The organism is Aphanothece sacrum FPU1, from assembly GCF_003864295.1.
In the GTDB taxonomy this organism is placed as follows: domain Bacteria; phylum Cyanobacteriota; class Cyanobacteriia; order Cyanobacteriales; family Microcystaceae; genus Aphanothece_B; species Aphanothece_B sacrum.
Genome location: NZ_BDQK01000017.1, coordinates 57,672 through 115,342, shown reverse-complemented (window position 1 = coordinate 115,342; position 57,671 = coordinate 57,672). Strand labels below are relative to the sequence as shown.

The 57,671-nt window shown below is 37.3% G+C and carries 51 protein-coding genes and 1 other RNA gene (2 of these 52 cut by a window edge); 23 read left to right on the top strand and 29 right to left on the bottom strand.

What is annotated here, in order from left to right; all coding sequences use genetic code 11:
• A protein-coding gene (gene thrS, locus AsFPU1_RS20390) for a threonine--tRNA ligase (protein WP_124973739.1) crosses the window boundary here: on the bottom strand, window positions 1-1,525 show its 5' portion. 302 nt of this gene lie to the left of the window's left edge; only the first 1,525 of its 1,827 coding nucleotides appear in the window; the start codon lies at window positions 1,523-1,525; the stop codon falls past the left edge of the window.
• Between the two features lie 223 nt (window positions 1,526-1,748).
• Between thrS and AsFPU1_RS20385 the strand changes: the two genes are divergently transcribed.
• The 8 genes from AsFPU1_RS20385 to AsFPU1_RS20350 all read left to right on the top strand — a co-directional run bounded on the left by AsFPU1_RS20385 (window position 1,749) and on the right by AsFPU1_RS20350 (window position 10,718).
• The gene (locus AsFPU1_RS20385; protein WP_124973737.1) at window positions 1,749-2,672 is read left to right on the top strand and encodes a class I SAM-dependent methyltransferase; all 924 of its coding nucleotides are present in this window, start codon (window positions 1,749-1,751) and stop codon (window positions 2,670-2,672) included.
• A 77-nt stretch (window positions 2,673-2,749) separates the two neighbouring features.
• Window positions 2,750-2,908 carry a DUF2256 domain-containing protein gene (locus tag AsFPU1_RS20380; protein ID WP_124973735.1) on the top strand — a complete coding sequence of 53 codons (159 nt, stop codon included), beginning with the start codon at window positions 2,750-2,752 and terminating at the stop codon, window positions 2,906-2,908.
• Between the two features lie 14 nt (window positions 2,909-2,922).
• Window positions 2,923-3,864 carry an isoaspartyl peptidase/L-asparaginase gene (locus AsFPU1_RS20375; protein WP_124973733.1) on the top strand — a complete coding sequence of 314 codons (942 nt, stop codon included), beginning with the start codon at window positions 2,923-2,925 and terminating at the stop codon, window positions 3,862-3,864.
• A gap of 104 nt (window positions 3,865-3,968) precedes the next feature.
• A complete protein-coding gene (locus AsFPU1_RS20370) occupies window positions 3,969-4,322 on the top strand; it encodes a carbon dioxide-concentrating mechanism protein CcmK (protein WP_124973731.1) in 354 nt (117 codons plus the stop codon).
• A 72-nt stretch (window positions 4,323-4,394) separates the two neighbouring features.
• The gene (locus tag AsFPU1_RS20365) at window positions 4,395-5,585 is read left to right on the top strand and encodes an AAA family ATPase (protein WP_124973729.1); all 1,191 of its coding nucleotides are present in this window, start codon (window positions 4,395-4,397) and stop codon (window positions 5,583-5,585) included.
• Window positions 5,560-5,940, top strand: a complete 381-nt coding sequence (locus AsFPU1_RS20360; RefSeq protein WP_227873464.1) for a DUF4276 family protein — start codon at window positions 5,560-5,562, stop codon at window positions 5,938-5,940. Before AsFPU1_RS20365 ends, AsFPU1_RS20360 begins: the two co-directional genes overlap by 26 nt.
• Before the next feature lie 149 nt (window positions 5,941-6,089).
• The gene (locus tag AsFPU1_RS20355; protein ID WP_124973727.1) at window positions 6,090-6,611 is read left to right on the top strand and encodes a hypothetical protein; all 522 of its coding nucleotides are present in this window, start codon (window positions 6,090-6,092) and stop codon (window positions 6,609-6,611) included.
• 105 nt (window positions 6,612-6,716) lie between these two features.
• Window positions 6,717-10,718 carry a beta strand repeat-containing protein gene (locus AsFPU1_RS20350; protein ID WP_124973725.1) on the top strand — a complete coding sequence of 1,334 codons (4,002 nt, stop codon included), beginning with the start codon at window positions 6,717-6,719 and terminating at the stop codon, window positions 10,716-10,718.
• Between the two features lie 153 nt (window positions 10,719-10,871).
• Here the strand turns inward: AsFPU1_RS20350 and AsFPU1_RS20345 are convergent, their stop codons facing one another.
• From AsFPU1_RS20345 to AsFPU1_RS20330, 4 genes are all read right to left on the bottom strand, one after another.
• A complete protein-coding gene (locus AsFPU1_RS20345) occupies window positions 10,872-11,366 on the bottom strand; it encodes a hypothetical protein (RefSeq protein ID WP_124973722.1) in 495 nt (164 codons plus the stop codon).
• A 19-nt stretch (window positions 11,367-11,385) separates the two neighbouring features.
• Complete coding sequence (locus AsFPU1_RS20340) at window positions 11,386-11,874, bottom strand: hypothetical protein (protein ID WP_124973720.1); 489 nt, start codon at window positions 11,872-11,874, stop codon at window positions 11,386-11,388.
• Window positions 11,875-11,909: 35 nt separating this feature from the next.
• Window positions 11,910-13,184: a ribonuclease HI family protein gene (locus tag AsFPU1_RS20335; RefSeq protein ID WP_124973718.1), complete on the bottom strand. Its 1,275-nt coding sequence runs from the start codon at window positions 13,182-13,184 to the stop codon at window positions 11,910-11,912.
• A gap of 84 nt (window positions 13,185-13,268) precedes the next feature.
• On the bottom strand, window positions 13,269-13,640 hold the full coding sequence (locus AsFPU1_RS20330; protein ID WP_438357510.1) for an ArsR/SmtB family transcription factor: 372 nt from the start codon (window positions 13,638-13,640) through the stop codon (window positions 13,269-13,271).
• 251 nt (window positions 13,641-13,891) lie between these two features.
• Between AsFPU1_RS20330 and hetL the strand changes: the two genes are divergently transcribed.
• From hetL to AsFPU1_RS20310, 4 genes are all read left to right on the top strand, one after another.
• A complete protein-coding gene (gene hetL, locus AsFPU1_RS20325; protein WP_124973714.1) occupies window positions 13,892-14,587 on the top strand; it encodes a heterocyst differentiation pentapeptide repeat protein HetL in 696 nt (231 codons plus the stop codon).
• A gap of 378 nt (window positions 14,588-14,965) precedes the next feature.
• Window positions 14,966-17,002: an amylo-alpha-1,6-glucosidase gene (locus AsFPU1_RS20320; protein WP_227873463.1), complete on the top strand. Its 2,037-nt coding sequence runs from the start codon at window positions 14,966-14,968 to the stop codon at window positions 17,000-17,002.
• Between the two features lie 45 nt (window positions 17,003-17,047).
• Window positions 17,048-17,470, top strand: coding sequence for a DUF29 domain-containing protein (locus tag AsFPU1_RS20315; protein WP_124973712.1), 423 nt, complete (start codon window positions 17,048-17,050; stop codon window positions 17,468-17,470).
• 384 nt (window positions 17,471-17,854) lie between these two features.
• Window positions 17,855-19,462 carry a S8 family serine peptidase gene (locus AsFPU1_RS20310; protein ID WP_124973710.1) on the top strand — a complete coding sequence of 536 codons (1,608 nt, stop codon included), beginning with the start codon at window positions 17,855-17,857 and terminating at the stop codon, window positions 19,460-19,462.
• Here AsFPU1_RS20310 and AsFPU1_RS20305 read toward each other — a convergent pair.
• Window positions 19,440-21,131: a hypothetical protein gene (locus AsFPU1_RS20305; protein WP_124973708.1), complete on the bottom strand. Its 1,692-nt coding sequence runs from the start codon at window positions 21,129-21,131 to the stop codon at window positions 19,440-19,442. The genes AsFPU1_RS20310 and AsFPU1_RS20305 overlap by 23 nt on opposite strands.
• A 407-nt stretch (window positions 21,132-21,538) precedes the next feature.
• Window positions 21,539-22,633: a metallophosphoesterase family protein gene (locus AsFPU1_RS20300; protein WP_124973706.1), complete on the bottom strand. Its 1,095-nt coding sequence runs from the start codon at window positions 22,631-22,633 to the stop codon at window positions 21,539-21,541.
• Window positions 22,634-22,689: 56 nt separating this feature from the next.
• On the opposite strand from AsFPU1_RS20300, the gene trmB reads away from it, so the two are divergent.
• Window positions 22,690-23,355, top strand: a complete 666-nt coding sequence (gene trmB, locus AsFPU1_RS20295) for a tRNA (guanosine(46)-N7)-methyltransferase TrmB (protein ID WP_124973704.1) — start codon at window positions 22,690-22,692, stop codon at window positions 23,353-23,355.
• A 184-nt stretch (window positions 23,356-23,539) separates the two neighbouring features.
• Here the strand turns inward: trmB and AsFPU1_RS20290 are convergent, their stop codons facing one another.
• Window positions 23,540-24,403 carry an amino acid ABC transporter substrate-binding protein gene (locus tag AsFPU1_RS20290; RefSeq protein ID WP_124973702.1) on the bottom strand — a complete coding sequence of 288 codons (864 nt, stop codon included), beginning with the start codon at window positions 24,401-24,403 and terminating at the stop codon, window positions 23,540-23,542.
• Between the two features lie 127 nt (window positions 24,404-24,530).
• A complete protein-coding gene (locus tag AsFPU1_RS20285) occupies window positions 24,531-26,021 on the bottom strand; it encodes a site-2 protease family protein (RefSeq protein WP_124973700.1) in 1,491 nt (496 codons plus the stop codon).
• A 121-nt stretch (window positions 26,022-26,142) separates the two neighbouring features.
• Between AsFPU1_RS20285 and AsFPU1_RS20280 the strand changes: the two genes are divergently transcribed.
• Both AsFPU1_RS20280 and AsFPU1_RS20275 read left to right on the top strand, forming a co-directional pair.
• The gene (locus AsFPU1_RS20280; RefSeq protein WP_124973698.1) at window positions 26,143-26,823 is read left to right on the top strand and encodes an MBL fold metallo-hydrolase; all 681 of its coding nucleotides are present in this window, start codon (window positions 26,143-26,145) and stop codon (window positions 26,821-26,823) included.
• Window positions 26,824-26,930: 107 nt separating this feature from the next.
• Window positions 26,931-27,314, top strand: coding sequence for a hypothetical protein (locus tag AsFPU1_RS20275; RefSeq protein ID WP_124973696.1), 384 nt, complete (start codon window positions 26,931-26,933; stop codon window positions 27,312-27,314).
• A gap of 406 nt (window positions 27,315-27,720) precedes the next feature.
• On the opposite strand, the gene menC is transcribed toward AsFPU1_RS20275, so the two are convergent.
• From menC to AsFPU1_RS20260, 3 genes are all read right to left on the bottom strand, one after another.
• Window positions 27,721-28,842: an o-succinylbenzoate synthase gene (gene menC, locus AsFPU1_RS20270; RefSeq protein ID WP_124973694.1), complete on the bottom strand. Its 1,122-nt coding sequence runs from the start codon at window positions 28,840-28,842 to the stop codon at window positions 27,721-27,723.
• A 125-nt stretch (window positions 28,843-28,967) separates the two neighbouring features.
• The gene (locus AsFPU1_RS20265; protein ID WP_124973692.1) at window positions 28,968-30,197 is read right to left on the bottom strand and encodes an acetate kinase; all 1,230 of its coding nucleotides are present in this window, start codon (window positions 30,195-30,197) and stop codon (window positions 28,968-28,970) included.
• Between the two features lie 656 nt (window positions 30,198-30,853).
• Complete coding sequence (locus tag AsFPU1_RS20260; RefSeq protein ID WP_124973690.1) at window positions 30,854-32,455, bottom strand: helix-turn-helix domain-containing protein; 1,602 nt, start codon at window positions 32,453-32,455, stop codon at window positions 30,854-30,856.
• Between the two features lie 1,024 nt (window positions 32,456-33,479).
• On the opposite strand from AsFPU1_RS20260, the gene panD reads away from it, so the two are divergent.
• From panD to AsFPU1_RS20235, 4 genes are all read left to right on the top strand, one after another.
• Entirely contained in the window at window positions 33,480-33,911 is a 432-nt protein-coding gene (panD, locus tag AsFPU1_RS20250) for an aspartate 1-decarboxylase (RefSeq protein ID WP_438357509.1), read from the top strand.
• Between the two features lie 28 nt (window positions 33,912-33,939).
• Window positions 33,940-34,632 carry an HAD family hydrolase gene (locus AsFPU1_RS20245; protein WP_124973686.1) on the top strand — a complete coding sequence of 231 codons (693 nt, stop codon included), beginning with the start codon at window positions 33,940-33,942 and terminating at the stop codon, window positions 34,630-34,632.
• Window positions 34,633-34,756: 124 nt separating this feature from the next.
• Window positions 34,757-35,089 (top strand): hypothetical protein, encoded by a 333-nt coding sequence (locus AsFPU1_RS20240; protein ID WP_124973684.1) that lies wholly within the window; start codon window positions 34,757-34,759, stop codon window positions 35,087-35,089.
• A gap of 58 nt (window positions 35,090-35,147) precedes the next feature.
• Entirely contained in the window at window positions 35,148-36,101 is a 954-nt protein-coding gene (locus AsFPU1_RS20235) for a J domain-containing protein (protein ID WP_124973681.1), read from the top strand.
• 508 nt (window positions 36,102-36,609) lie between these two features.
• On the opposite strand, the gene AsFPU1_RS20230 is transcribed toward AsFPU1_RS20235, so the two are convergent.
• The 3 genes from AsFPU1_RS20230 to trpS form a co-directional block, all read right to left on the bottom strand.
• Window positions 36,610-36,945 (bottom strand): hypothetical protein, encoded by a 336-nt coding sequence (locus tag AsFPU1_RS20230; RefSeq protein WP_227873468.1) that lies wholly within the window; start codon window positions 36,943-36,945, stop codon window positions 36,610-36,612.
• Between the two features lie 622 nt (window positions 36,946-37,567).
• Window positions 37,568-38,455 carry a methylenetetrahydrofolate reductase gene (locus tag AsFPU1_RS20225; RefSeq protein WP_124973677.1) on the bottom strand — a complete coding sequence of 296 codons (888 nt, stop codon included), beginning with the start codon at window positions 38,453-38,455 and terminating at the stop codon, window positions 37,568-37,570.
• A 60-nt stretch (window positions 38,456-38,515) separates the two neighbouring features.
• The gene (gene trpS, locus AsFPU1_RS20220; RefSeq protein WP_124973675.1) at window positions 38,516-39,526 is read right to left on the bottom strand and encodes a tryptophan--tRNA ligase; all 1,011 of its coding nucleotides are present in this window, start codon (window positions 39,524-39,526) and stop codon (window positions 38,516-38,518) included.
• Between the two features lie 435 nt (window positions 39,527-39,961).
• Between trpS and AsFPU1_RS20215 the strand changes: the two genes are divergently transcribed.
• Window positions 39,962-40,342 carry a hypothetical protein gene (locus AsFPU1_RS20215; RefSeq protein WP_124973673.1) on the top strand — a complete coding sequence of 127 codons (381 nt, stop codon included), beginning with the start codon at window positions 39,962-39,964 and terminating at the stop codon, window positions 40,340-40,342.
• Between the two features lie 89 nt (window positions 40,343-40,431).
• On the opposite strand, the gene ssrA is transcribed toward AsFPU1_RS20215, so the two are convergent.
• Window positions 40,432-40,816, bottom strand: a transfer-messenger RNA (tmRNA) gene (gene ssrA / locus AsFPU1_RS20210).
• 146 nt (window positions 40,817-40,962) lie between these two features.
• Between ssrA and hemB the strand changes: the two genes are divergently transcribed.
• Complete coding sequence (gene hemB, locus AsFPU1_RS20205; RefSeq protein WP_124973671.1) at window positions 40,963-41,949, top strand: porphobilinogen synthase; 987 nt, start codon at window positions 40,963-40,965, stop codon at window positions 41,947-41,949.
• A gap of 195 nt (window positions 41,950-42,144) precedes the next feature.
• Here the strand turns inward: hemB and AsFPU1_RS20200 are convergent, their stop codons facing one another.
• Window positions 42,145-42,771: a 2OG-Fe(II) oxygenase family protein gene (locus AsFPU1_RS20200; protein WP_124973669.1), complete on the bottom strand. Its 627-nt coding sequence runs from the start codon at window positions 42,769-42,771 to the stop codon at window positions 42,145-42,147.
• A 139-nt stretch (window positions 42,772-42,910) separates the two neighbouring features.
• On the opposite strand from AsFPU1_RS20200, the gene AsFPU1_RS20195 reads away from it, so the two are divergent.
• Window positions 42,911-43,603, top strand: a complete 693-nt coding sequence (locus AsFPU1_RS20195; RefSeq protein WP_124973667.1) for an MBL fold metallo-hydrolase — start codon at window positions 42,911-42,913, stop codon at window positions 43,601-43,603.
• Between the two features lie 300 nt (window positions 43,604-43,903).
• On the opposite strand, the gene AsFPU1_RS20190 is transcribed toward AsFPU1_RS20195, so the two are convergent.
• From AsFPU1_RS20190 to AsFPU1_RS20180, 3 genes are all read right to left on the bottom strand, one after another.
• On the bottom strand, window positions 43,904-45,637 hold the full coding sequence (locus AsFPU1_RS20190) for an ABC transporter ATP-binding protein (RefSeq protein ID WP_124973665.1): 1,734 nt from the start codon (window positions 45,635-45,637) through the stop codon (window positions 43,904-43,906).
• A gap of 223 nt (window positions 45,638-45,860) precedes the next feature.
• Window positions 45,861-46,535 carry a hypothetical protein gene (locus AsFPU1_RS20185; protein ID WP_124973663.1) on the bottom strand — a complete coding sequence of 225 codons (675 nt, stop codon included), beginning with the start codon at window positions 46,533-46,535 and terminating at the stop codon, window positions 45,861-45,863.
• Between the two features lie 208 nt (window positions 46,536-46,743).
• On the bottom strand, window positions 46,744-47,988 hold the full coding sequence (locus tag AsFPU1_RS20180) for an FAD-dependent hydroxylase (RefSeq protein WP_124973661.1): 1,245 nt from the start codon (window positions 47,986-47,988) through the stop codon (window positions 46,744-46,746).
• A 221-nt stretch (window positions 47,989-48,209) separates the two neighbouring features.
• Between AsFPU1_RS20180 and AsFPU1_RS20175 the strand changes: the two genes are divergently transcribed.
• Window positions 48,210-49,418 (top strand): HhoA/HhoB/HtrA family serine endopeptidase, encoded by a 1,209-nt coding sequence (locus AsFPU1_RS20175; RefSeq protein WP_124973659.1) that lies wholly within the window; start codon window positions 48,210-48,212, stop codon window positions 49,416-49,418.
• A 216-nt stretch (window positions 49,419-49,634) separates the two neighbouring features.
• Here AsFPU1_RS20175 and gshB read toward each other — a convergent pair whose 3' ends face one another.
• From gshB to AsFPU1_RS20130, 9 genes are all read right to left on the bottom strand, one after another.
• Entirely contained in the window at window positions 49,635-50,603 is a 969-nt protein-coding gene (gene gshB / locus AsFPU1_RS20170; protein ID WP_124973657.1) for a glutathione synthase, read from the bottom strand.
• Window positions 50,600-50,872: a glutaredoxin 3 gene (gene grxC / locus AsFPU1_RS20165; RefSeq protein WP_124973655.1), complete on the bottom strand. Its 273-nt coding sequence runs from the start codon at window positions 50,870-50,872 to the stop codon at window positions 50,600-50,602. The genes gshB and grxC overlap by 4 nt, the downstream gene beginning before the upstream one ends.
• Before the next feature lie 60 nt (window positions 50,873-50,932).
• Window positions 50,933-51,136: a hypothetical protein gene (locus tag AsFPU1_RS20160; protein WP_124973653.1), complete on the bottom strand. Its 204-nt coding sequence runs from the start codon at window positions 51,134-51,136 to the stop codon at window positions 50,933-50,935.
• 54 nt (window positions 51,137-51,190) lie between these two features.
• Window positions 51,191-51,667: a helix-turn-helix domain-containing protein gene (locus AsFPU1_RS20155; RefSeq protein ID WP_124973651.1), complete on the bottom strand. Its 477-nt coding sequence runs from the start codon at window positions 51,665-51,667 to the stop codon at window positions 51,191-51,193.
• Window positions 51,668-52,280: 613 nt separating this feature from the next.
• Window positions 52,281-52,541, bottom strand: a complete 261-nt coding sequence (locus tag AsFPU1_RS20150; RefSeq protein WP_124973649.1) for a cupin domain-containing protein — start codon at window positions 52,539-52,541, stop codon at window positions 52,281-52,283.
• A gap of 253 nt (window positions 52,542-52,794) precedes the next feature.
• The gene (locus AsFPU1_RS20145; RefSeq protein ID WP_124973647.1) at window positions 52,795-53,937 is read right to left on the bottom strand and encodes a cupin domain-containing protein; all 1,143 of its coding nucleotides are present in this window, start codon (window positions 53,935-53,937) and stop codon (window positions 52,795-52,797) included.
• Window positions 53,938-53,963: 26 nt separating this feature from the next.
• The gene (locus AsFPU1_RS20140; RefSeq protein ID WP_227873462.1) at window positions 53,964-55,184 is read right to left on the bottom strand and encodes a GMC oxidoreductase; all 1,221 of its coding nucleotides are present in this window, start codon (window positions 55,182-55,184) and stop codon (window positions 53,964-53,966) included.
• Between the two features lie 205 nt (window positions 55,185-55,389).
• Window positions 55,390-55,956 (bottom strand): glycogen-binding domain-containing protein, encoded by a 567-nt coding sequence (locus AsFPU1_RS20135; protein ID WP_124973645.1) that lies wholly within the window; start codon window positions 55,954-55,956, stop codon window positions 55,390-55,392.
• Window positions 55,957-56,031: 75 nt separating this feature from the next.
• Window positions 56,032-57,671, bottom strand: partial view of a M14 family metallopeptidase gene (locus tag AsFPU1_RS20130; RefSeq protein ID WP_124973643.1) — the 3' portion only. It continues 40 nt past the right edge of the window; the window shows 1,640 of its 1,680 coding nt (coding positions 41-1,680); its start codon lies off the right edge, out of view; the stop codon is at window positions 56,032-56,034.

Below are 57,671 nucleotides of genomic sequence, written 5' to 3'. Positions count from 1 at the left end.
GAGACAACCACAAGGGAAAATCTCCCGCATATTCCTCAATTAGAATACCAATTAATCGTTCTAAAGAACCAAAAGGCGCACGATGAATCATAACTGGCCGTTGACGAGTGCCATCTTCTGCCACATATTCTAATTCAAAGCGTTGAGGCAAATTATAATCAACTTGAACCGTTCCTAACTGCCATTCCCTTTCTAACGCATCTTGGAAAATAAAGTCTAATTTTGGTCCATAAAATGCCGCTTCTCCTTCTGCTTCAAAATAGTTCATATCTAAAGTTTGAACTGCCCGACGAATTGCATTTTGTGACTTTTCCCAAGCTTCATCAGACCCAATATATTTATCAGAAGTGGGATCACGAAAACTCAATCTTGCCTTAAAATTAGTCAGTTGTAAACTCTTAAAGACTGAGAGAATTAAATCCACAACACTGAGAAATTCATCATCTAATTGATCAGGAGTGACAAATAAATGGGAGTCATCAACAGTAAATCCCCGAACACGAGTTAAACCCCCTAATTCTCCTGATTGTTCATAACGATAAACCGTGCCGAACTCTGCTAATCTCATTGGTAATTCCCGATAAGATCGTAACTCACTCTTATAAATTTGGATGTGAAAAGGACAGTTCATCGGTTTCAAAGCAAAGCCAATTTCTTGAACTTTTGCTTCCTCATTTTCGGCCATCATCGGGAACATATCTTCCTTATAATTTTGCCAGTGGCCAGAAATTTTAAACAAATCAACTCTACCAATATGGGGAGTCACCACCTGAAGATAACCCCGTTTGAATTGTTCTTTTTTGAGAAAATCTTCTAAAGTAGAGCGAATAATGGTTCCCTTGGGAGTCCATAGAGGTAAACCAGGGCCAACAGGGTCAGCAAAGATAAATAAGCCTAATTCCTTGCCTAATTTGCGGTGGTCGCGCTTTAACGCTTCTTCCTTGCGTCGTTTATGTTCGGCCAACTGTTCGGGGGTTTCCCAAGCAGTACCATAAATACGTTGTAGTTGGGCTTTGGTTTCATCACCTCGCCAATATGCCCCCGCAACACTTTCTAAGTCAAAGGCTTTGGGGTTTAAGTCGCCAGTAGTTTCAACGTGGGGCCCCGCGCATAAATCCCACCATTGTTCCCCTAAATGATAGAGGGTGATAGGGGGGGTTAAACCTTCCAGGATTTCCAGTTTATAGGGTTCTTGAAGCTCTGTAATGCGTTTTTTTGCTTCTTCAGGGGTAACTTCTTCTCGGATAACGGGAAGTTTACGATTAATAATTTTAATCATTTCTTTTTTGATGGCTTTTAAGTCTTGTTCAGTGAAGGGTTCAGGCACATCAAAATCATAATAAAAGCCAGTTTCTGTCCAAGGGCCAATGGTAACTTGCGCTTTAGGAAAGAGTTTTTGTACCGCCATGGCCATGACATGGGAGGTGGTGTGACGAATACGCTTTAATTGCTCAGATTCGCTGGTACGGGGTAATTTGATGGGTTGTTGTTGGGATACTTCCGGGGAGGCAGACTGTTTATCCATTCACCTTAACTCTGTTGAACTATTTATCTAGTTTATTGTGGATTGCTATTTTATGGGAGTTTAGACTATGTTGAAAGCCATTGTCATCTATTGAATTAATTTTTAATATGTATATAAGAAGCCGATGAAGATACTTGTTATCTTGCTGTAAATGCAAGGTGAAAAGTTGTGTCTAAAGGAAGTATAATAAGACACAAAAGCACTCTTGATGTGTACGTAATCTATGACAGTTAATCCATTATCACCTCAAACCGATTTAACAACCCGTTTAATTAACGGTATCTTAGGCATTAAACCCCTAGCCAATTTTGCTAAATATCAAGCGCGAGAAATGATTATCAACCGTGCTGAAAAAATAGGGGTTCCTTGGCGAGAAAATGTGCGTCAACTACGTCAACATGACTGGGAAAAAGAATTACAAATAGTAGAAAATTCTAATTTAGTCTATCCTGATTATTATTTATGTTCCTTTCATGCTTACGAAAAAGGTAATTTAAACTGGACTTCTGCTTTAGAAGTAGAATCTGCAGCTTATGCGGTTCATGCTAATATTTGGCCAGGGGAAGGAGTCAAGGGAGATCCCCATTTACGTCATAATTATCATGAGGTACTAAAAGAGCAATTATTGATCACACCTCAAGCTATTTTAGACATCGGATGTAGTGTGGGAATAAGTACCTTTTCTCTACAAGAAATCTATCCCCAAGCAACTGTAACTGGACTTGATTTATCCCCTTATCATTTAGCAGTTGCTCACTATCGTAGTCAACTACGAAATACTTCAATTAAGTGGTTACATGGGGCGGCAGAATCAACTAATTTACCTGATAATTCCTTGGACTTAGTGTCTTCTTTTTTATTATTTCATGAATTACCCCAGAAACCGGCCAAAGAGATTTTTAAAGAAGCCCGTCGCTTGCTAAAAACTGGAGGTTATTTTACCATGATGGATATGAATCCTCGTGCTGAAGCTTTCCAAAAAATGCCTCCTTACGTCATGACATTGTTAAAAAGTACGGAACCTTATTTAGACGAATACTTTAGTTTAGACGTTGAAAATGAGTTAGTAGAGGCAGGATTTGAGTCACCTAAAATTACACCAATTAGTCCCCGTCATCGTACGATTGTAGCACAAGTAAAAGGGTAACAATAAGACCATAATGTAGGATGTGTTCCCAACGCATCCCACTATCCATAGCGTATTTAACTATTTTTTATGATTATATGGCTCGTCAATGTGCAAAATCTGACTTTCCTAGCAAAATTTGTTCAGTTTGTGGCCTTTCTTTTACTTGGCGCAAAAAGTGGGCCAAATGTTGGCATGATGTAAAGTATTGCTCTGAACGCTGTCGCCGACGACGTTCTTCTAGTAACAACCCATAAAGGATATCCCCATAATGACCACACAACAACCCAGATTAATCATACATGGTGGTGCTAGTTCTCTTGACGATAAAGGCGGTTTATCTAAAGTTCGTAAGTCTCTCCATCATATCGTCAACGAGGTTTATAACTGTCTCAAAAATGGCGGAACTGCCATAGATGCAGTGGTTCTAGGTTGCCAACATCTTGAAGATGAACCCAGTTTTAATGCAGGTACAGGTTCAGTGTTACAGTCTGATGGACAAATTCGCATGAGTGCGTCTTTAATGGAAGGTGTCAGCCAAACTTTTAGCGGGGTGATTAATGTTTCTCGCGTGCAACATCCCATTGAATTAGCTAAATATTTGCAAACCCAAAGCGATCGCATTCTTTCTGATCTGGGTGCGGCTGAATTAGCAAGAGAACTGCAAATCCCCATTTATGACCCTTTAACCGAGTTTCGGGCCCAAGAATGGATTGCAGAGTGGAAAGACAATTTTCAGCGTAAAATGGGGCGATTATTCGCTAATACAGAGTCTTCTGAAGGGGGACGGGGAACCATTGGGGTTGTGGCTTTAGATAGTTATGGGGCGATCGCGGCTGGAACTTCCACAGGAGGCAAAGGATTAGAAAGAATAGGCCGAGTGAGTGATTCAGCCATGCCGGCCGGAAATTATGCTACAGCTAATGGGGGTGTAAGTTGTACTGGTGTGGGAGAAGATATTGTTAATGAGTGTTTGGCCGCTAAAATTGTCATCAGAGTAGGAGACGGTTTTTCCTTACCTGAAGCGATGGAAAAATCCATGCAAGAATCTCAAAAAAATCAACGAGATTTAGCCGCGATCGCCCTGGATGCTAATGGGGTTATAAGTTGGGGTAAAACCTGTGAAATTCTTCTAGCAGCCTATCATAATGGTTCTATTATTGGGGATACATTAGAGTGGCCATCAGAAGAATTAATGGGTTATATTTCCTAACAAATAAAAGCGCATCCCTATAAATCATTGGTGAGTTGGCCTTTTCAGACTAAAATTAAACCTATCATCACTTGAGCAACCGTCGGGAATTAGGAGAAACAAATATGCCAGCACAACCTGCTGTGGGATCGATAGAAACAAAGGGCTTTCCTGGTATTTTAGCTGCCGCCGATGCTATGGTTAAAGCGGGGCGGATCACAATTGTGGGTTATCTTAGGGCCGGAAGTGCGCGTTTTACTCTCAATATTCGCGGAGATGTCCAAGAGGTAAAAACCGCCATGGAAGCAGGAATAGAAGCGATTAACCGCACTGAAGGCGCAACCTTAGAAACTTGGGTAATTATTCCCCGTCCTCATGATAATGTGGTCGGAGTATTGCCTATTGATTATAGTGACGCGGTTGAACCTTTCAGATTATCGGCTGAAGGAATTCCCCTTCCTAACAGTGGTCGCCGATAACCTGGTACATTTCAGCAAAAAAACCACTGCGAACGGGATAAATTGACGTTCGCAGCCTTTTATTAGCAAAATATGCCTAACCCCTCTATACCTAGAATTGAATATTTGCGTGTACAAAATTATCGCGCATTACATGACCTTGAGCTTAAAAAGATAACGCCACTGACAGTATTTCTGGGACCTAATGGAAGTGGTAAATCAACTATTTTTGATGTGTTTGCGTTCTTATCTGAATGTTTCACCGTTGGCTTAAAAAAAGCATGGGAGAAACGAGGAAGATTTAGAGAATTAAGAACCAGAGGACAAGAAGGATCTATTATTGTTGAATTAAAATATAGAGAAAAAGTTAATTCTCCAATTATTACTTATCATTTAGCCATTAATGAAACTAATAATCGCCCCTATGTTGCCGAAGAATGGTTACATTGGAGACGAACAAGTAAAGGTAAACCTTTTCGCTTTTTAGATTTTAAAGAAGGAGAAGGAAAAGTGATTAGTGGAGAAACACCAGGTGAACAAGATGAACGAATTTATGAACAATTAGAATCTGCTGAATTTTTAGCAGTTAGTACCTTGGGACAATTCGCTAAACATCCTCGTGTTAGTGCTTTACGTCGGTTTATTACGGGTTGGTATTTATCCTATTTAACTGCAGATAATACCCGAACTCAACCCGAAGCAGGAGGACAAGAAAGACTGTCCCCTACAGGAGATAATTTGCCTAATGTGATTCAATATCTTAAAGAAGAACATTCAGAAAGATTAGACCATATTCTAGCAATTCTTTCTCGTCGAATTCCCAGATTAGAAAAAGTTGAAGCCTCAATTATGCCTGATGGCAGGTTGTTATTACAAATAAAAGATGCTCCTTTTCAGAATCCTATCTTAGCAAAATTTGCCTCCGATGGCACATTAAAAATGTTAGCTTATTTAACTGTATTATATGATCCAGACCCACCTCAATTAGTGGGAATAGAAGAACCGGAAAATCATCTTCATCCTCGGTTACTACCTGAATTAGCCGAAGAATGTCGCGCTGCTTCTGCCAATACACAATTAATGGTAACAACTCATTCTCCCTTCTTTGTTGATGGGTTAAAACCAGAGGAAGTTTGGGTACTTTATCGAGATGAAAATGGTTTTACTCAAGCTAAACGAACATCAGAAATGGAAGGAGTTAAAGAATTTATCCAAAATGGCGCATTATTAGGTCAATTATGGATGGAAAATTACTTTGATGTCGGTAATATTAATAATCAATAAAAAAAGCGAGGAAGACGTGCATCTTGAGTTTTTAGTTGAAGAATTTTCTGCTAAAGAGTGTTTAGAAACAATTTTACCTAAAATATTATCTCCAAATATTACCTATAAAATTCATGATTTTCGAGGTAAATCTGATTTAATCAAGAAATTACCTGATAGATTAAAAGGTTATAAAGCCTGGATTCCACAAGATTATAAAATTATTGTTCTTGTTGATAGAGATAATGAAGATTGTACAAAGCTAAAAGATAAATTAGAAAAAATAGCAAGAGAAACAGGATTTATGACTCAATCAAACCGTAAAAATCAAAAGGCTTTCCAACTTTTAAATAGAATAGCAATAATTGTAGGATGAACAGCTTTCCCCTTTTTTCCCTAAATTACTACTGACTTGATATTGTGTTAGGGTTATTGGACAGCTTTTTTAGTGGTATTCTGGGACTGACATCCTAAGCCAAGTTTAATAGGCTAAAGATAGATCATCCAGTTTAAGGAGTCAAGTCAATGTGGAGCCATTTTTTTAGTTGCGGGAGACAAGGGCAACCATTGCATACTCATCAAACCCGCCAGAAAGTCGAGAAAGACGGTATTGCCATTATTATAGAAAACGAAAGCTTAAGACAACTTCATCTCAAGCAAAGTCAGTCTTGGAGTGGAACCAAAGGTCATTATCAGATTCCTGAACAGATTAAACCAGGGGAATTAGTGGTTTTTGATGTCAAAAGAGAAGCCATTATGAGAACTCAAGGGGTTGTGGTTTACCAAATTACTGATCCTAACCCTGATCATCCAGAATATGTGTTAATTATCGGCTGGTCAAATCCTCATACCCAGGAACCCCTCAAACAAGCTTTTGTTAAAATTATGCCCCTAGAAGACTATCAAAACACCAGTTGGGATAAGATTCATTCTTGGCTAGATCAAAGCAGTGGCCAGTCTCATTCAACCGCTAATGGCTATCTAGCTTATGCTAAAGCGATCGAACGGGGGAGTTTACCCCTTTGGGTTAATTGTCTCAAAAGCTGATTATTTGCTAACACAGGCAAGATTTCTGTGCCACACTTGACGCTGTACTGAAAATGGGTAACAATAGCATTCATGATATTTACAAAATTTTAACAAAGTTTACTTATGGCTATAATCAGGGGAACAAACCTATCCGAAATCCTCAATGGGGTTTTGGGAGAAAACGACATTATCTATGGTTTGGCAGGTAATGATATTATTAATGGTAATGCAGGTAACGACGCACTTTATGGGGAAGCAGCCCTGTATCAAGGCAAATATTACCTGTTTACTGATAGCCTATCTTGGACAGCCGCTCAAGCTCAAGCAGTAGCTTTGGGGGGAAATTTAGTTACTGTCAATGATCTAGCAGAAAATCAATGGTTAACGGCGAATTTTGGCGGACAAGGTAATCTTTGGCTTGGTTTAACGGATCAAAGCATTGAAGGAAGTTTTTCTTGGATTAACGGCGAAACTATTACTGCTACCTATCGTAATTGGTTGACCGGACAGCCGACGAATGTTACAGGGTTAGAAGATTATGCCAGTCTGAACATTGCTTCTGGTCTTTGGAGTTCGTTGCCTAATACTACAATACAACGTGGGATCATCGAAATTGAGACGATTTCAACAGGTAATGATACTCTCAATGGTGGTGCTGGTAATGATACCCTCTTTGGTGGTTTAGGTGATGATAGCCTTGATGGGGGTTTAGATACAGATACTGCCGACTATAGCGGTTTAAGTCAAGCTATTACCCTTAGCGGTTTAAGTCAATCTATTACCCTTTTACCTATACTGGTTGTTAATAAAGGTTCTGCCGGAACTGACAACCTGACGAGTATTGAACGAGTTATCGGGGCCATCGGTCAAGCAAATACGATCGATGCCTCAACAGTGACTAATTTTGCGCCGGATGCTACCCTTAACGCCAATTTACTGACTCAATCTGTTGTTACTAATACGGGGATTGCCACTGTTCCCAACGTATCATTCACTGCCATTAACTTCCTCAATGTGATCGGTACCAACAATAATGACACGATTACAGGGGATAATAACAACAATGTTCTATCAGGCGGTTTAGGTAATGATAGCTTAAGCGGCAATGGTGGTAATGACACCCTCAATGGTGGTGCTGGCAATGATAGTTTAATCGGTGGCACTGGTAATGATAGCCTTGATGGGGGTTTAGATACAGATACGGCAGACTATAGTGGTTTAGGTCAAGCTATTACCCTTAGCGGTTCAATTCAAGCTATTACCCTTTTACCTATACTGGTTGTTAATAAAGGTTCTGCCGGAACTGACAACCTGACGAGTATTGAACGAGTTATCGGGGCCATCGGTCAAGCAAATACGATCGATGCTTCAACAGTGACTAATTTTGCGCCGGATGCCACCCTTAACGCCAATTTAACTTCTCAATTTGTTGTTGCTAATACGGGGATTGCCACTGTTCCAAACGTATCATTCACTGCTATTAACTTTCTCAATGTGATCGGTACCAACAATAACGATACCATTGTTGGAGATAACGCCAATAATAGGCTCACTGGGGGAGAGGGTAACGATACCCTCAATGGTGGTGCTGGCGGCAATGACAGCCTATTTGGAGGGGCTGGCAATGATAATTTAATCGGTGGCACTGGTAATGATAGTCTTGATGGGGGTTTAGATACAGATACCGTTGACTATAGCGCATTAGGTCAAGCCGTTACCATCAGACCCCAAGGTTCAGTCAGCAAAGGAACTGCTGGAACTGATCAATTAGTCAGCATTGAACGCATTATCGGCGCAACAGGTCAAGTTAACCTCATTGATGCCTCTACGGCCACTAATTTTGGCTCTGGTGCTACCATTAACGTCAATTTAGCTTCTCAATCCGTGCTTATTAATACGGGGATTGCTACCCCTCCAAGCGTATCATTCACTGCCATTAACTTTGTCAATGCGATCGGTACAAATAATAACGATACCCTGACTGGAGACACGGGCAATAATAACCTTTCTGGACTAAGCGGAAATGACATCCTTGACGGGGGAACCGGAGGCAATGACAGCTTATTTGGAGGTGCTGGCAATGATAGTTTAATCGGTGGTACTGGTAATGATAGCCTCGATGGAGGAGGCGATACGGACACCGCTAACTATAGCGCAATCGGTCAAGCCATCACCTACCAAACCACAGGATTTGTTAGTAAAGGAACGGCCGGAACCGATCAATTAGTCAGTGTTGAACGCATTATAGGCGCAACGGCTCAAAGTAACACCATTGACGCTTCTACAAGTTTTACCATTAACGCTAATTTAGCCACTCAATCTTTGACGGTTAATGGTTCATTTATTCTTGGGTTGGAAAATTTCGTCAACGTCAACGGTACAGCTAATAACGATACCATTGTTGGAGATAACGCTAATAATACGCTGACTGGGGGAGGCGGTAACGATACCCTCAATGGTGGTGCTGGCGGCAATGACAGCCTATTTGGAGGTGCTGGCAATGATAGTTTAATCGGTGGCACAGGTAATGATAGTCTCGATGGGGGAGCAGATACAGACACCGTTGACTATAGCGCATTAGGTCAAGCCGTTACCGTAAGACCGTTTGGGGTTGTCAGCAAGGGAATCGCTGGAACCGACAATCTGACAAGTATTGAACGCATTATCGGTGCAGTCGGTCTAACTAATACTATCGATTCCTCAACCACACCCGGAACCGGAACCATTAACGTTAATTTAGCCAATCAATCCCTGATTGTAAATACGGGTGTTGCCACTCCCCCTAGTATAGCATTGACCGTAACTAACTTTACTAATGTTATCGGTACAGTCAATGATGATACGATCGCGGGTGATACTAACAATAACAACCTTATCGGTGAAAGCGGTAACGACATTTTAAGTGGAAATACTGGTAATGATACCCTTAATGGGGGCGACGGCAATGACCAGATTTTCGGCGATTTTACTACCATTTCCACCCTTGGTGGCAATGATACAATTATTGGTAGTAGTGGGGATGACACTATTAACGGCGGTGTGGGCAGCGATACCGTCAATTACAGCAGTCTAACGGATGCTATTACCTTATTAGCAGGTGGTATCGTCAATAAAGGCATTTTCGGCACCGACAAGATTGTAGATATAGAAACCGTAATTGGTGCGATCGGTCAAAATAATACCATTGATGCCTCTACTGGAGTTGCCCTCACTACCTCTCTAACGGCTAATTTAGCCACCAATAGCTTGACAATTAATGGTTTACCTGCGCCCATTAATTCCCTCACCTTGAATGTGCAGAATTTTGTTAATATTGTTGGTACAACCCAAGGGGATAACCTCAAAGGTAACAATCTCGCCAACGAATTAATCGGTAATGAGGGGAATGACACCATTCAAGGGTTAGGTGGTGATGATCTTCTCGATGGAGGTGACGGCAACGACCAGCTTTTAGGTGGAGATGGAACTGATCAACTTTTAGGGGGATTAGGTAACGATAGTCTCCAAGGAGACAACGGTAACGACTTTCTCAGTGGTGACTTAGGCAATGATACCTTGCGAGGAGGCAATGGAGATGACATACTTGATGGTGGTATTGGCAATGACAGTATACTAGGAGGCGCAAATAACGATCTTATCTTCGGCAATGTGGGTGATGACATCCTCTTTGGTGAAGCGGGTGATGATTTAGTATTTGGAGATGATGGGAATGATCGCCTCTATGGAGGTGATGGTATCGACGATTTGAACGGAGGTACTGGCAAGGATCTTCTCTATGGTGGTAACAGCAATGATATCCTCTTTGGTAACGATGATGATGACACCCTCTTTGGTGAAGCAGGAGACGATTTACTTGATGGTGGTAAAGGTAACGATGTTTTACACGGAGGACTAGGTAATGATATCTTTGCGATCGCGGTAGGCAATGGCAATGATATCGTTCAAGACTTCCAAATTGGATTTGATAAAATTGGCTTAAGTGGAGGATTGCTATTTACCCAATTAACCATTTTTGGATTCGGTACTAATACCTTCATCCGCAATACCAGCACTTCTGAGCTTCTAGCGACGTTGCAAAATGTCAATGTCGGTTTAATTAACTCTGCTGATTTTACCACAGTCTAGTAAATTGACACAGCTAATTTGGAGCATTAAAATTCGGGTTTGTTGGGTTTTGTTCCTCAACCCAACCTACAATCTATTACACTAGGGTCTGTAAGGGCTTAATACTATTAAGCCCCTATATTTACAGCTTACCTAATAAGTCTAAAACCTTTTTTATGTAACATTTAAACGAGAAAATAAATTTTGTCTAATGGCTTCAAAATACAAAGAAATAGGCAGCTGATAGTATTCTATAATTAGCCAAACTATACAACTTAAATGAGACAGAAAAGTTAACCCTATCCAAAATACGGGAAACCAAGATAAGGGACTATCAGTCAATGGTGGAAAAACATATACCCCTAAACTAACTAAACTTGTAGGTAAGACAACAAATGCTATCCCTCCTACTTGATAAAACCATTTTAATTGACTTGATGAGCGCATACCTTGCCAACTTTTTCCTGTCCAATACCAAGTTAAAGGCAGTTGACTATCAACTAGGGTAAGAGATTGTTTTTCCAAATTTGCCGTAAAAATATGATGACAGAAATTACAAGCAAAAGCCTCCATCAAAGGCAATGTACTAATTTCACCATGACGACAGACAGGACAAGTATAGGAACTATGATAATTTAAGGGGTTAACTAAAACAAAAGAATAAGACATTAGACAAAATATAGATAACTTAAGCAAAATTAGGGGGAATATTAGTCAATGGAGAAGAATGTTTCAACTTTAAGCGTCGCAGTTGTTGTTCAATAATAGTTTGTAACTTAGCCCGCTCAATTTCAGTTCCATGCTCTTTCTTTCCTGCTACTTCCATAAATATAATACTATCAAGACGATCTACAGTAAAAAGTTGAAACAAAATATGAGCAACAGGTAAAGAAACAATGCGAATATCAGGAGTAGTAATACCCTGGAAACTAGCCGCATCTTTACGAGTTGAAAACGCATAAATTACCCGTTTATCAGATTGTTGCTTTTCTCGATGTCTAAGGGTTGTTACCAACCATGAGCGATCTTCACTATGCAATACATGATAATGAGTATGTTGCAATTGACTGGCAAAAAACTTCAAGGCAGGAATTACGGCCTTTTCCATCACAATCTTAGAAACGCCATGTTGGGGGGCCTCATTAATTAGAATTTGCAGTTGTTCGTCTAAATTCATAAGATTGATTAGAAATAAGATAGTTCGTCTCAAGTTTACAAAGAGGACCGTCCTCTTGATACATTATCTGCAATACTCTTAAGAATAAGTTTGACCATATCAGGAAATTTCACTAATTCCTTAGCTAAGACCATTTTACCTTCAAAAGATAGAAGACTAATCATCTTCACAATTTCGGTCACTCCTAATTCTGATGGTAGCGTATCTTGCTGTTTGTCGCTAAGGTTGTCTTGAGTTAATTCACTAAATGGTTCTTCTAAAAGTTTTGTCTGGTTTATCTGGGGATTAGGGGGTAAAATAAACGTCTGTGACTCATTATCTTGTTGTGACTCCTCAGAATTGTCTAATAAAGACTTCTCATTGACATCAAGATCAAACAAAATGTTCCCCTCAAACAGATGAGCCATTTCTGGGTCATTTTTAGCTACCATTAATGACTTGACTAGATTTTCTCCCACTTCATTAAATTCTGATAAAAGAGAGATAAACGGATCAGAAAGTTCCTCTGACGGTGATGATAGATCAGGTGGTAGACTTAAGGCTTCTTCCCAAGGTAATTTTTCTGATTCCCCTCCATTACTCATCTGTTCGAGATTAACCTTATAACAAGCCATTTTCGCTGGCAATCCCCGTAAATACCAACGATACATCTCGGCTAAATGGTTCTCGTCTCCTTGCCATTGTAAAGCAATAGTATCTCGTATTTCTAGGGAAATTAGCGATCGCAGTTCTGAAAGGGGTTTATCTGTCCATTCATCGGGTTCGACTGTCAGTTGATGATAATCTTCATCTGTAACTTGTTCTCCCTTTTGTATCAAAGTCGCGATCGCAGAAGAAACACTTTTTGAGACAGTTTGAGTTTTGGGTTTATCCCGTCTTAATGCTTCTTCAATACACCGTTTAATAGCGGATTTTACGGGGCGATTTTGTTCAGGGGAAATCCATTCAAGAGAGATTTGCTCAAAGCTTTGGAACAATTCTAGGGCCATCCGATAAAGTTTGAGTAATCTCTCATCTTTAACTTTAGTTAAGCCATGAACTTGATTAAAAATCAGGTCACTATCTCCTTTGATTTCTAAGCTACGCAGGCCAAGTTTTTGGGCTTTTTTCAAGCCGATAATCAAAGCCGTATATTCGGCTTCATGCTTACTGACAAAGGAAATTAACTGACTAACAGTGTATCGTTTTCCGTTAGGCATCAACAATACGGCAGCAGCGGCCCCTTGACCTGAATTTTCTAATGATCCTCCATCAAATAGCATGATAGGGATATCCTTGACAATGATTGGTTGATTGATATGACTCGACATCGTCGTAAAAGGAAAACACATTAGGAATAACGTAAATCAGTCAATGATGCTAATATAAAGAGGCTCTTTCTTTATCTCAAATCATTAAAAAGATTGTTGAAACATTTTAAGAGACTCTAAATGTTGATTTTGTTGTTGTAATTGGGTCATAATAGAATTACAAACTAAATCACATAAAGGAAACACTAATGGGTTCGCAATTTCATACACCACATTAACACCTTGTTGAGTTCGAGTGACAATTCCTGCTTGGGTTAATAGTTTTAAATGTTTAGAGACATTTGCTTGTCCTAACCCCGTAATTTCAATAATTTGAGAGACATTTTTTGACCCTCCTTTTAACGAACAAACAATCTGTAACCGACTCGCTTCTGATAACACTTTGAAAAAGTCTGCAATCATGGTTAAAACCGTAGGAGATAGTTGAACAGTACTATCTTCAGGCAATAGTGTCATCCCGATGGGTGATCCTGAGTTAGACAGTTGAGGCATATTGTTATATGAGTAATAAACTAGATAAGAATATTAAGTATTTGCATTATAACTTAACTAGGTCTACTTTATTATATTCTCAAGTAGTAATTTAATAAATTAGTTAATTATCATTTGTGATACAGGCTTCGAGCTTGTTACGGGCAAGATGCCCGTTCCACAGTATTATTGTTACAATAATAGAATAAATCGGACTTTTTAACCTATAAACTCAAATGAAATTAGATGAATTATTAACCCAATATGCACAAGGAAAAAGAAATTTTCCTCAAGTTATTTTGCGAGAGGTAGATTTAATTGAAATTAACCTGATGGGTATCAATTTAGAAGGTTCAGATTTACGTCAATCTCGACTAGGAAAAAGTAACTTAAGTCAAGCAAATCTAAAAAAAGTTGACTTAAGCGAATCAATTTTGTGGGGAACAGATTTGAGAGAAACTGACTTATCTGGGGCAATATTACGAGATGCTGATCTCAGTGGTGCTAAATTAATTGAAGCTAATTTGACAAATTCTTATTTAAGTAAAGCGAGTTTATGTGGGGCTAATTTGACAGGCGCAAAATTAATTCATAGTATTTTATATGAAGTAGATTTACGTCCTACATCTGAACGAAGAACCAATTTAGGAGAGGCAGATTTAAGTTATACAGACTTATGTTATGCTAATTTAAGTGCGGCTTTATTGTATCGAGTAAATTTGTCAGGCGCAAAATTATGTCGGGCAAAATTATGTCGAGAACCTTATCATTCACAGTTTCCTACTGACTTAACAGAAGCGAATTTACAAGGGGCCGATTTAAGTTATGCCGACTTAACAGATGCTATTTTAGTTAATGCTAATTTAAAAGATGCTGACTTAACAGGAACTATCCTAACTAATGCCGATTTAAGAGGGGCAGTTATGTTATGAATTATGAATTATGAATTATGAATTATGAATTATGAATTATGAATTATGAATTATGAATTATGAATTATGAATTATGAATTATGAATTATGAATTATGAATTATGAATTATGAATTATGAATTATGAATTATGAATTATGAATTATGAATTATGAATTATGAATTATAAATTATGAATTATGAATTATGAATTATGAATTATGAATTATGAATAAAGATTATTTGAGAGGAACGAAACCCAACACCTATAATATTTATACTAAATCTTGAATCTTAATTGTATTAGGGCTTAATGGTATTAAGCCCCTACAATGGTGTTAGATGGCTAAAATCTTTTATCCAATCATTAAGAATTAAATAATCTTTATTTTTGTTAATTATGATTGACTTTGGACGAGAAATATGCAATTGTCTAGAAATAGCCCAAGAACGAGAGTGGTTAATCACAAATGGGATCGGAGGTTATGGGTTAGGAACAGTAAGCGGAGTATTAACTCGCAGTTATCATGGACTTTTAATTGCTTCTCTTAACCCTCCTTTAGATAGAACTCTTTTGTTAACTAAAGTTGATGATACTGTTCATTATAATGGGGAAGTTTATAGTCTATTTACTAATCGTTGGATTAATGATCTTGTTGAACCTGCTGGATATCAACTAATAGAAAATTTTAAACTAGAAGGAACTATCCCAATCTGGAATTTTAGCTTAGGAAATGGGAGACTAGAAAAACGCATTTGGATGCAGCATAAAGCTAATACTACTTACATATATTACACTTTTAAGCAGGGTAGTCAACCACTTACATTATCGTTGAAAGCTTTAGTTAATTATCGCAGTCATCATAGAGGAAATTTACCTAATCTTACAACTAATCAAATTGATAGAGGAGTTAAAATATCTTTATCTAATCAATCTTCTGATTCTTTTTATCTATTAACTGATCAAGGAAAATTTTCACCGATTTATGAAATTTATGGCGGATTTGAATTAGTAAAAGAAAGTTATCGAGGTCTACCCGATAGAGATAGTCATCTGTGTGTGGGAACCTTTGAAGCAACCCTCAATCCCGGAGACTCTCTCACCTTTGTCGCTACTACCGGCCATCCTAACCCCTTAGTTTCTCATCAATTAAATTTGCATGATCACTCAACATTAGGTAAACTGTTAGATGGGATATCAGCTTTACAAGAGCGTCGTCAGTATGAGCAATCTTTACTCGACCAATGGCACTCTAGTGGTTCTCCAAGGACTCAATCTGTCCCAAGCTGGATTAATCATCTAGTGTTGGCCGCAGATCAATTTATTGTAGATCGACCCTTAGACAATCATCAAATTGGCAAATCTGTGATCGCGGGTTATCCTTGGTTTAATGACTGGGGCCGAGATACGATGATCAGTCTACCGGGTCTAACGTTGGCAACGGGACGACCTGAAATTGCCAGCCTTATTCTGCGTACCTTTGCTAATTATATCAGTCAGGGAATGTTGCCTAATTGTCTTCCTGATGGCAATCATCCTCTAACGGATCATGATTACAATACGGTTGATGCTACTTTGTGGTATTTTGAGGCTATTCGTCTCTATTATGAACATACAGGAGATAAAATCCTAATTAGGGATCTCTTTCCCAAACTAGAAGAAATTATTGACTGGCATTGTCGGGGAACTCGTTATAATATTAAACTTGATCCTCAAGATGGGTTAATTTTTGCTGGAGCGCAAGGGGTTCAATTAACCTGGATGGATGCTAAAGCTGGGGATTATGTAGTTACTCCTCGTATCGGTAAACCTGTAGAAATTAATGCCCTTTGGTATAATGCCCTAAGGATAGTGTCTGAACTAGCCCAAGTCTTAGACAAGTCCTATGATTTATATGACAACCTCTCTCAATCGACCCTTAAAGGATTTAATCGTTTTTGGAATGAGGAGAGAGGGTATTGTTTTGATGTGATTGACAGTCCTGAATTGGGCAATGATCCCAGTTTAAGACCGAATCAACTTTTAGCAGTTTCTTTAGGTGAAACTCCTTTAAGTATAGCACAACAAAAAAGGATTGTCGAGGTGTGTGGAGAATTGTTATTAACTTCTCATGGGTTAAGGAGTTTATCCCCTAAAGATAGGCAATATCGGGGGGATTATGGGGGTGATCAATATAAGCGGGATACGGGTTATCATCAGGGTACGGTGTGGGGCTGGTTAATGGGCCCCTATGTGTTAGCGTATCAAAGAGTATTTAATGATCCTATCCCCGCCCGTGAATTTCTCGAACCGATGGCTTATCATTTACGTACGGCAGGTTTAGGGACTATTAGTGAGATTTTTGATGGTAATATTCCTTATTATCCCAGAGGTGCAGTTGCGCAAGCTTGGTCTGTGGCTGAAGTTTTGAGAGTTTGGTTAGAATTAAATCAATAATAGGGAATTTTTGCTCAATATTTTTAATAGTTAAGGTGAACGTTTATGAATAGCTACTCCTCAGATTATTATGCATGGACAAAGAAACAGGTTGACTTACTCAAATTGAGACGTTTTGAACAAGTAGATTGGGATAATCTGATTGAGGAGATAGAAGAATTGGGAAACAGTCGTGAAAATGCCTTAGAAAGCTATTTAGAACGTCTTTTAGAACATCTTCTCAAACTGTCTTATTGGGAATCTGAAAAAACATATTGTACTCGAAATTGGAAGGCTGAGATTAGGAATTTTAGAGAACAGATAAAGAAAATTATCAGAAAAAATCCTGCATTAAAGAATAAGATAGAACCTATATGGACTGAAATTTATCCTGTTAGAATTTCTGTGATGAGAGAACTTTTTACTATTCCTGACAGGGCTGAAATTTCTCTAAATAATGCTCTTTCAGATGATTGGTTTCCCGATTAATAGGACTTTAACTCGTTCATAGTTAAGCTATACAAAATTAATTACACAAAATTTGTAGGGGCGGATTTAACCAAAACCGTTGTTACTCAACCATTACGACTATATCAAAACCCGCGCCTTGACTGTGCAACGCCCCTTTGATTGTTGCTTATTTCTGAGGTGTTCCCTAAAAGGGCGATCGCGGGCTTATTGTTCCCTAAATTTCTGTTCGGAGACTGTGCGATCGCCTATTAATTGTTCCCTAACTTTTATCTGGGGATTCTCCTCAGTAATTTTGCTGAACTTTTCTGGTGTTTGCGCTAAATTTCACAAAATCTTTACGGATTAAAACCAATTCTCTTTGGATACAATAATAAATATATTAGCTTTGAATCAATCCTATAAATGAGACAAACCCTTGCCTGGTTAGCTTGCACTTTAACACTCACAGGAATTAGTACACCAAGTTGGGCCTTAGATAATTCTATCGGAGATTCTGGAATCTATGCCCACCGTTTACACCAAGCCCCTTATAATTTAACCGGACGTAAAATTGCCATTGGTCAAGTCGAAATTGGCCGACCAGGACAATTTGGTTTTGATAAAATTGCAGCTTGGAATCCTGTATTTAAACTCGCTGGAGTCTATTTTCGCAATAAACCGGTCAAATCTAACGGAAATTTAGATAATCATGCAGCCATGGTGGCAACCGTCATGATTAGTCGAGATAAACGTATTCCAGGTGTGGCCCCCGATGCAAGACTATACTCCTCAGCAGTGGGAATCCTCAAAGGTGGAGGCCAAGCAGAAGAATGTTTAGCAACTCAACATGTTGCCCAACAAAATAGCGGGGATGTACGGGCCATTAATTTTAGCTTTGGCGAATCTTTACAACGAGATTCACGGGAAAATGCCCAATTAGACGGAAATGCCTTATTAACTCAATGTATTGATTGGTCATCACGGATTCATGATGTCCTCTACGTTATCGCAGGAAATCAAGGCAAGGGCGGAATCCCTATTCCTACTGACCATTATAACGGCATTACAACGGCTTATACCACCAAACGGGAAGGAAAGTTTGCTAAGGTCGATTTTGCTAATTTAAGCGCGCTTCCGGTGGGAATAGGTCGAACTGTCATCAAACGGGAAATTAATGCTGGAGAGAGACGGGCCATCAGTTTACTGGCACCTGGTAATAAAATTGCACTCTATGATCTCTCCGGTAAAGTTAATGTGGTTAGTGGTACAAGTTTTGCCGCCCCCCATATTACCGCTTCTGTGGCCCTACTTCAAGAATACGGCGATCGCCAACTAAAACAAAAACAAGCGAACTGGAGTCTTGACTCTCGTCGTCATGAAGTCATGAAAGCTGTCTTACTTAACTCTGCTGATAAAATACAAGATCGCGGGGATGGCTTATTATTAGGAATGATGCGAACAGTATTAAGTAAAGGCAATAAAACCTGGTTAGATTCTGATGCCTATAAAAATCCGAAAATTCCTCTGGATATAGAAATGGGAAGCGGACATTTGAATGCAATGCGTGCTTATCAACAATTTAGCGCAGGTCAATGGCAACCAGAAAAAGAGGTTCCCTCTTTAGGTTGGAATTATAGCCAAGTAGGAGAAAATAATCACCAAGATTACATAATTAGTCAATCCTTACCCCAAGGAAGTTATGTATCGATTACATTAGCTTGGGATCGAAAGGTTGAACTTAATGATAAAAATAACAATGAACAGTATGACATGGGAGAAAATTTCAGCGATCGCGGTTTAAATAATTTAGACCTTTATTTAATGTCCACAGATACCCAAAATAATGCTCAAAGTGTCTGTTCTTCTATTAGTGGAGTGGATAGTACCGAACATATTTTCTGTCCGATTCCCACCACAGGATCTTATAAAATACGAGTACAATATTCTCAACAAATTAATGAACCGACTCAACCTTATGCCCTTGCTTGGTGGACTTTTACTAATCCTACTAAGACAGAGAAGTTACGTTAATAGAATAGTTACCTGTTCCACGAGGATTAAAAGGAGTTACCATCATTAAATAATCTACTCCAGCTTGAGCCATAAAGGTTATCCCAGAATTAGTGTTTCCAGATATGTCATCATTGTTAAAGGTGATATATTCTCCCGTGCTGGCATTGAACAAGTATAACACTGTATTAAAATCTTGGGAAGTAGCATTAATTTGTACTGTCTGTCCTGAGGTAAGACTATTAGAACTCAAATAATAGCCATCATAACCAGAATTAGTAGGTGTTCTCCACCATGATTCAAAGGGATTAATGATAGCATCAGTGTTAACAATTCTGCTGCTGAGAGTTTGATTAAGTTGTATCACAGAACCCTCAAATACAGTCCCGTAGTTGGAAGTCAAATTATAGTTGACCCCATCTATACCAATTAAACGTACACCATAATCAATTCCTTGTGCTGCAGTAAAGTTCAGACTATTGTTGTTACTACTAACAAGGGTTTCTCCCGTATCCCTATTAAAAACTTGTGCCGTCAAGGTACTGGTGCTATTAGTATTTAGGTTTAAATTAACATCTTGACCAGCCGTTAAGCCACTTAATACATAAGTGTCTACTAAACGACTTCTCAAAATCGGATGATTTATATCATCGCTTGTACTAAAACCCCCTGAAGTAGACGAAGAAGTATTAACTTCTAAAGAGTAGTTTCCTGTTGCCCCATTGCGATAAGATGTGACTCGTACTATATAGTCAATTCCCGATTGAGTGGTAAAGGCTAAAGCTGAATTTGTTCCCCAATCAGGATCAGAACCATTATCATCATTGTACAAGACCCAGTTACCTGTTTTAGCATCTATTACTTGTAAATAAGTGTCAAATTCCGGTCCTGGAGAAGCTAACCGCAGATTTACTTGAGTAAAAGGAGTTAAATTTGATAAATAATAATCATCATAAAATGTGCCTGATCGCAAATTATTATCTGGGTCAGTATTACTCAAAGTCCCTGTAATTTTTTGGTCATCTACTCCTAATACCAAGTTTCCTAAAGTGGTGGTTAAAGTGTAGTCACCCGTCATATTTGAGTCAGAAATAGAAGTTACCCGCACCATATAATCTATTCCTTGTTGGGTATTAAAAGTTAGTTGACCTATTGATTGACCATTAATTGTATTATCTTGATATTCACCAATAATTGCCCCATTATTAAGATTAACTAATTGAACACGAGCATCAAATCCGATTGACTCTAAGTTTAATGTAATTTGTTGATTGTCGCTAATTTCTCTAATCCAATATTCATCTCTGTAACGAGTATAAAACGCTTTATCTGTATTATTTAGATTACCTTTTTCTGTATCACCGAAGACTAAGGGAGTTTGGCTTGTTGAGATTCCAGCAACAGATTTTTTTCCGATGGTTGTCGTCTGTGAGATTAATCTATCTTCCTTGAAAGGATGATCATTACTAACATAAGGTAAATCTTTTTCTGATTGAAAAAGATAAGAATCTTGTTTATTCTGTAAAGCGTTTAAATTTTGATTAAGTTGAGATAATTCTGTGCTTAAATCCATCCCAACTGACGTGAAATTCTGGGAAACTTCTGAAGAATCTAAGACAAATCCAGAGTTCCCTGATACTGCCTGAACTAAAATATCTAAAAAGTTTACATCAGATAATAAGACTGTCATTGTTATTTTCTCCAACAATACAAAAGAATTAATAAAGATGGTTTTTTAAAATTAACTCATCAGTTATTATCCCTAAATCCATGACATAAATTATTCATTATTTAGTCAAGAAAGACATCCGTAAATCTACTCTTTTTATTACTTAATAAATTAAATTTTACTTAAAGAAAAAAAGCTTTTAAAAGTCTAATAAATAGTTTATTTAATCTTTTAAAAAAATACTTATATAAAATCATGAAATTTACAAAAAAAATATTTTTCTCTAAAAAAATCAGAGAAAATACTGAAGAAAAAGGAGTTGAGAATACAGAAGTTTAAAATAAATAAACCTCCCCTATTACTAAACCATTATCACTATATCAAAACCCGCGCCGGAGGCTGTGCAATTAATTTTGCTTAAATACTTATTACAAATAAAGAATAGCTTGGTTATCAATTAAAGCAGGAGTTCCATCCGATTTAATTGCACTAAATTGTCGAAAATAATGACGTACGGAAGGGGGAAACTCAGGAAAATCAAAGAATCCATCTCCTGCCGCAATATCTGCCCAAAAATCTCGTAATAGTGGGGCTAATTCTTCAGCTTGGACAATAGGAACTTTTAAGGGAGAAGCAGTGAGTAATTTCATCATAAAGGGAAAAGAGCGATCGCCAAGCAACTGACGAGATATAGTGGCTAAATTATCGTATCCAGATACACTTTCAACCCGATGAGAAGTAATATTAACAGTTAGCTTATCTTTGGTTTTTCCCTCAATCTCAATAATGCGATAAGGATGAGGATAACTGACCAAAGAACCTGTAGTAATTTCGTAAATTCCCTGATTATAAGCTACATCTTGAACGTGCAAATGTCCCGTAAAAATTAGTTGACATCCCCCATCTTGTAAGATTTTTAATAATAAGCGAGCATTCTCAAGCATATAGCGTTTACCTAATTCGTGATGTGTTTGTCCTGGTAAATGCTCAATAACGTTGTGATGAATCATTACTAAAACTAATTGGTCTTTGAGTTGAGGGAGTAAATGTTCTAACCAACTTAATTGAACTTCATCTAAACAACCCAATTGTTTTCCGTTACTATTAAATTGAGTAGAATTAAGCCCAATTAATTGTACTCCAGGGAATATTTCCTGGGTATAATACAATTTGTCAGTGTGATCATAGCCAAACTGACGATAATAACTAGGAAAATCATCAAAGCCTATAGTTTGTTCGGTAGAATGTATAGTAGGAATATCATGATTACCAGGAATAACATATACTGGAAAAGGAAGAGAAGCAAGGCGTTGTTGTAACCAACGATGATTATCAGGTTCTCCATCTTGGGTTAAATCCCCTGGAAGTAGCACAAAATCTAAATTTAACTGCTCTAAATCGCTTAAAACCTTCTCTATAACTGGAATACTGATTTCTACCCAATGAAAGCGATTAGGATGATCTGAAATTGTATGGGGAACAGCAATATGAGGATCACTGATGATAGCAAAACGAAAATTCATAATAATAAGATTATGGGTTAGATCTGGTTTTCAAGAATAAACAGGAGAGATTCATTTTGACAAGAGTTCGTATCCGTCAACACGTTAATCCCTTAAGTTATAAATACCATCAACCTCTTATCATACCTGATTGGGAGCAAATATACGATAAATTAGATCAACCACTTCATTTAGATATTGGGTCTGCTAGAGGTAAATTTCTCTTACAAATGGCTCCCCTTTATCCTAATATTAATTTCTTAGGTGTGGAAATTCGGGAACCTTTAGTCATAGAAGCGAATAATCAGCGCGATGATTTAGGTGTTTCTAATCTTCATTTTCTGTTCTGTAATATTAATCTTTCTATTACATCTTTATTCGGTTCCTTACCACCAGGAATACTTAAATGGGTAACAATTCAATTTCCTGATCCTTGGTTTAAACAAAGTCATAAAAAACGACGGGTTGTACAACCTATTTTAGTCAATGCGATTGCTCAATATTTAAGTGATGATGGCTTAATTTTTTTACAATCAGATGTTAAAGAAATTGCTTTACAAATGGGCAATCACTTTTTAGCAAATACTTGTTTTGAAAAACATAAACCTCCATCTCAATTTGAGTTAATTGATAATCCCTTTCTGATTCAGACAGAACGAGAAATTGCTACTCTTAATAAATCTCAACCAATTTATCGATTGTTACTACAGAAAAAAGTAGTTCAATGTAACACAAGTCAATAGCAAAAACGAACTATTATTAGCTGCCTAGAACTGCTATTTTCGTAGGTTGGGTTGAGGAGCGAAACCCAACAAAATCCCTGTGCGTGTTGATTTTTACTATCGTTCAACCCAACCCAGACATAAAATAAAATTGATTGTCATTTTTATAGACAACAAACTTATAGACTAACTTATACAATTTAGCTTATGACTGCCCTTGAGAACGACAGAAAGATTCAATTTCCTCAATTCTAGGAAGAACAACCCCAAACCATTTGTAAAAACTTTCTTTCGACTTATTATTTTTAATAACTGCGTTAACAAAAGCTAACCATTCAGGATCATTATTCGGTAAAATTAATCCATAATTTTCACAATCCAAGGGAAATTTTGGAACTAGAATATAATCTTGACCAAGATCTAGTCCTTGTAAAATAGCTTCCCCAACCAAAAGAATACCATCACTAGCAAAAGCCTGTATTTTATCTCCTTGTAATGATTGTATACCTCGATAACGACCAGTCACTCCTTGAAATTCAACTATATTTGCTAAGGGATAATTCTGCATAATTAATGTTTGATTAGTTGTATTTCTTAATAGTCCAATATTAACATTTTCTAATGAACTATTTGGATCAAATTTAGTTTGATTATCTCCCTTGATTAAAAATTGAGTTCCTGTCAAGAAAAAAGGAGCAGAAAACTCAACATTATAATCAGCTATTTGGCGAATAGTATTAGGGCCACATTCGATGTCAACGATTTTATCACTAACTAAATTAAAGCGATTAAAAAGAGTTGATTTATATAACTTTATCGCTATAACTTCCTTATTTAATTTTTCTTTCAGTTCTTCTCTAAAAAAATTAATAAAATCTAAACATAATCCAACCAGATCTCCATTTACATCTCGATAACCGAAAGGGACAGCATCTTCTCTTATTCCTACTCGAAGTAACCCAGTTCTATCAATTTGTTCTAAAACAGTTTCTGAGTTGGCTTTAAGTGGTAAAATAAAGACAAATATAAAAATTAAATTAATAGTTAAACATCTAGTTTTGAAATTCATATTATCGACTATTATAAAGCTATTATTCTTAATGACGAACTTATATTAAAGGAGAAAGCCAACCAATAAACATCTGTGTTGGGTTTCGTGCCTCAACCCAACCTACAATGTTAGTATCGAACTTATATTAAAGTTGTAACCAATGAGCGATAACTCGAGGTAAAGGCAGTAAAATAACCATTAATAAAGCCAAAGAAAACAACCCTAAAATGTCTCGTTGATCATTTAATTCAGTCACATCATTAAGAGCAGGTTGATCCGTAATAGGCATTAAAAACAACAGGATAGCCCAGATTAGAAATTCTTGTCGAATCATAGCCAAAATTAACATAAATAGGCGAGTTAATTGGCCAACAATGATAGCAGTTCGTTGACCAAACATAGCATGAACAACATGACCCCCATCTAATTGTCCCACAGGCATTAAATTGAGGGCCGTTACAATTAATCCCACATATCCAGATATAGCCAAAGGATGCAAATTAATGGCTTTTCCTGCGACAAAACTACTGCCTAAAGCGACTTTAGCGAAGACAGCAAACAGAAAAGAAAATCGTGGATCAAGAGATTGAAATGATAAAAGAGTAGAATTTGTCGCATCTGTAGATAAAGGCACAATTTCGGATAGAGACAGTCCCCATAATAAAATAGGAATGGTAACTAAAAAGCCTCCCAAGGGGCCAGCAATTCCCACATCAAATAAAGCCTTACGATTGGGAACAGGAGACTTCATTTGAATAAAAGCTCCGAAAGTTCCTAAGAAAAAAGGAATAGGAATAAAATAAGGAAGAGTGGTAATAATTTTGTAACGAACGGCTGCAATATAATGACTAAATTCGTGAACTCCTAAAATAACAATTAAGCCTAAACTATAGGGTAATCCTTGTAATAATAAACCTAAATTATCTTCTAGAGCTTTAGTAGAAACTCCAGCCATTTCTGCCCCTATCACCGTAGTTGTAAATACGGTCAATAATAATAAAGTTAGAGCCAATAAAGGACGAGTAATTTTTTCCGACTTATCCTGGGTTTTCTCTTGAGATTTAGCCCAAGGATTAGGAACTAAAGCAAAAAATGGATTACCTGGAAGACCTTCTTGAAATAAGATAATAAAGCGATCGCCAAAAACTTGTTCAATATTGCTTTTAATAGACTTATAAGCTTCTTCAGGAGCCGTTTTTAACTTGCCCCGACAAAGAATTGCTTGAGGACGATAATCTAAATTTTGTAAGTAATAAACAGCCCAAGGAAAACAATCTCGCAAAGACTTTTCTTCACTGACGGTAATAGGACGAAGTTTCTCAGATTCTTCGGGAGGTTTGGGGGTTTCTGAGGTAAGATTATTTAATTCCTGATTTTTAGGCTCTTGTTTCTTACTTGGTATGTGTCCCTTTTGTAGAAGCCACCAATACAAAGTAAAACAGACCATTAAGGGAACTACTATTAACCAAGTAGGAATAGGTACATTCCCCTTAACCGTATACCAAGTTGTCCAGATAATGGCAGGAGTCATCATGACTAGCCAAAAAATCCAGATGGGGATAGGGGTAATAGGTGCGACACTGCGCTTAAGGAGATAGTAGGTAATTAAGCCAAGAACGATTAAAAGTAACCACATATTTAAATATCAAGAGTGTGTCAGGGAGATTTAATTTCTAATTAGGGAGCTAAACGATTGACAGATTAAGGAATAATGAAAGGAAATAGGCTTAATTATTGTAAGCAAGTTTCCCCTAAAAATGGATCAAAGGAATACGAGAACCCCTAAACCCCCCCGTCTTTTGTTAGATGGATTGTTTGCTTTTCCTCCCAACAGAGAGACGTTAGGAGGTACGGCTTATTTCATTGTAGAAAAACCTGGGAATATATTGCTAGATTGCCCCATCTGGGATGAAGAAACCCAACAGTTTCTGAAGGAACAGGGGGGAGTCAAATCCTTGCTACTTACCCATCGTGGTGCGATTACTCCCTCGGTTAAGTCTCTCCAAGCGGCTTTGGGATCGGAAATTCTCATTCAAGAACAGGAGGCTTATCTATTACCTGATGTTCCCTTGACTCCTTTTGAACAAGAAATAACTCTCATTTCTAATCTTACTGCTATTTGGACTCCTGGTCATTCTCCTGGCTCTTGTTGTGCCTATTGGCAACGTCACGAGGGTGTTTTGTTTACGGGGCGACATTTGCTCCCCTCAACCCAAGGAGAACCGACCCCCTTACGTCTGGCTAAAACCTTTCATTGGTTTCGTCAATTAGATAGTGTGGCCCTATTGCGCGATCGCTTTTCCTCTGATACCCTAAATTATATTTGTCCTGGGGCAAATACAGGTTTTTTACGAGGAAAAGGCCTGATTAATGATGCTTATCACAAGTTAAAGGCTTTAGATTTATTATCTCTCCGTCAACACCCCATAAGTTTATAGAAAGTGCATATTTTTATAAATTTTGCTTAACTTTGTCATAATTTTTGATAAAATTTTACATATAGCAATAATTGACTCATAAATAACGATTAGGAGAGTAACTGTCAATGGCAGGATTATTTGGATTGTTTGGTGGCAAAACTAAGTATGTTGACGAACCTGATACAAATACTTCTCAGGATTCGGATAACAAGGAAGCCTTTTTCTTAAAACCCGATGACGCTAAAACTTTAGGTAACGTAGAGTTTATGCGTAAACCCAATATCATTAAGCATACCTTCGCCAAACGTCCAGGAGGTAAACACGTTGAAACTGTCAAAGAAATCTCCTCGATGAAAGCAACCAAAGTAGAAAGTAATGGGTTAAAACCTATGAAACCAACTGAATCGAAGGTTGAAGCGTCTCCCGAAACATCGGTTAATACAGAGCGTCGTTCTTCTGACAAAACCATGGATATGTTCCGTCAGATGGCGCGGGATATTAAGAAATAAACTCATAAATAGGCGTAGGGGCGGGTTTACCCAAACCTTTGTGACTTAACCATTACGACTATATCAAAACCCGCCCTTATTGGGGTGGGTTTTTCACAATAGACATCTCCAAAATCCCAGATTTGACCCCTACTTAATTTTGATTCCAATTATTTATCTTTTTTTTATTGATAGGACATATAGGAATGACGGTTACTTCTCCTAATGAATTAACCAGTCAAGTTGATATGTTTCTAACTTTGAAGTTAGGAAAATAATCTTAATTAGGGTTCTACCGGACAAATTATGCTAAATTAATAATGAATAAAAGGCTAAAGCCTTATCCTATACAAACAAAGGTTGCCTGCGCAACCTTTATTTGTATAGCTTAACTATGAACGAGTTAAAGTCTATTATTTGTGATAATTTAGCATAACTTGTCTGGTAGAACCCTTATTTGCCGTTTAGCAATAGAATAATGTTCGACCTTTTCATCATTAACTTTAAAGTTTGATAAATTATCAGGGACAAATGCTTTACCTTGGAAAGAAGCATAGGGAAAGTCAACAATATCATCGGCAAAATAATCATAACTAGAAAACATATCTGCAGGTAAACTATAACCGATTAAAGTAGCAATAGATAAATTAAAAAAGCGACCAACCGAACACTCTAACATTCCACCACACCAGATATTAATCTTATTTTTAAGACAAATATCATGAATTTTTTTTGCTTCTACCAGTCCCCCAACTCGTCCGGGTTTAATATTAATAATTTGACAAGCTTTAATTTTAATTGCTCGTCGAGCATCTTCTGCTGATAGGATACTTTCATCTAGACAAATAGGGGTTTTGATATGTTGTTGTAATTCAGCATGGTCAATAATATCATCCCAAGCTAAAGGCTGTTCTATCATCATCAAATTAAATTGATCAAATTCTTTAAGATGAGGAATATCTTTAAGTGTATAAGCTGAATTTGCATCAACACAAAGAGGAACAGTAGGAAAATTTTCTCTAATAATACTGATAGGTTTAATATCCCAATTTCGCTCAATTTTTAATTTAATACGAGGTGTTAGATCATCTACTTTTTTTTGAACTTCATCAATTAATTTTTGTTTGTCACGAATAATTCCTAGATTACTTCCCACATCAATAATATTCCCAACACCGCCTAAAATTTCCCATAAAGGTATATTGAATTCTTGAGAGTATAAATCCCAAAAAGCGGTTTCTACTGCTGTTTTAGCAAAAGAATAACCTCTAATTTTCCTGAAACTCTCTACAATTTCCTGGGGATGATTAAAAGATTTTCCGATAATTTCAGGAATAATTATATCTTGTAAAACTAAAAAAGAAACATCAGCATATTCAGGAAGATAGAAAGGAAAGGGTAGGCTAGAACCTTCACCATATCCTACTAAACCCTCACTATATAATTTAACTAAAATACTTCTTTTTTTGGTGATATTACCAAAACTGGTAACATAGTTTTTGACGAGAGGAAGTTCAAATAAAAAAATATCAGCTTGTTCAATTTTCATGTTTATTTCTCAACTATTATAGGTTTTTCAGTATATTTTATGCTAAATTAGCATAAACAATAGATCTTAACTCGTTCATAGTAGGGGTCAACGGCCGTTGACCCCTACAAAAAATACAAATAAGGTCAGCGTTGCGTAAGTCCTGTTGTTAATAAATGCCAACAGTCTTGAGCGATCGCCCAATCTTCTTCTGTATGAATGACTAATATTTTGATGGATGATTCTGGGGTTGAAATATCGACATCAACAGGAGAGGATTCATTTTTTTGCTTATCTAATTTTAACCCTAAAAATTCAAACGCGCTACAAGCTTTTTCTCTGACAATAGGGGCATTTTCTCCCACCCCTGCGGTAAAAATTAAAGCATCTAAACCCCCTAAAGAAGCTAACATAGCACCAATATGCGATCGCAGACGATGAATATACATGTCAAAAGCCAATTTTGCGCGATAATTTCCATCATTAATACCTTGAAGAATAGCTCTTAAATCAGCAGAAATTCCTGACACTCCTTTAAAGCCTGATTCTTTATTAAGGAGATTGTTTAATTCCTCAGCAGTTAAGTTATATTCTCGCATTAAATATATTAAAATTGTCGGATCAATAGAACCGCTACGAGTACCCATCATTAACCCTTCAAGGGGAGTAAATCCCATAGTTGTATCGATACTAATGCCATCTTTAATAGCAGTTAAAGAGCAACCATTTCCTAAATGACAGGTAATTAATTTTAGAGAAGATAACGTTTTTTTTAATAGTTTAGCTGCTCTATGAGCGCAATATTGATGACTAATTCCATGAAAACCATAGCGACGAATTCCTTTATCTAACCATTCATAAGGAATAGGATAAGCGACAGTTTCTAAGGGCATACTTGTATGAAATGCCGTATCAAATACTGCCACTTGAGGTATATTTCCTAATAGTTGTTCAATGGCTTCTATATCTTCAATATGAGCCGGATTATGATTAGGGGCTAAGGGAATAAGACGGGTAATTTCTGCTTTAACTTCTGGAGTAATTAGAGTAGATTTAGTATAATTAGTTCCTCCGTGAACTACTCGATGACCAACAATTTTTATCTCTACTAATGTTTCAATTACCTTAGTTTCTCCAGAGATTAAAGTATCAAGCATTTTAGCAATTCCCTGACGACGATCATCAGAGTTTAAGGTAATTTTTTGTTTATTTTTGTTAGATTTAACTGTTAATATACCTTGTCCTGTTGCCACTGTCCAATCAATATTTGCCTCCCAAATCCCTTCTTGAGCAGAGTCAGGTAAAATATTATCTGATAAGTTATATAAACAGCTTTTTTGGGTACTCGAACCCGCATTAAGAACTAAAATTTTCATGTTAATTTTATTCCTTATACTGGATTTGTTATGGTTATTTATTACAAATAAAAGACTTGAACTCGTTCATAGTTAAGCTATACAAACAAAGGTTGCCTACGCAACCTATAATGGCAGTCCGCGCTCGTCGGACGCTCGTTTTTATAGAATAAGGCTTTAGCCTTTTATTCATTATTAGTTTAGCATACTAAGTCCTTCGGGTTTTTAATATCAGGTGCAAGATCTCAGTCTTGCCTGTGAATACTAAGTTAATCCTTGACAGGTGAAACCCGACCAATAATAGGGACTTTTAAAGGGTTGTTTTTGTTGATCGCTTCTTTTCATTTTAGTCTTTTTAGTACAGAAAAACCTTGTGCTATAGTTCCAGAAACTGTTGCCTTAAAATGGCTCTCCCGATATCTTGGGGTAAAATGTATAATAAGTTACAATATTTGAGATGGTGGGTTACGACGCGCCTTAAAAATATTTTACTATTTGCAACTATTTACCCCTATTTGCACATATTAAATAGTGCAAAATCTGAGCCTAAATAAATACTCCAACTAAAGCGGACTCGGTATGACTTCTGACTTCCTTAAACCAGTTAACAGTAAACAGTTACCAAGGATAAACACATTATTCTTTACTGATAACTGATAACTGATAACTGTTAACTGTTAATGTAGTCCTAAAACAGTTTGCAAAACCGCTCGATCTTCAGGTTTAGCAGAAAAGCGGCCATTTTCCAAATCGCGAATCCAACTTTGACTTTTGCCTAATTTTTCAGCTAATGCTCTTTGACTCATTCCTTGACTTTGTCTAGCGGCCAAAATCTGATCAGACGATAATTCAGCTAATTTCTTAGAAGTAGTTTTACGACTTATTTTCCGTTGTTTTTTACGCTCAAATTTAGCTAATTGTTCTTCCCATTCTGAGGGTAATTCAAAATTAAGAATACGCGCTTTCATTAACTGAGTCCATTTACCACGAGGACCAGCATCCGTTAAGCGATGTTTTTGAGAACCATCATTAATCCAAAATTCTAAGGCTTCTTCTGCATCGTCAGGCAAATCAGCCAATTTAACCCACAAAGGTTGAACAGCAACAGGATAGGAAACCGGATCAAAAATAGGTTTAAGTTCATAATGGTTAAGCACTTCAAGATCACTTTCAAAAGCGCGTAATAATCGCTTTCTTTGTTCTCGTTGTACATCAGCTTGAGCCATTTTTTCGTGACCATAAGCAACTCGCATTAACGTGGGAACTGTAATACATTGTTTACGTCCCATTTTACTTTTAAAGAGTAACCACAACATGATACGCACTGCACCTTGATGCTGTTGCCAAATACTCATGACTGTAGTTAACAAGAAATTAGGTAAAGAACCATATTGATAGAAAGCAATACGCTCTCGATACCCTTCTTTATTTAAGAAAAATTTAGCCCAAAGGCCTGCTTTTAATGTAAAAGTTAAACCTGTTAAATGTTGACAACCATCATCATCTTTTTGGAAGTGATGAGTAATATCAAGAAGATGCCATAAAGGACTATCTGAAATCGAAAAACCTTTAAGTTTTCCTTGCTGTGGCCAGTTAATTTCTGCCCGAAGTTGACAAGGTTGTTGAACTAAGGTTTTAATGAGGGTAAGCTTAGCCGCTTTGCTGAGATCTTTACGTTTATCTAAGCCTAAATATTTCTCAATTTGTCGATCATTAATAACAAATTCTTTTTCCCAAGGATGCTCTACTGTGGTCGCATAAGCAGCATAAATAAGGTGTAAACAAGCTGCACGAATATCAATTGATTCTAACTTAGATGAGTCAGATAAATAATTGATCGGGCCCGAAGATAAGGAGTCTAAATTATCATTCAAACGAAAGACAATCATTCCTTGATCTTGCTTAACAGATCTTTTATAAAATAAAGCTCCATTTTCATCTTTTTGCCAAGGCAAAATAGCGGCACTATTTAAAATAGTACACGCTTCCCAAATTACCATTGATGATGCAAAAGGGGTATTTTTCCCATTAACAAATAAGTCTGGAGAAGTAGCTTTCCTATCCACGGTTTTATATCTGCCTTTTTTAGCCTGAGTCGGGATAGGAGTGCTGATAGGACATTTAACAATACACTGGGGTTCTAGATAATAACCTTCACAATTATTGCAGAGTTTTTTATCAATGGAATAGACCCCATCTTTCTGTTGAATGGCTCCAGTAGGACATTCAATTTGACAGGTATTACAAATTGAGCAACTGTCAGTAATTGTGTAGGACATGGCATTTTAGAGAAGGTGGCAAATTAAGTGATTAATTAACAAGCTTACTGTTAGTTTTATCTAGGATAAATTTTAGTGTCTTAGATTGATACTAAGCTACCTTTATCTTCCTGATAAAGCCGATTGACGATTCACGCAGTATGGGATTTATTCCGAAGATAACCTGGCGAGTTAATTACTAAAAAATAGATTCACTTCGGAAGGTATTCAGCGACAATCCTATCGCTTATCTCTCAACACTTCTCACATTTTCATCTTAGTTAATTAGCTTATTTATAATCTGTTTATAATGAACATTTTCTCATAATTGTTACCGATATTCTATCTCTAATCTTTGCCAGTTTATCCGTACAACTATCCGAATTATGCAACGGTTAATGCTATTAATGAATTACTGGAAATAAGCTAGAATACTTATCTGTGAAGGTCTATCAGGGATTTACTGTGATAATAATCTTAGGCAAGCTCTTAATATAATTTAGCTTAAAGTTCCCATATATAAAGACTTATCAAGACGATTTAAACCACAACAGTTATTCCTCTACTCAGAGTAATCAAGCTGCCATTTATTTTCTCCTATTTTCTCAATTATTAATTTTTTTTTAAGAATTAATTTTAACTTTTTTAAATGCTTGGTCATAATTTGTAACATTCAAAAACCAAGCTTAAACAATAGTAAAATTTAATCAAGATAGTGTAAAATTTGATACTGAATCTATAGATTTTTATTTAGGTTAAATTAATATTAAGTCCTGTTGAAACTATCAAACTCTTTAAATCTCAACCAGAACAAACTTTAGCAACCGGAGAAATTATTTTCCGCAATGACGATCAAGGGAATGTTATGTATGGCATCATAGAAGGATTGATAGACGGTATAGAATAAAGTATGACTGAAATATAAATAACGGTCAAAACACCGTAATCGAAGTAACACAGAAGTTAAATGCTTACCTCTTTTTACCTCAAACTTAAAAACCCTTACATATAAAGCATAGAGGCTAATTTGACTTACATTAGATTAATGCACGCTAAGTTGCATCGAGTAAGCGTTACCGAAGCGAATGTTAATTATGTCGGTAGCATCACAGTTGATCCCGACTTACTTGATAAAGTAGGCATTCTTCCCCTGGAAGAAGTGGATATCATCAATCTCAACAATGGTCATCGTTTTTCTACTTATGTTATCCCAGGTGCGTCCGGTACGGGGGAAATTTGCCCTAATGGGGGGGCCGCTTTATTATGTAAAAAGGGCGATCGCTTAATTATCTATGCTTATGAACAACGCAATCGCATTGAAGTCTTACGGGATGGACACCGGGCCAAAGTCTTAGTCACGGATGAAAATAACCAGACTCAAGAATTTTTGATACAAACCCTAGTTCCTTGTCAAAATGGAGAAAATGTTGAATTTCATAGCACTTCAACTTGTGAGAAACCTATGATGACACCTTAAGAGAATTTATTCTTTAAATAAAATCCTTATGTTAAAAGCAATTTTGTTTGATTTTAATGGCGTGATCATTAACGATGAAGCAATTCATCGGGAATTAATTAATGATATTTTATTAAGGGAAAATTTACGCCCTGATACCTCTGACTATCAACAATTATGTTTAGGAAGAAGTGATCGGGCTTGTCTTCAGAATATTTTATCTCGTCGAGGTAGATTTGTTTCCGAAGAATATCTAAAAAAATTAATTGAAGCTAAACATCAAGCTTATCGAAAACGCATAGAAAGTTTAGAGAAATTACCAATTTATTCAGGATTAAATGAGTTTATCTTACAAATTAAACAGCGACAATTACTCATTGGTTTAGTCACAGGTTCTTTACATGATGAAGTTTTATTTATTCTAAATAAAGCCGGGATTTTATCAGAATTTGATGTGATTGTAGCTGGGAATGAGATTAAGGGCAGTAAACCTGATCCCGATGGCTATTTATTAGCGGTTGAACGTTTAAATAAATTAGATAGTAATCTATTCTTAAAAACCACAGATTGTTTAGTGATTGAGGATACACCGGCCGGCATTGAAGCGGCCAAACGGGCCGGAATGCAAGTAGTAGGTATTGCTAATACTTATCCCTTTCATTTTATGCAAAGAATTTCCAATTGGGCTATTGATTATTTTTCAGATTTAGAGTTAGAAAGAGTCACTGAACTCTTAACTTAAGCTAAGCATAACCTAATGAGTTAGATTTGTAGTAATTATACAGTTTGTAAAGTTACATAAACCAAATAACCTATTGAGGCCGGTTATATAGTCAAATAGTAGGAGTAATCCCTCTGGAGCTTGTATGGATAAACAAAAGTTAATTGAAGCACTGGATGCTGCTATAGCAAAACATGAAGGCAACTCTGTAGCCAAAGTTATTCTAGGTCTAACAAAACAAGTTTGGCAGATTGATTGGACTGTTGCACCTTTTGATATTATTAGTCATTATCTTGAGTTTGATATTCCCTACTTTTATCGGTTTATGTCCATGGATTTAGGAGATGAAAAAGAAGAAGAACAATTACTTATGGAGTGGATAAGTAGCAGAAACGCATTAAATAAAGAATCTAAAGCCAATCTACCGGCATTAGTGGAAGAATTAAATCGGTTGCGGGTTGACGCGAGAAACAGTTAAATCGTCTTTCGTGTTACTGGTGTAATATGTTTTGTATTGCTCTTTAGTCATTGTTTCCATGGAATTACTGGCTGTTATCAATGATTACCTGGTTCCTACACTTCTATTTTGCCTGCTTTTCTGTTGTATCTGTTTGCTATTTTCTCCTTATAAACCCCGTCAGTGGCCATCTATTCCTCTTGCTTGTCTTTTGGAAGATATCCCTGAAAATTATTTAACAGGGCAATCTTGTCCTTTAGCAACTCCTTTACTCATTCCTTTGGCTTGTCTTTTAGAAGATATCCCTCAAAGTTATTTAACAGGGCAATTTTACCCCTTAGCAACCCCTTTACTCACTCCTTTGGCTTGTCTTTTAGAAGATATCCCCCAAAGTCGTTTAAACGGGCAATATTATTCTTTAGTAACCCCATTTGCTTGTATTTGGCAAGTAGGTTGGCTTGCTTTTTATCGGAAAAATTTAGCCCAACCAGGGGTTAACTACTGGGAATGGAAGTATCAGCTTTTATCTGATCAAGTTAACCCAGAATTATCCTTATTACTGACTTTACCTGAACCTCAACCCATAATAAAGGGCGTTTTAGAATCTTTAGCCCAAGATAACCCTATTGTTTGGACTTGGGCTAATTTATGTGCTTTCCAAAAGTGGCATCAACAAGCCACTCAAAAACTAGGCTTAGCTTCTATGAAGGCTATTTATCTCATATGTTACCGAACACCTTGGGATAGGTTACAATGGTTATTTACTGAAAACTCCCCCCCTATTAATCAGGATTTTTTTGATGTGTCCTCACCCTGGTGGAAAGTTTTGGGAATTACCGCCTTTTCTTCCCCGTTTAAAGTAGAACAAGCTTATAAAAATCTCCTTCGTCTCTGGCATCCTGATCTTACTTTACATCCCCTCGCTCATCAAATCACCGCCCGTCTCAATGGGGCTTATGAACAGTATATCATTCGTTCTCAACGCCAAGCAGAACGAATTAACTCAATTCAACAATGGTTTAAATCAAAATAGTCTACAGCATAATTCACCCGCCTGCGGAGGCGGGTTAATCAGTGTACAAAGGATATGGACTCCTAAAATTTGAAAAGAATTAGCCAAAAAATAACTAAAGGTGGACACCGATCTCACAATGGCTTAACTACGTTTGCGACATCCTTTCGCCGACTCAGGTGTTGATTATGGCTCAGACCCTGACACATTCCTAACGAACATGAGTTACAGTCATGGGGCGATACCATCAATTCTCTATAATGATGTCGTCGTGCAAAGACATTATGTTGATTAGAGCAGGTGGCACTAGCTCAAAATCAATTCCTTTAACAGAAGTTTTATTAGCTTCTTTGTGCCTATGTCTGTATAGTAGCAGACCCTTTTGCAAAAATGTCTAATATTTACAAAACTTAACTATCGGTCATTATAATTGTGGAATGGGCATCTTGCCCGTTACAAGCTAAAAATTTGTACGACAATTTATTCTTAAGGGCCAGAAAGAAAAATGAATAAAGCACAAACTTTACTACTAATGGTGCATTCCCGGCATATCCGAAGTTGAATCTTTTTGTGTCGGATGATGATGATTATGGGGTTCTGACTTCAATTGTACGGGGCCGACTTGCCATTGTCCTAAATTCAATAAAGACATAGTTTCTACCCCAAAAGCAGCAATTCCCATACTCACTACCCCTGTGGCAATAGTTCCCATGGCAACTGCCCCAAAAGAAATAATTCCCATTGGCACAATGCCAATAGCAATAATCCCCATCGGTGTCACCCCAATAGCAATATAACCTGTCGGGGTAATACCAATAGAAATCAATTTTGGTTTCTTTTGATCACAAACCCCTGTTTGTTGCATAGAAATAAATTTATTAGGTTTCAACTCGCTTGCCATCAGTTTATGAATAGGTCTGCTTGATGGACTTTTATTCTACGATAAAGATAAACGAACCGTCAAAAGACAGTCTGTCAAAGTTATCAATGGACAATTGACAATTGGTTAATTTGGTTTAAAACCTCCTCTTTAAAGGGGAGAAATCAAAAAAAATTTCCCTTATTTCTCTCTTTACTTTTTAGGTAGAGGTAATTGTCAATTGTCCATTGTTCATTGTCAATTGTTGTATAAAATATTGGTTCTACCGGATAAGTTATGCTAAATTATCACAAATAATAGACTTTAACTCTCAAGAGTTAAGCTATACAAACCAAAGTTGCCTACGCAACCGACAATTGAGTCCACCTTCGCGGACTTTGTTTCTATTAGGATAAGGCTTTATCCTTTTATTAATTATTAGTTTAGCATAATTTGTCCCCTAGAACCCAAATTTTATGTAATTAATTTTGTCTACCTACTTATCTAAATTCTAGATTGCGTAGGCAATCTTTGTTTATTTAGCTTAACTCTTAAGAGTTAAGCTATTAATTTTGTGTATTGGGGGTAATTTGTTGGATTTCGTTCCTCAACCCAACCTACTATAGTATTAAATCGGAAAAATGCCTGCTAAATCAAGAATTTGAGGAATTAAATCTTCTCGTTTAATAGCCATCATGTGAACCCCTTGACACAATTGTTGGGCTAATTTTACCTGTTCTGCTGCAATTTTAACCCCTTCTTGTAAAGGGTCTGACGCATCAGCTAACCGTTGAATAATACTGTCAGGAATGGCAACTCCTGGCACATTATTATTAATAAATTTAGCATTTTTGGCCGATTTTAATAAGAAAATTCCTGCTAAAATTGGCTTATCTGTTTTCGCTGCCAATTGGTGCATAAACTTATCTAATTTGTCGAAATCAGTAATCAATTGACTCTGAAAAAATTGCGCCCCTGCAGCCAATTTTGCATCAAATCTTCGTTGTAAACCTGACCAACTCGGAGACTGAGGATCAACAGCAGCACCGGCAAATAAATCTAAAGCATCATCAGGAAGATGTTTATTATTAAAATCTACTCCCCGATTCAAATTATCAATTAATTTGAGCAATCTAACTGATTCTAACTCAAAAACGGCCCTGGCTTTTTGATGATCTCCCGCTTTGATCGGATCTCCAGTTAAGGCCAAAACATTACGCAATCCTAACCCATAAGCTCCCATTAAATCTGATTGTAAACCAATTACATTGCGATCGCGGCAAGCTACTTGACAAATAGGTTCTATTTCGTATTGTAACAATAAAGCAGAAGCCGCCACGGAAGACATTCGTAAAACAGCCCGACTCCCATCAGTAATATTAACAGCATGAACCCTGTTTTTAAGACCTTTAGCCATGTCTAACATTCGGGTAGGGTTTCCTCCTTTCGGTGGAGTAATTTCTGCGGTGATCAGAAATTCTTTATTTTGAACAGCTTGACGAAAACGATTAATCATAAGATTGATAACAAAATGAATGAGTAACTTGACTTTTGGGGATAATTGTGATTTACAGTTTTATAGAGAAGGTAAATAACCTAATGCTTTTTTGACTTCACTTAGGGTATGATTAGCAACGGTTTGGGCTTTTTCTTTCCCCTCTCGCAACACCTTATCTAAGTAATCTTTATTATCCATGATTTCTTGATATTTTAGCCGAATAGGTTTAAGAGCTTCAACCGTTGTTTCACTGAGTAAAGGTTTAAATTGTCCCCACCCCATCTCTTGACACTCTAAGGTAACTTCTTGTTTTGTCTTACCTGCAAGTAAACCATATAAACTCAATAAATTGTTACATTCTGGTCGATCTTTATTGTCAAATTCTAAACCACGAACGGGATCAGTTTTACACCGCTTAATCTTTTTATCGATTAATTCAGGGGGATCTAATAAGTTAATTCTACTTAGATCAGAAGGGTCAGATTTTGACATTTTACGAGTGCCATCTGTTAAACTCATTACTCTAGCTCCTTCACTACGAATTAAAGGTTCAGGTATCTTTAAAACAGGCTTTTGTCGGGTGGCAAATTGATCGTTAAAACGAGCAGCAATATCTCTGGTTAATTCTAAATGTTGTTTTTGATCTTCACCCACAGGGACACGATCTGCATTATATAAAAGTATATCAGCAGCCATTAATATGGGATAATCTAATAATCCAACACTGACATTTTCTCCCTGTTTAACCGCTTTTTCTTTAAACTGAATCATCCTTTCTAACCAGTTAAGGGGCGTGATACAATTTAATAACCAAGCTAATTCACTATGAGCAGTAACATGAGATTGAACAAAGATAGTAGAATATTCTAAATCAATGCCACAAGCTAAATAAAGAGCAGCTATAGTATAAGTATCTTGGGCTAAGCTTTTGGGGTCGTGAGGCACGGTAATGGCGTGTAAATCTACGACACAGAAAAAGTTATCATAGTTTTCTTGGATGTCTACCCAGGTACGAATTGCCCCTAAATAGTTGCCTAAATGGAGGTTTCCGGTAGGTTGTACCCCTGATAAAACTCGTTGTTTGCCCATTCTATCTTAATTGGTAATTTTATTGGTATTAAGTACCGCGCGCAAAATTAATTGCACAGCTAGGGCGGGTTTTGATATAGTCGTAATGGTTAAGTAACAACTGTAGTAAGGGCGGGTTTATTTAACTTTTTTGTGAAAATCATTGATTTATGTAAAAAACCCGCCCCTACAAAAACCCGCCCCTACAAATTTTGTGTAATTAATTTTGTCTACCTACTTATTTCTTTATAATTATGCCTGAATAACTCTACTTTTGGACATAGACTTATTTAGGCTGCACAGCTAAGTATTTATACTCAATGATTTTCTTGAAGGATTCTCAATATATTAAGTTTTGTAAAAAATAATTGCAAAAGATTACTTTTTCTGAGTTGATAATAATATAACTGATCAAGTTTGTGTGATAGATTAATTTTTTTAGGAGATGTTTAGGAGATGTTTAAAGGTTTATTTGGTGGCAAAAAACAAGAATTTTTCTTGGAGTTAAAGGAAGATAAAAAAACTGAAGCCAGTAAAGTTAAAATAGAAGCTCCTGTTCAAGTTGCTGAACCTCAAGCTGTAGAAACAGTTGCCGAAACTGCTAATGGAAAAGCTCCTAAAGCGACAAAAAGTAAGAAAACATCTGTTAAGAAAGCAGCTAAAATAGAAGCTCCTCAAGAGCAAAAAGTTGCTGTTGCTCCAGTGGTAAAAAAAGAAGAACCCAAAGAAGTAGAATTTGCGACTAACTTTTTGATTCTTCCTACTAGTCGTCGTCTTCCTGGCCCTAGTTTAAACGCTTTTAAAGATTTAGCTCGTCAAGTGAAAACTCGTCGTTAAATTTGAGAAAATCTACCAGAATTAAAGTTAGTTTTGTTTCATATTTATTGTAACCTAGAATTTTAATTCTAGGTTATTTATTAGGGTTATAATGGAGCCGAGCAGAGTCGAACTGCTGTCCAGACTGGGTATTTACCTTCCGCTCATTCACAGGTTTAGCCCCTCTAATCCTCAGGGCGAGAACCATTCATTATCCCGAATGGTGGGATGCTCTAGTAAAGTCTTTACTTAATAGCTAACCAGAGGTAGATATTAAGTGCATCCGTTGGGGTTTACCTCTAATCCTTAACGGAGTCAGACTAGAAGTAAGCGTACTCTGACGAGTCTATTAGGCAGCGACGGCTACACGCTTGAAGCTAACGATGTTATTCGCAGTTACTTTTTTGTTTGAGCCTTGGATTTCCGAGAGGAGACTCACTCTCGACCTGAATCACGAGTCAGCTTTCGCCAACCTGTCGAAACCGTTGCGGCCCCTTGTGTTCTCATCTCATTATAATGCTTCTTTAATAAATTGACAACGTTACAAATCATTGAGGAGTCAGAAGATTTAGGCGTGACCAGAACGCGATCGCCGTACACTATCAAAGAAGCGTTTGTGTTGTCTTAATAATCTATTGCTTATGTTTCCTCTTAACCGCCCTCGCCGTTTGCGCCAAAACCCTCAACTACGCCGCATGGTGCGCGAAACGATTCTGACTCCTAATGATTTAATTTATCCCTTATTTGCTGTTCCTGGCAATAGCGTCGCGCAAGAAGTTAAGTCTATGCCTGGAGTTTATCAACTGTCTGTTGATAAGATTGTCGAAGAAGCCAAAGAAGTTTACGATCTTGGTATTCCGGCTATTATACTCTTTGGTATTCCCGAAATCAAAGATATTGAAGCTACGGGGGCTTGGCATGATCATGGTATCGTACAACAGGCAGCTACAGCAGTTAAAAAAGCGGTTCCCGATTTAGTGGTTATTGCGGATACTTGTTTGTGTGAGTATACCAGTCATGGTCATTGTGGTTATCTGGAAGTGGGAGATTTAACTGGACGGGTATTAAACGATCCTACCCTAGAATTATTGAAAAAAACAGCCGTTTCTCAAGCTAATGCGGGGGCTGATATTATTGCCCCATCTGGGATGATGGATGGGTTTGTACAAGCGATTCGAGAAGGTTTAGATGAGTGGGGATTTGAACATATTCCTATTCTTTCTTATGCGGCTAAATATGCCTCTGCTTATTATGGCCCTTTTCGGGATGCGGCGGACTCTAGCCCTCAGTTTGGCGATCGCCGTACTTATCAAATGGACCCTGGTAATGCCAGAGAAGCGTTAAAAGAGGTAGATTTAGATATCTCTGAGGGGGCAGATATGTTGATGGTTAAACCTGCTTTATCTTATATGGATATTATTTGGCGGGTTAAAGAGATGACTGACCTTCCGGTGGCGGCTTATAATGTATCTGGTGAATATGCTATGGTCAAAGCGGCCGCTCTTAATGGGTGGATTGACGAGAAAAAAGTGACCTTAGAAACCCTTACCAGTTTTAAACGGGCGGGGGCTGATTTAATTTTAACTTATCATGCTAAAGATGCGGTGCGTTGGTTAGCTGAAGATTAATTGATGTAGGGGCGGGTTTTTCACAACAATTTATTATTTTTACCAATAAATTCCATAAACCCGCCCGATTTTCTATATAGGACTTACGCAAAAAATAGTTAAATACGCTATAGATAGTGGGATGCGTTGGGAACACATCCTACGTTTAGTGTCCTTGCGTAAGTCCTACTATAGTAGGGTGGACAGTGTATCGGCCTACCGTCTTTTTTTAGATTTATTAGCTTTTTTTTCCGATTTAATAGCCCGTGATTCTAGTTTAAAATCGGGAATTTCTCTCAATTGTTCATCATCGAGGTTATATTGTTCACAGACTAAACTTAGACGAATCCCTGAACTTTTAACTGGGTTAACACCATGACTTAAATCACCTTGAAAAAAGACTAAGTTATTGACTTGTGGGCGAATTTGTGCAAGTTGTTTCTTATTTGATCGTAATATGAGTTCTCCTCCTAATAAATCTCCTGGAACTTTAATATAAAGTACACTAACTACCAAAGGTGGGGTGATCGTTTCACAGTAAGATCGTAAAGAACGATCAATATGAAAATCAACACGAGAACCCATTTCCAGGAGTAAGGGATTGAGATAAAAAGCATTACATTCTGGTTGGACAACTCGGTTTAAATAAGGTTTAAAATAAGGAAAATTTTGGGCAACTTGGGTTAAATAAGAACGTTGAAACACAAGAGAAAAGCCTTTTGTTCCGATAAAGTCTCGATTGAGATTATTTACTGTAAAGTAAGGAGACGCTAAGATTTGCCCTTGCAACTCACTGAGATAAGTGGGAGAAAATGCCTGGGAATGTTGATGATAGTAAGACAACTTGATGAATTTTTACTTAGACTTTTTTTATGATAATACTTCTTGAGAACTGATGCAAATTTAGGGGTGAACAACAGGCAAGATGCCTGTTCCACCTTTTATATTAAAATGTGTTAATCATATTTAATTTAATAAACCTATGTTATTGCGCCAACTATTTGATAGGGAATCATCAACTTATACTTATTTGATCGCCGATCGCGCCACTAAACAAGCGGTACTTATTGATCCTGTTTTAGAACAAGTAGAACGCGATCTCCAGTTATTACAAGAATTGGACTTAACCTTGTGTTATTGTCTAGAAACTCATATCCATGCTGATCATATCACCGGAACGGGTAAATTAAGAGAAATTACCGGATGTTTAGGTATTGTACCCGAAAACGCCCAAGTTGCTTGTGCCGACCGAATGATTAAAGATGACGAAACCTTAGCCATTGGTAGTCTAATTATAAAAGCGATCGCTACTCCTGGCCATACTGACACTCACATGGCCTATTTAGTTAACGGACACTATATATTAACAGGAGATGCGTTATTTATTAGAGGTTGTGGACGGACAGATTTTCAAAGTGGGGATGCAGGAATTTTGTATGATTCAGTAACTCAAAAACTGTTTAATCTTCCTGATGAAACTATTGTTTATCCTGGTCATGATTATCGTGGACAAACTGTATCTACTATTGGAGAAGAAAAACAATGGAATCCTCGTTTTGTGGGGCGAGATCGGGCTAATTTCATTGTCTTCATGAACAATCTTAACTTACCTAATCCCCAAAAAATGATGGAAGCCCTTCCTGCTAATGAAAGTTGTGGTAAGGTAAGCTGTTAAGCATATAAATTGCTAGTTGAGATTGCAGGGGAGCGCCGGAGCAAAGGGAGCACCGGAGAAGGAGTTTAAGCTCTTGTACTAAACAACCAAATACCCTGTTTAAATGCGTCTTAGCTTATTAACAAAGATTTAGATAATGGATAAAAGGCTAAAGCCTTATGCTATAAAAACAAAGTCCACCTTCGTGGACTAAATGATAGGTTGCGTAGGCAACCTTTGTTTATCTAGCTTAACTCTAAAGAGTTAAGGTTCATTATTTATGATAATTTAACATAACATATACCGAAGAACCAAGCATTACTATTCTAACTGATGTTGTTTCCACAAATTTTGATAGAGTCCAGGTTGTTTGACTAAAGTTTCATGAGTTCCCATCTGTACAATTTCACCATTATCCATTACAAAAAGTCTATCTGTTTGTGCTGCGGCTGATAATTGATGAGAGATAAAAATAACGGTTTTATTTTGTTCCCTAGAAAAATTTTCTAAAATATTAGTTGCGGTTTTATTATCAACACTCGAAAGGGCATCATCTAAGATTAATATAGGTGCGTCCATTAATAATGCTCTTGCTAAGGCTGTTCGTTGACGTTGACCCCCTGATAAAGTAATTCCTCTTTCTCCAACTAAAGTTTGATATTGTTGCGGAAAATTGAGAATCTCTGCATCTATTTGAGCTTTTTTTCCTGCTAATTCTACTTCACAAGGATCTTTCATAGGATCACCATAACAAATATTATTGTAGATGGTGGTGCTAAAGAGAAAACTATCTTGAGGAACATAAGCGATCGCATCTCTTAATTCCCTTAATTTTAACTCTGTAATATCCTTTCCATCTAAGAATATTTGTTGAGAATTAATATCTAATAAACGAGGTAAAGCATTGGCTAAGGTAGATTTTCCTGACCCAATAGGTCCTACAATAGCAACGGTTTCTCCTGGATAAATGGTAAAGTTAATATTCTTAAGAGCAGGTACTAAAGAGCCAGGATAAGTATAAGTTAAATTACGTGCAGTAATTTCTCCTTTTATTTCTTTTTTGGGTAAATTAATTGTATTCGCTTTATCTTGAATTTTAGATTGAGCCTGAAAAATAGCTTCTACCCGATCTATACTAACCTCTCCCCGTTGATAAGAAGTAATAGTAAACCCTAATAAAGCAGTGGGAAAAACTAATCTTTCTACTAATATAATTAATCCGACAAAATCGCCGATACTAATAACTCCTTTGGCAATAGCAGTAGTGCCAAATGCTAATAATAACAGTAAACTAATATAGGATAATGCCTCAATTAAAGGAAACAGTAAATTGCGAATTTGAGCTAAAGATAAATTAGCTGCTAATAATTGTTCATTTTTAAGGGCAAATGCTCGACGTTCATTGTCTTCTTGGGCATAGATTTTAATTAAGGCCATGCCACTCATATCTTCTTGTATTAATTCACTAATATCTGATAAGTTTTCTTGGACGGCTAATTGTTGTTCTTGCAGTTTTCTACTAAATACTTGTACCGTAATTAACATTAAGGGATAAACGGTAACGGCTAATAAACTTAGATTTAGATCAATACTAAACATGGCTGGAAGCGTTAAAGCATAAGCAAAAATAGTATTGATGATACTGAGTAAAGCAAACCCTACTAAACGACGAATATTATCCACATCGCTAGTAGCCCTGTTAATTAAATCTCCTGATGTATGAGTGGAAAAATAAGCAGGTTCAAGGCTAAGAATATGTTCAAAAATACCCTGTTTTAGCTCAAATTCTACTTGTCTTCCTAACCCAAAAATCAAGAGACGGGATACCATACGAATGACCAACATAATTGAGGCTAAAATTAAAATTAACCCCACATATTTTAATACTTGGTCAAAACTGAAAGCTTGACGCAAATCATCAATACTATCCCGAATTAATAGGGGAATATAGACCCCTAAGCCATTAACTAGCAATAAGGAAACCATTCCTAATGTGATATTTCGCCAGTGGGGAAGTAGATATTTTCCTAATTGTTTAAGTCTTCTTGCTACCATGAGGGATTATAATATTTTTTCTATTATATAGCAGTGCTAAGTGCTTAAACAAAATTAGTTACACATAGCAGGGTGGGTTTATCTAGTTCTTTTGGTGAAAATCATTGATTTATGTAAAAAAAACTCCGGCGGGTTTATCTAGTTTTTTTGGTGAAAATCATTGATTTATGTAAAAAACCTCCGGCGGGTTAAGAAAAACCCGCCCCTACAAAATTTTGGCTAATTAATTTTGCTTAAGTTTTTCTTGTAGTAATTGATAACAATCTGCAACTGATTGCCTTTTTTCCATCATTTTTACTAATTCTTCATAGGTTTCTTGATTTCTAATAATTAAATTTTTTGCTTGTAAAATAGACCAATTTGCTTTTGTTTGATAATGGTTTTGATTGATTCCTGATACTATCATTAATTCTCTCAGATTTTGCCGATCTTCTTCTCCTCCATTAGCTTGACCATAAATAACAATTTCTGCAGCAATTCCTGACATTAAAACTGTTGAAAATCGTTCTATAATTAGAGGAGTTTCTAGTATTTTTTGTTCAGCTAAAAAAGTATCATTAAATTGTACACATCCTATTCCTGGTTGACCTTTTTTTATGGCTTCCCAAGCAGATAAAGTATAGTCATTAATAGGAATTCCTAAACAATAAGCAGCTAAAAAATGACCCGCTTCATGATGAATAATTCGTTGACGATCTTCGGCCGAAGCAAAAAAATCTAATAATAAGGTTAACCCTTTACCTTTCCAGCTTAAAGTATCTAGGGTCATTAATCCTAAAATTCCTAACGTTGTACCAGCAGGGATGAAGGGGGATAGGTGGAAAATAGGGCCAAGTAAGGCTGATAACATCATGACGAAAATAGTGATCGCCACTAAGTTTAATGAGGTTGACTCCATAATTGCACAGATTAATGATCAGGTCTTAATCTCATGTTACATTCATCTTCACAATACCAACGAAGATAAGCGACCTGCAAAATGACACGAATTATAAGCTTTACTTATCACCACACATACGGGAGAGCCAGCCCGCCTTTGCGGGCTTTGTTTGTATAGCTTAACCCGACCGGGTATAAAAACGTATTTTTTTGCAATAAATGAGATCTCAATTTTTAGCTAATTGAGGTATTTTTCCCAGTAAACCTGTCATTAATCGCAAGGCTAAATTTTTAAATGGAGGCACTAAACCCATCAATTCTAAGCCTAACCGACGTATTGCTACCAAGGGCAACCAATTATTAGAAAATAACCGATTTAAAAAGTCAGTAAATCCTAAAATCAACCAATTTTCTTGTCTTCGCCAACTCTCATATCTTTTTAATACTTTTAAGTCTCCTATATCTTCCCCTTTTTGATTTGCTTCTTGTAACACTTGTGCTAAAGCGGCCGCATCCCGAATCCCTAAATTTAAGCCTTGTCCTCCCACCGGATGACAACAATGAGCCGCATCTCCAACTAATGCTAATCGAGGCTTAATATAACACTCACTCTGCATTAATTGTACCGGAAATAAATAACGCTCGCTCACTAATTCTATCTCTCCTAATGACCCTTGAGTCCGTTCTTTTAACTGAGCTAAAAAATCTGATTCTGGTAATTCTTGAATTGCTTTTGCTTGAGTGTGAGGGGCAGTCCAAACAACCTGACAAAGGTTTCTCTGTAAAGGTAAAATACCCATTGGCCCACTATACCAAAATCTTTCAAAAGCGATATCATTGCGAGGGCAATTATGTTTAATAGTAAAGGTGATACAAGATTGCCAATATTTCCAACCTTGGGTTTTAATACCCCCTAAAGTGCGAATTGGCGATCGCGCGCCATCAGCCCCGATGACTAATTTTGTGCGAACTTGTCGAACTTGTCGAGCTATCTCCAGAGTAATGATAGCTTGAGTCGCTTCATAATCGACCTGAACGACTTTAGCCGGACATAACGACCTAATATTAGAATAACCCGTGATCGCCTCTTGAAGGGTCTTTAAAATGCTGTTGTGTTGCCCTACATAGCCCAAATAATCCGTTCCTAAATCTGAGGTTTGAAACTTGACTATCCCAGAATAATCCGCATCTGAGAGAGCAATATGGCTAAATTTGCCCATCTGAGGCAACATTTTGTCCCAGACCCCAATTCCTTGAAAAATACGTCCTGAGAGGAGGGAAAGAGCATAAGCTTGGGGTTTAGTGGCAGATTTTTCCGGGGGTTGAGCCTCAATTATAGTAATCTTTAGTCCTGAATTTTTGAGGGCATTGGCCAAGGTAGCACCCACAATGCCACCCCCAACAATGGTCAAATCACAGTCTAAAGGAGTCAAGTCCCTTGATTTAGGGGAGTTTTGCAATTCTAGGGTCATTTTAACAATTTTTTAGTAAAAGGGATCTTTTTTAATTGTAGTAAAACAATCATAACTGATTGTTAAAAATGTGACATGAAATTGTCATAACCATGTCACCTGTAAGTCATATCTACGATCTACATTAATAAATGTCAGCCCAAGCCGTTTTCCAAAAGATTGCTCCTCACCTGGGCTGACTTTCTTCTCTTCCCATTAGCAATCTAAAGGTAGCTATAGTCATGAAAGACAATCAAATTAATATGAATAATACTCAATCAAAAGGCAAACAATATTTAACTTCTTTATCTTTAGTTATCTTCGGCATTGGTATAGGAGTTGGGGGAATTTATGCGATTAATTTTCCCCAATTAATTACAGAAAATATTAAAAATCTGACCCAATCACAACCCGCTAATGCTCAATCAGAATTAGCTTTAGCACCTCCTACTGATTCAGGTAATTTTGTCACTGATGTGGTTAATAAAGTAGGGCCAGCAGTTGTACGAATTAATGCTTCTCGCACTGTTAAAACAGAAGATCCCTCTATTTCTAATGATCCCTTTTTTGGGTCACAAATTCCTGAGATTCCTAATAGTCAGATTCAACGGGGAACAGGCTCAGGATTTATCGTTAGTAATGATGGAAAAATTTTGACTAATGCTCATGTGGTAGATGGAGCAGATCAAGTTACTGTTACTTTAAAAGATGGTCGTACTTTAATTGGTAAAGTATTAGGAGAAGATAGGGTAACTGATGTAGCTGTGATTAAAATTGAGGCCGATAATTTACCAACTATTAAAATGGGAAATTCTGATAAACTTCAAGTTGGCGAATGGGCGATCGCTATTGGTAATCCTTTAGGTTTAGATAATACGGTAACAACCGGAATTATTAGTGCTACTGGTCGTCTTAGTTCTCAAGTTGGAGTTGGAGATAAACGGGTAGAGTTTCTTCAAACTGATGCCGCAATTAATCCTGGTAATTCCGGTGGCCCTTTATTGAATTCTCTGGGTGAAGTAATTGGAATGAATACGGCTATTATTAAGGATGCACAAGGAATTGGCTTTGCTATTCCTATTAATAAAGCGCAACAAATTTCTCAGCAATTAATTTCTACAGGTAAAGCAGAACATCCCTATTTAGGCATTCAAATGGTGGGAATTACTCCAGAAATTAAACAGGAATTACAACAAACTAAAGGATTAACAATTCAAGCTGATACTGGCATCTTAATTATGAATGTTGCTCCAAATTCTCCGGCCGATCAAGCTGGTTTAAAACCTGGTGATGTCTTACAAGAAATTGATCAAAAACCCCTTAAAGATCCTGGTACAGTACAACAAGCAGTGGAAAAAACTTCCATCGGCCAAACATTACCTTTACAAGTTGAACGTGATGGTCAATCTTTGACCCTTGAGGTTAAAGTTGGGGTACTACCTGCTAATTAATTAACCTATGCTAAACTAATAATTAATAAAAGGCTAAAGCCTTATCCTATAGAAACAAAGTCCACCTTCGTGGACTGCCATTATAGGTTGCGTAGGGAACCTTTCTTTGTATAGCTTAACTATGAAAAAGAAAAAGCGACTAAAGCTCTTAACTCACTAATGAAGCGATCGCTCTTTTAGTGTTCCCTAACCGACTCTTCCCTAACCGACCGTTCCCTAACTTTTATCTGGGGATTCTAACCAGTCAATTACTTGTTTTTCTAAATTAGTATGCTCAAGACGATCAATTTCTCGAACTCCTGTAGGACTGGTAACATTGACTTCTGTTAAATAACCACCAATGACATCAATACCTACAAAATATAAGCCATCTCGACGTAATTTTGGGCCAACTTTAGCACAAATTTCTTGTTCTCTAGGAGTAATTTCGGTTTTTTCTACTCGTCCTCCTACTGCCATATTACCCCTAAATTCTTGACCCGTTGGCACACGATTAACTGCCCCAATAGGTTCACCATTAAGTAAAATAATGCGTTTATCTCCGTCTTTTGCTTCAGGTAAAAAACGCTGTATCATGACTGGTTCTTGTCCTTGTTGGGTACTAACTTCAACAATGGAATTAAAATTGCGATCGCCGGGATCTAAAAATAAGATACCTTCTCCTGCTTTTCCCCCTAAAGGTTTAAGGACAGCTAATTTTTTTTGTTCTACAAATTCTCGAATAATTGCTTTATTTTGACTAACAATGGTTTCTGGCATCACCGCAGAAAATTGCAGAGTATACATTTTCTCATTAGCTTCTCGTAACCCTTGAGGAGAATTAATTACTAAGGTTTTTTGCTGATTAATTAACTCTAAAATATAAGTGGCATAAAGATAACGAATAGTAACTGGAGGGTCTTTTCGCATAAAGACCACATTCATGTCTTCTAGGCATCGTAAAACCCCGGCAGAGACTTGATACCAGTTAGGAACAGCTATCCATTTTCCCTCTTGTAATTGAACAGGGGTTAATTGAACTTGCTGTAAAATAGCCCAAGCTTTGCCGTCAATAACACTTAATTGATGAACTTCTGTTACCCAGACTTCATGACCTGCCATTTGGGCAGCTTCCATCAAAGCGACTGTGGTATCATGACCAGGATCTAAACGGGGTAAGGGATCGATAATAAAGGCTAATTTCATTCAACCACCGATATTTGCAGTAATGGGTCAAGTTTACCCTGAGATTCTAAAGCATATAAGTCATCACAACCACCAATGTGCTGATCATTGATAAAAATTTGGGGTAGACTTGTACGACCATAAGACCGTTGTGCCATTTTTTCTCGCGCTACTTCGTCGCCATCGATACAATATTCAGTAAAATCAACGCCCTTTTTGGTTAATAAGGCTTTAGCGCGAATACAAAAAGGACAGGTACTCCAAGTGTAAATTTCAACCATAGCGGCCATAATCTCTATATATAAAACTTTATTATAAGCAAAAACCCCTGGTAAGAGTCAGGGGCTTTTTTAGCAGGGTCTTAGAAAACTAGATGATCCCTTAGCCTTTGAAACACCCCCTATTTGTTCTTGAAAATCTCCCCGAATCCTAATTTCTTGAATTTGTGGTGATCCTCCTCTGGTATATTGAGACTTATCAACCGTATTATCAGGAATAAATAACTTAAATTCCACTTGATCCCTATTCACAACTGCGCCAAAATCTTGATACATTATCTTGCCTCTCCTTGAAGAATTTTTGTATGTGAACAGTTATTGAACCTTAGTTTATGCAAAAGAAGTGGCAAAAGATTGAGTGATTAAAGGGTTACTTTTGCCGATAAGTTCAGCCACGACTGGATTAACTTCTACCCAAACAGTTGCGCCACAAGATTGGGGATGATAGGGGTCATACACCACTCGGCAAAGTCCCCCTAAAATGTCGACTTTATGACAATATTTGACTCTATTACCCTGTCTGACACAAATTACTGGATCTTTATCGACTTTTTTGCGGTTGGCTTGAATTATCTTTGTATTGACATGAATATAAGTCTTTGCCTGTTGAGGACGTTTACGCCAAGTGCCTTTGGGACCTCTTTTTCCTGGAATAATTTGGGGCATTTTCCCGTTAAATAAAGGAATTCGCCAATATCTTCCTTCTTTAAAAGCCCCTTTAATTCTACCGGCATAGAGTAATTGTTGTACTCGTTGACGACAAACTCCTAAAAGATATGCTGCTTCAGCTATACCAATATACTTCATCGAAAATTTGGGTTTGAAACCCCATCCTTGAGCGAAGCGAAGGACGGCTTTATATTTCTTTAACAAGTAACGATTAAACCGTTTGAGTGTCTAATTAAAGTTACCTTACTAAAGACTATCTGCCCTAACCGTTTCCAGTTAGCATCGCTGACAGATATTTGTTTTTTGGTTTGACCGCTAAGTAACTCGACAAAAATAAACGTTACGGTGAAGTGAGCAGGGGAGCGCCGGAGCAGGGGAGCGCCGGAGCAGGGAGAGGGGTTACAACCTAGTTACATTTCTTAACATAGTATTGTTTATTTATGTCCGACTACTTAACGTAGCCAATCCCTTTGTAAGTTTAAAGTCCCTTCGCCCACTCAGCAAACCATGTCTTGTCTTTAGCAACGCCTGTACCAATCGGGCTTAGAGGGAATCCGAACTAGGGAGGTATTCGGAAGTCTGTGGGATTGCTAAGCGTTGCAGGGCTATTCACCTCTTTCGTCAACCGAATTGGTTCGGTTGATCCCCGTCCCTTTTAGGGTGGGGTTGGTGAAAATACGAAATACCCTAGCGCTAGTGTTTTTTCTATGATAACTTTTGTCAAACTAACCTTTGTTAAAGGTTTTAATAATTAATCGTATCCTCCAAACATAAACAGGGAAGCATTTTCATCTGTAACATTCATTAACCCATGAAGATTTCCACCTTTTAACATGGCAAAATGACCCGCTTGGAGTGTCCGAATTTCAAAGCAGCGTTCTCGGTTAGGAAACTTGGCCCAATCTCCGACGACCATTAACCCACGACCATCAATCATAAAAAAGATTTCTTGATTATCTCGATGACGATGTAACCCGATGCCACATTCTGGCCGCATAATATGTAAGTCCATATAATCAACGGCAAAAAAGGGTTCTCTACGGCCTGATCCTTGTAAGACTTTATTGCTGCAGCTAATTGAGTTTTTTGCCGCAAGGCCATCAATCTCAGCAGGGTATTATCGCTGTTATAGCTAGGAACCGTACCTGGTTCAACTCTAAAAACGGCATCGGAATGAACAATTAACATGATAATTTTCAGTGGTTATAGGGGATGAAATTAAGTCGTTTAAGTTCGATTCACCTTTAGACGGTGGTAGACATCAATTAACTGCTGTGATAGAGGAAGGCGATAAATTTTAGGGGAGTATTACCAGGGTTACGGATACCATGAATCCCTCCACTCTTGGTATAAATAACGCTACCTGGTTTAACTGGTAATTCCTTACATTCTTTTTTGCCTATGCCAAAAATATCTCTTGTAACAGTAGGAAAATGATCTGTTTTGGGATCATCTCCCACCCCCAGATAAGCAATACCCGTTCCTTCAACAATGTAGTAAAGTTCTTCTGACCCTATATGACGGTGAGTTCCTTCCACTTTTCCTGGAGGAATGGTCACTTCATGGAAGAAGACGAGAGAACTGCCTAAATCTCGTTGTACAATCCAACGCATCTCAATCACATTCGTCCCAGTGGTATCGAAATCTGGGTTATTTGGTTGCATCAAAGCGTTTAAATATCGTACAGGTTCTACATCTTCTGATTGAATAAACCAACCCCGTTGGAAGTTAATCAAATAGTTGTCCACCTTGACGGTATTCAAGTTAGAACTCGGTTGAGGAGTATTGGGAACTTGATAGGAACGTTCGTAATCGTTATCCCAAGCAGGATTATTGATGGTATAACCAAAGGGAAGATCCCGATCATTTTCCCGAACTGCTAGTTCTAGTTGTTTCAGAGCTTTAATATCTCTTAAAGCTGGGTTAAAGGCAGGAATACGGGTAATAGGTTTTTGATAGCCCATCATATCCAACACTTTAAAATCATGGGAATTATTGGTTGGGGGTTCGAGGGTTTCCCAGATTTCGACTTGATAAGCATCTATCCAGGGAGAATAGAGCAGTTTAACCATAGATTCAGCAATATTTTGTCCATTCTCTGGGATCACTTTCACAAAAGCCAAAAGTTCTTGTCGTAAGAAACGTCCTTTTTCTCGGGCCAATTCTACTAAATGACTAGAACGATATTCAATTCTCACAAAATTGCTGAGAAATTGACCATCGAGATAAACTTCCCCTTTAAGAACATTAAGATCCTGCTTGCTTCTGACTTCCTGAACATTGTAACGATAGCGATCGCTGCGAGTGGCATTCAAATATTGGGCATGATAAATGCGATCGGGATAGAAAACAACCTGAAAAATAGAGTTTTCGGGTTGGGTAAAAATCTCATTAAATCTTGGGTCCATTTACAGTCTCCCTAATAAATGATCAGCTACACGAAAGGCATTTGCTTCAATGGTATGGGTAGGATTAGCCCCCCAGAAGTAGGCATAAAGGAACCATCCGTCACATAAAGGTTATCAAATTGCCAAGCGCGACAATTAACATCGAGAACAGAATCATTGGGATCGTTACCAAAACGGGCCCCTCCTAAAATATGATTGGCAATGCGGGCTAAGGCATTTTCTGCTAAATAAATCCCTCCTTCTTCAATTTCGTTTAAGTTATCGTTGGCCTGCCCTAAAAAGAGAACTTGTTCGCATTGTTTTGCCAAAACACTCATCAGATAAACATCATGGCTATGCCAAATTTTGCGAATATAAGCACTCGGCCGGCCCCATTTATCAGTTACGGTAGGATGGAGTTCGATGCGATTGCTTCTCAGGGGAACTTGATTGGCCATAAAACTCACAGAAAGGCGTGTTCCAAAGTTTTCATCGAGAAAATCTACTAATCCTTGTCCTGTGAGACGGGTATCGTTGACAAAGGTTTGCCAAATGGTATCTAAGTCTTGACTGCCGTGAGTCCGTCCTAAAGACATAGGTAAGGCCTGATCGGAGGTATTATTATAAATAGCTGCCCCGGCCCATAATCCATTGCTTCTCAAAAAGTCTTCTGTGGCGCAACAATCAATAGCCCAGTCACTATCTAAAGAAACAGATTTATCAAATCTCAAAGGTTGGTTTTGTCTGGGAATTCCTCTGACAATGGTTTCAGCCCCTCCAAAACAGTGAGTCAGAAAGTATTTCCCTAATAAGCTATTGGCTTCGGTTTGATTTTGGTTGATCCGACGATCAAAGTCAGCATTAGTTTTAGCCGATAGTTTTAAGAGGCGGACTGATTCAATGGCAGAACAGGCAACAATCACCATAGTCCCCTGTTTCACCTCAATTATCCTTTCTCTACCACTGGGGTCACGATAATGGATTTTATTAATGCGATCGCCTTGATTTTCCAGATAGGTGACAACACAATTTGTCCATAGCTGAAAATTGTCTAAATCTTTGATCGGACTGAGAAGGGAAACCCAGGTACTCGATTTTAAGCCTAAAGGATCGCCATAACGGTTGACATAACCGGATTTAATGGTTTCACGATCGCTCGGAACTTTCCGGCCACTGGGGGCGTGATCTTCGGTAATCACAGCTAAAGGGGTACGATAGGGACTAATGGGTTGTCCATTATTGGTCAATCGTCTCCCTAATTCTTCCATCCCTGTCTTGGCGTATTGACTGATGGGATTGGGTTGAAGGGGTCGTTGTAAAAAGTCTTGACTGAAGGGTTTTAATTGATTATTGCTAGTCCCATTTAACCCGACTAATTGTTCGACTTGGACGTAATAGGGTTCTAATTGTTCATAGCTAATGGGCCAATCTCTGACTTCTCGTTTAACATCTCCATTGGGATCATTGCGAAGATCATTGATCGGTTAATCGTTCTAAAATTTGCACTTCCCAATGTTCTAAAACCAAAATTTCCGTACACAATTGAGTAAAAAATCTTGACCAAGTTTCTCCATTATCTAAAATTACGTGTTGGGGATTAATCGGATCTAATTGGACGATACCATCCACTAGGAATTTATAGATATGTTTTTCCCCTTTGGGAACCACAACGGTAACAGCATAATAACCTGTTGCTTCTTCTAAAAAGGAAATGGGTAGTAAGGGAATGGGTTCATACAGATTAGCAAAAGTTCCAATAACTGATACAGATTGGGGTTGATTATTGCCTAATGCTGCATAGACAAAGGTAACTTCGTTAAAATTATAGCTAGTTTCTGGATTATCTTTATCTCGATAACTATCAATGATAGGAAATCGCCATACTTCACTAATATTACTTCTGGGATCATTGGGGTTGAAACGAGTAAAGTAGTTATGGCGACCATCTGTATTATCTCTGGCCAGATATTTGGTACAGTGATTCAAAATATACAGGGCTTCTTTTTCTACAACTTGTGCTGACATACCTTTGAGCAACATTGTTTAAGAACAGATGTGACTATCATAAACTTCTCCTACTGAACTCGTCTTCGGTGTTGTATTATTTATTTACATTCAAATCATTTTAATATTTAAAGAACATCTGACCGTTCCTGCTCTTTCTGAACAAGCAGTAATCTCGATTATACTATCAACAGGCCCTTTGATTACCCATTCTAGATGACGACGGTAATCAGTTCCTTTAGCAAAAGTATTATAAGCTTTATTAGAACGGCCTTCTAAATGGTCTATTTCTTGTTCTAATTTTCCACTAATTAAACTCACTTTTTCAGGTAAACTGAGAATAACTTCTATAAGACGAACTGCCTTACGTTCTAAGGTTTTTTGGCTTGTATAAGTTGGTAAAAATCCTCTATTTTCTAACTCAAAAACGACGTGATAAATATCTGCACCTTGATGAGTAATTGTAGCCTTAGATATGGCTAATAAAGGAGACATTAACGCATGAGTTAAGGCAAATTTACATTGCCTTTCACAGATTTCAGGTAAATATTTTTCTGGGGCATTTTGCCACATTTCTTTAAAATTCCAGCCACCTATTTCTACTTCTCCTAACTGGGGATGATTAAAAGGTTGCCAGTCAATAAAACCTTTTATCTCATTTTCATCATTCCACTTAAACAATTTTAAGTCATCTTCTATGGGATGTTTACCACCCCAGTCGATATAATTTTCTTTCTTAACACCTGCTTGTGTTGGGGCATCCCATAACTCAATGGTAAACCCAAACCAACCAAAATGATCATAAGCATAATCATCCATTACCCCATAGGTAACATCTTTAGGATGGTAACGAAAATCATGATAAACAGAGATACATTCATATCCAGTTATTGCTGTACCCTTTTCTCCTAGTAATTTATAAATATCTAAGTCTGAAACGGGAAAATGTTCATCAGCATGAGTGCTATAAGGACGCAAAATTACCGCAGAATAAGTATGATAACTAATAAACCCATTAATATTCCGATTTTCTTGCCAAAATTCTGCTTCTGCACGGGTTTCTGGTTCAGAAAAGGGAAAATCTCCTGCCCCTTGTTGTTGTCCTTCTGGTGACCAAAGATAGGGATAATTTCTATTAAAGTCCATTCCTTCAAAAGTAGTAGCTAATTTAACTTCATAGCCATCATAATTAAGGATAGAACCTTCAGGTAAAATAGTATAATAGGTTCCCTCAAATTCTTCGGGTTCTCGTTTAACCATTAAACGGGGTTCTTGTTCAGAAATTTTCCATCCTCCACAGTCATCTTTTATCCGCATTTGTAATATTAAACCGTCCCCATTGATATCTTCTTGATGGAGTCCATCTTGTTCATCGGGATAGGGATAAGGACGAATACTAGAACGTAAACGATAGGGAGTAGTCAGATATTTTTCGGCCCCATCAATGGCAATTCTTGGTAATATATAAATAGTGTGATGATCCAGTAAACGGGTCGCCATAGAATCTTGTTGATATTGGGTTAATAAATAATATAAAATATAACAAGCAACGGCAGAACCTGTAACTTCTCCTGCATGGGTATTAGCATCTATCCAATATCCAGGCTTTTCTAAATACTTTCCGGTGTTTTGATTCGTTAGAATAGCTATAGGAATATCTTTTCCCGCATAACTTTGTCCAATAATTTTTAGTTGTATAAGTTGGGGATAAACATCGGTCATTTGATGCAAATATTCTAATAACTCTCTAT

What these genes read in the sequence shown, in the direction of transcription:
- AsFPU1_RS20160 (WP_124973653.1), bottom strand. Translation starts at nt 51,136, where the DNA reads ATGTATCAAGATTTTGGCGCAGTTGTGAATAGGGATCAAGTGGAATTT.
- AsFPU1_RS20180 (WP_124973661.1), bottom strand. Translation starts at nt 47,988, where the DNA reads ATGACCCTAGAATTGCAAAACTCCCCTAAATCAAGGGACTTGACTCCT.
- AsFPU1_RS20355 (WP_124973727.1), top strand. Translation starts at nt 6,090, where the DNA reads ATGTGGAGCCATTTTTTTAGTTGCGGGAGACAAGGGCAACCATTGCAT.
- AsFPU1_RS20215 (WP_124973673.1), top strand. Translation starts at nt 39,962, where the DNA reads ATGTTTAAAGGTTTATTTGGTGGCAAAAAACAAGAATTTTTCTTGGAG.
- AsFPU1_RS20290 (WP_124973702.1), bottom strand. Translation starts at nt 24,403, where the DNA reads ATGAATTTCAAAACTAGATGTTTAACTATTAATTTAATTTTTATATTT.
- hetL (WP_124973714.1), top strand. Translation starts at nt 13,892, where the DNA reads ATGAAATTAGATGAATTATTAACCCAATATGCACAAGGAAAAAGAAAT.
- AsFPU1_RS20175 (WP_124973659.1), top strand. Translation starts at nt 48,210, where the DNA reads ATGAAAGACAATCAAATTAATATGAATAATACTCAATCAAAAGGCAAA.
- AsFPU1_RS20150 (WP_124973649.1), bottom strand. Translation starts at nt 52,541, where the DNA reads ATGGACTTACATATTATGCGGCCAGAATGTGGCATCGGGTTACATCGT.
- menC (WP_124973694.1), bottom strand. Translation starts at nt 28,842, where the DNA reads ATGAAAATTGAACAAGCTGATATTTTTTTATTTGAACTTCCTCTCGTC.
- AsFPU1_RS20145 (WP_124973647.1), bottom strand. Translation starts at nt 53,937, where the DNA reads ATGGACCCAAGATTTAATGAGATTTTTACCCAACCCGAAAACTCTATT.
- hemB (WP_124973671.1), top strand. Translation starts at nt 40,963, where the DNA reads ATGTTTCCTCTTAACCGCCCTCGCCGTTTGCGCCAAAACCCTCAACTA.
- AsFPU1_RS20245 (WP_124973686.1), top strand. Translation starts at nt 33,940, where the DNA reads ATGTTAAAAGCAATTTTGTTTGATTTTAATGGCGTGATCATTAACGAT.
- AsFPU1_RS20300 (WP_124973706.1), bottom strand. Translation starts at nt 22,633, where the DNA reads ATGAATTTTCGTTTTGCTATCATCAGTGATCCTCATATTGCTGTTCCC.
- AsFPU1_RS20190 (WP_124973665.1), bottom strand. Translation starts at nt 45,637, where the DNA reads ATGGTAGCAAGAAGACTTAAACAATTAGGAAAATATCTACTTCCCCAC.
- trpS (WP_124973675.1), bottom strand. Translation starts at nt 39,526, where the DNA reads ATGGGCAAACAACGAGTTTTATCAGGGGTACAACCTACCGGAAACCTC.
- AsFPU1_RS20140 (WP_227873462.1), bottom strand. Translation starts at nt 55,184, where the DNA reads ATGGAAGAATTAGGGAGACGATTGACCAATAATGGACAACCCATTAGT.
- AsFPU1_RS20260 (WP_124973690.1), bottom strand. Translation starts at nt 32,455, where the DNA reads ATGTCCTACACAATTACTGACAGTTGCTCAATTTGTAATACCTGTCAA.
- AsFPU1_RS20285 (WP_124973700.1), bottom strand. Translation starts at nt 26,021, where the DNA reads ATGTGGTTACTTTTAATCGTTCTTGGCTTAATTACCTACTATCTCCTT.
- AsFPU1_RS20360 (WP_227873464.1), top strand. Translation starts at nt 5,560, where the DNA reads ATGTCGGTAATATTAATAATCAATAAAAAAAGCGAGGAAGACGTGCAT.
- AsFPU1_RS20305 (WP_124973708.1), bottom strand. Translation starts at nt 21,131, where the DNA reads ATGACAGTCTTATTATCTGATGTAAACTTTTTAGATATTTTAGTTCAG.
- AsFPU1_RS20330 (WP_438357510.1), bottom strand. Translation starts at nt 13,640, where the DNA reads ATGACACTATTGCCTGAAGATAGTACTGTTCAACTATCTCCTACGGTT.
- gshB (WP_124973657.1), bottom strand. Translation starts at nt 50,603, where the DNA reads ATGAAATTAGCCTTTATTATCGATCCCTTACCCCGTTTAGATCCTGGT.
- AsFPU1_RS20275 (WP_124973696.1), top strand. Translation starts at nt 26,931, where the DNA reads ATGGCAGGATTATTTGGATTGTTTGGTGGCAAAACTAAGTATGTTGAC.
- AsFPU1_RS20370 (WP_124973731.1), top strand. Translation starts at nt 3,969, where the DNA reads ATGCCAGCACAACCTGCTGTGGGATCGATAGAAACAAAGGGCTTTCCT.
- AsFPU1_RS20335 (WP_124973718.1), bottom strand. Translation starts at nt 13,184, where the DNA reads ATGTCGAGTCATATCAATCAACCAATCATTGTCAAGGATATCCCTATC.
- AsFPU1_RS20350 (WP_124973725.1), top strand. Translation starts at nt 6,717, where the DNA reads ATGGCTATAATCAGGGGAACAAACCTATCCGAAATCCTCAATGGGGTT.
- AsFPU1_RS20195 (WP_124973667.1), top strand. Translation starts at nt 42,911, where the DNA reads ATGTTATTGCGCCAACTATTTGATAGGGAATCATCAACTTATACTTAT.
- AsFPU1_RS20240 (WP_124973684.1), top strand. Translation starts at nt 34,757, where the DNA reads ATGGATAAACAAAAGTTAATTGAAGCACTGGATGCTGCTATAGCAAAA.
- AsFPU1_RS20340 (WP_124973720.1), bottom strand. Translation starts at nt 11,874, where the DNA reads ATGAATTTAGACGAACAACTGCAAATTCTAATTAATGAGGCCCCCCAA.
- AsFPU1_RS20235 (WP_124973681.1), top strand. Translation starts at nt 35,148, where the DNA reads ATGGAATTACTGGCTGTTATCAATGATTACCTGGTTCCTACACTTCTA.
- grxC (WP_124973655.1), bottom strand. Translation starts at nt 50,872, where the DNA reads ATGGCCGCTATGGTTGAAATTTACACTTGGAGTACCTGTCCTTTTTGT.
- AsFPU1_RS20230 (WP_227873468.1), bottom strand. Translation starts at nt 36,945, where the DNA reads ATGCAACAAACAGGGGTTTGTGATCAAAAGAAACCAAAATTGATTTCT.
- AsFPU1_RS20225 (WP_124973677.1), bottom strand. Translation starts at nt 38,455, where the DNA reads ATGATTAATCGTTTTCGTCAAGCTGTTCAAAATAAAGAATTTCTGATC.
- panD (WP_438357509.1), top strand. Translation starts at nt 33,480, where the DNA reads ATGCACGCTAAGTTGCATCGAGTAAGCGTTACCGAAGCGAATGTTAAT.
- AsFPU1_RS20365 (WP_124973729.1), top strand. Translation starts at nt 4,395, where the DNA reads ATGCCTAACCCCTCTATACCTAGAATTGAATATTTGCGTGTACAAAAT.
- AsFPU1_RS20380 (WP_124973735.1), top strand. Translation starts at nt 2,750, where the DNA reads ATGGCTCGTCAATGTGCAAAATCTGACTTTCCTAGCAAAATTTGTTCA.
- AsFPU1_RS20185 (WP_124973663.1), bottom strand. Translation starts at nt 46,535, where the DNA reads ATGGAGTCAACCTCATTAAACTTAGTGGCGATCACTATTTTCGTCATG.
- AsFPU1_RS20320 (WP_227873463.1), top strand. Translation starts at nt 14,966, where the DNA reads ATGATTGACTTTGGACGAGAAATATGCAATTGTCTAGAAATAGCCCAA.
- AsFPU1_RS20135 (WP_124973645.1), bottom strand. Translation starts at nt 55,956, where the DNA reads ATGTTGCTCAAAGGTATGTCAGCACAAGTTGTAGAAAAAGAAGCCCTG.
- AsFPU1_RS20280 (WP_124973698.1), top strand. Translation starts at nt 26,143, where the DNA reads ATGGATCAAAGGAATACGAGAACCCCTAAACCCCCCCGTCTTTTGTTA.
- AsFPU1_RS20315 (WP_124973712.1), top strand. Translation starts at nt 17,048, where the DNA reads ATGAATAGCTACTCCTCAGATTATTATGCATGGACAAAGAAACAGGTT.
- AsFPU1_RS20345 (WP_124973722.1), bottom strand. Translation starts at nt 11,366, where the DNA reads ATGTCTTATTCTTTTGTTTTAGTTAACCCCTTAAATTATCATAGTTCC.
- AsFPU1_RS20385 (WP_124973737.1), top strand. Translation starts at nt 1,749, where the DNA reads ATGACAGTTAATCCATTATCACCTCAAACCGATTTAACAACCCGTTTA.
- AsFPU1_RS20155 (WP_124973651.1), bottom strand. Translation starts at nt 51,667, where the DNA reads ATGAAGTATATTGGTATAGCTGAAGCAGCATATCTTTTAGGAGTTTGT.
- AsFPU1_RS20265 (WP_124973692.1), bottom strand. Translation starts at nt 30,197, where the DNA reads ATGAAAATTTTAGTTCTTAATGCGGGTTCGAGTACCCAAAAAAGCTGT.
- AsFPU1_RS20375 (WP_124973733.1), top strand. Translation starts at nt 2,923, where the DNA reads ATGACCACACAACAACCCAGATTAATCATACATGGTGGTGCTAGTTCT.
- AsFPU1_RS20310 (WP_124973710.1), top strand. Translation starts at nt 17,855, where the DNA reads ATGAGACAAACCCTTGCCTGGTTAGCTTGCACTTTAACACTCACAGGA.